At 60.0% G+C, this 54776-nt stretch carries 62 protein-coding genes (1 of these 62 running past the window's edge); 38 read left to right on the forward strand and 24 right to left on the reverse strand.

Annotated elements, in window-relative coordinates; genetic code table 11:
- On the reverse strand, positions 1-397 hold a 397-nt coding region (gene petA / locus IB244_RS05485; protein WP_246734374.1), incomplete at its 3' end, for a ubiquinol-cytochrome c reductase iron-sulfur subunit.
- Positions 398-730: 333 nt separating this feature from the next.
- On the opposite strand from petA, the gene napE reads away from it, so the two are divergent.
- The 6 genes from napE to IB244_RS05515 are packed head-to-tail and all read left to right on the forward strand — an operon-like array spanning position 731 to position 5384.
- A complete protein-coding gene (gene napE / locus IB244_RS05490; RefSeq protein ID WP_192303306.1) occupies positions 731-925 on the forward strand; it encodes a periplasmic nitrate reductase, NapE protein in 195 nt (64 codons plus the stop codon).
- Positions 926-932: 7 nt separating this feature from the next.
- Entirely contained in the window at positions 933-1433 is a 501-nt protein-coding gene (locus tag IB244_RS05495; RefSeq protein WP_192303308.1) for a ferredoxin-type protein NapF, read from the forward strand.
- The gene (locus IB244_RS05500; RefSeq protein WP_112825375.1) at positions 1426-1713 is read left to right on the forward strand and encodes a chaperone NapD; all 288 of its coding nucleotides are present in this window, start codon (positions 1426-1428) and stop codon (positions 1711-1713) included. Before IB244_RS05495 ends, IB244_RS05500 begins: the two co-directional genes overlap by 8 nt.
- A complete protein-coding gene (gene napA / locus IB244_RS05505) occupies positions 1688-4195 on the forward strand; it encodes a periplasmic nitrate reductase subunit alpha (RefSeq protein ID WP_192303310.1) in 2508 nt (835 codons plus the stop codon). The genes IB244_RS05500 and napA overlap by 26 nt, the downstream gene beginning before the upstream one ends.
- The gene (locus IB244_RS05510) at positions 4162-4665 is read left to right on the forward strand and encodes a nitrate reductase cytochrome c-type subunit (protein ID WP_062368227.1); all 504 of its coding nucleotides are present in this window, start codon (positions 4162-4164) and stop codon (positions 4663-4665) included. Before napA ends, IB244_RS05510 begins: the two co-directional genes overlap by 34 nt.
- A 5-nt stretch (positions 4666-4670) precedes the next feature.
- Positions 4671-5384, forward strand: a complete 714-nt coding sequence (locus IB244_RS05515; protein WP_162706186.1) for a NapC/NirT family cytochrome c — start codon at positions 4671-4673, stop codon at positions 5382-5384.
- A 255-nt stretch (positions 5385-5639) separates the two neighbouring features.
- Here the strand turns inward: IB244_RS05515 and IB244_RS05520 are convergent, their stop codons facing one another.
- The 8 genes from IB244_RS05520 to IB244_RS05555 form a co-directional block, all read right to left on the reverse strand.
- Positions 5640-6452, reverse strand: coding sequence for a c-type cytochrome (locus IB244_RS05520; protein ID WP_192303312.1), 813 nt, complete (start codon positions 6450-6452; stop codon positions 5640-5642).
- A complete protein-coding gene (locus IB244_RS05525) occupies positions 6452-8074 on the reverse strand; it encodes a b(o/a)3-type cytochrome-c oxidase subunit 1 (protein WP_192303314.1) in 1623 nt (540 codons plus the stop codon). Before IB244_RS05525 ends, IB244_RS05520 begins: the two co-directional genes overlap by 1 nt.
- Positions 8064-8621 (reverse strand): cytochrome C oxidase subunit II, encoded by a 558-nt coding sequence (locus IB244_RS05530; RefSeq protein WP_192303316.1) that lies wholly within the window; start codon positions 8619-8621, stop codon positions 8064-8066. Before IB244_RS05530 ends, IB244_RS05525 begins: the two co-directional genes overlap by 11 nt.
- Positions 8621-8788: a hypothetical protein gene (locus tag IB244_RS05535; RefSeq protein ID WP_018856232.1), complete on the reverse strand. Its 168-nt coding sequence runs from the start codon at positions 8786-8788 to the stop codon at positions 8621-8623. Before IB244_RS05535 ends, IB244_RS05530 begins: the two co-directional genes overlap by 1 nt.
- Positions 8789-8795: 7 nt before the next feature.
- Complete coding sequence (locus IB244_RS05540) at positions 8796-10055, reverse strand: c-type cytochrome (RefSeq protein ID WP_192303318.1); 1260 nt, start codon at positions 10053-10055, stop codon at positions 8796-8798.
- A complete protein-coding gene (locus tag IB244_RS05545) occupies positions 10052-10762 on the reverse strand; it encodes a c-type cytochrome (protein WP_169684394.1) in 711 nt (236 codons plus the stop codon). Before IB244_RS05545 ends, IB244_RS05540 begins: the two co-directional genes overlap by 4 nt.
- Positions 10763-11465: 703 nt before the next feature.
- Positions 11466-14123 (reverse strand): adenylate/guanylate cyclase domain-containing protein, encoded by a 2658-nt coding sequence (locus IB244_RS05550; protein ID WP_409564051.1) that lies wholly within the window; start codon positions 14121-14123, stop codon positions 11466-11468.
- A 38-nt stretch (positions 14124-14161) separates the two neighbouring features.
- On the reverse strand, positions 14162-14353 hold the full coding sequence (locus tag IB244_RS05555) for an aroma-sacti cluster domain-containing protein (RefSeq protein WP_192303322.1): 192 nt from the start codon (positions 14351-14353) through the stop codon (positions 14162-14164).
- Positions 14354-14521: 168 nt separating this feature from the next.
- Here IB244_RS05555 and IB244_RS05560 point away from each other — a divergent pair, with 168 nt between their 5' ends.
- On the forward strand, positions 14522-15175 hold the full coding sequence (locus tag IB244_RS05560) for an iron-containing redox enzyme family protein (protein ID WP_192303324.1): 654 nt from the start codon (positions 14522-14524) through the stop codon (positions 15173-15175).
- 248 nt (positions 15176-15423) lie between these two features.
- Here the strand turns inward: IB244_RS05560 and IB244_RS05565 are convergent, their stop codons facing one another.
- Positions 15424-16935, reverse strand: coding sequence for a mechanosensitive ion channel domain-containing protein (locus IB244_RS05565; protein WP_192303326.1), 1512 nt, complete (start codon positions 16933-16935; stop codon positions 15424-15426).
- A gap of 5 nt (positions 16936-16940) precedes the next feature.
- Here IB244_RS05565 and IB244_RS05570 point away from each other — a divergent pair, with 5 nt between their 5' ends.
- A complete protein-coding gene (locus tag IB244_RS05570; RefSeq protein WP_192303329.1) occupies positions 16941-17162 on the forward strand; it encodes a hypothetical protein in 222 nt (73 codons plus the stop codon).
- A 151-nt stretch (positions 17163-17313) separates the two neighbouring features.
- Here IB244_RS05570 and IB244_RS05575 read toward each other — a convergent pair whose 3' ends face one another.
- From IB244_RS05575 to IB244_RS05585, 3 genes are all read right to left on the reverse strand, one after another.
- Positions 17314-18267 carry a C45 family autoproteolytic acyltransferase/hydolase gene (locus IB244_RS05575; protein WP_192303331.1) on the reverse strand — a complete coding sequence of 318 codons (954 nt, stop codon included), beginning with the start codon at positions 18265-18267 and terminating at the stop codon, positions 17314-17316.
- Between the two features lie 339 nt (positions 18268-18606).
- Positions 18607-19104: a hypothetical protein gene (locus tag IB244_RS05580; protein WP_409564049.1), complete on the reverse strand. Its 498-nt coding sequence runs from the start codon at positions 19102-19104 to the stop codon at positions 18607-18609.
- Complete coding sequence (locus IB244_RS05585) at positions 19105-19260, reverse strand: hypothetical protein (protein ID WP_018856222.1); 156 nt, start codon at positions 19258-19260, stop codon at positions 19105-19107.
- Between the two features lie 297 nt (positions 19261-19557).
- Between IB244_RS05585 and IB244_RS05590 the strand changes: the two genes are divergently transcribed.
- The 6 genes from IB244_RS05590 (at position 19558) to IB244_RS05615 (ending at position 25288) form a co-directional block, all read left to right on the forward strand.
- Positions 19558-20097 carry a cytochrome c oxidase subunit 3 gene (locus IB244_RS05590; protein WP_192303333.1) on the forward strand — a complete coding sequence of 180 codons (540 nt, stop codon included), beginning with the start codon at positions 19558-19560 and terminating at the stop codon, positions 20095-20097.
- On the forward strand, positions 20094-20381 hold the full coding sequence (locus IB244_RS05595; RefSeq protein ID WP_192303335.1) for a hypothetical protein: 288 nt from the start codon (positions 20094-20096) through the stop codon (positions 20379-20381). Before IB244_RS05590 ends, IB244_RS05595 begins: the two co-directional genes overlap by 4 nt.
- A 356-nt stretch (positions 20382-20737) precedes the next feature.
- On the forward strand, positions 20738-21190 hold the full coding sequence (locus tag IB244_RS05600) for a c-type cytochrome (protein WP_018856218.1): 453 nt from the start codon (positions 20738-20740) through the stop codon (positions 21188-21190).
- A 17-nt stretch (positions 21191-21207) separates the two neighbouring features.
- A complete protein-coding gene (locus IB244_RS05605) occupies positions 21208-22548 on the forward strand; it encodes a cbb3-type cytochrome c oxidase subunit I (protein WP_018856217.1) in 1341 nt (446 codons plus the stop codon).
- Positions 22549-22575: 27 nt separating this feature from the next.
- Entirely contained in the window at positions 22576-23388 is an 813-nt protein-coding gene (locus IB244_RS05610) for a CbbQ/NirQ/NorQ/GpvN family protein (RefSeq protein WP_062368241.1), read from the forward strand.
- A gap of 7 nt (positions 23389-23395) precedes the next feature.
- Entirely contained in the window at positions 23396-25288 is a 1893-nt protein-coding gene (locus IB244_RS05615; RefSeq protein ID WP_192303337.1) for a nitric oxide reductase activation protein NorD, read from the forward strand.
- Positions 25289-25812: 524 nt separating this feature from the next.
- Here IB244_RS05615 and hemN read toward each other — a convergent pair.
- Positions 25813-27165 carry an oxygen-independent coproporphyrinogen III oxidase gene (hemN, locus tag IB244_RS05620; RefSeq protein WP_192303339.1) on the reverse strand — a complete coding sequence of 451 codons (1353 nt, stop codon included), beginning with the start codon at positions 27163-27165 and terminating at the stop codon, positions 25813-25815.
- A 219-nt stretch (positions 27166-27384) separates the two neighbouring features.
- Between hemN and IB244_RS05625 the strand changes: the two genes are divergently transcribed.
- The 5 genes from IB244_RS05625 to IB244_RS05645 are packed head-to-tail and all read left to right on the forward strand — an operon-like array spanning position 27385 to position 30145.
- A complete protein-coding gene (locus tag IB244_RS05625) occupies positions 27385-27669 on the forward strand; it encodes a DUF2249 domain-containing protein (protein WP_062368245.1) in 285 nt (94 codons plus the stop codon).
- A 15-nt stretch (positions 27670-27684) separates the two neighbouring features.
- On the forward strand, positions 27685-29058 hold the full coding sequence (locus tag IB244_RS05630; RefSeq protein WP_192303341.1) for a hypothetical protein: 1374 nt from the start codon (positions 27685-27687) through the stop codon (positions 29056-29058).
- Positions 29042-29560 carry a DUF2249 domain-containing protein gene (locus IB244_RS05635; protein WP_192240818.1) on the forward strand — a complete coding sequence of 173 codons (519 nt, stop codon included), beginning with the start codon at positions 29042-29044 and terminating at the stop codon, positions 29558-29560. The genes IB244_RS05630 and IB244_RS05635 overlap by 17 nt, the downstream gene beginning before the upstream one ends.
- The gene (locus IB244_RS05640) at positions 29553-29855 is read left to right on the forward strand and encodes a metal-sulfur cluster assembly factor (RefSeq protein WP_112644674.1); all 303 of its coding nucleotides are present in this window, start codon (positions 29553-29555) and stop codon (positions 29853-29855) included. The genes IB244_RS05635 and IB244_RS05640 overlap by 8 nt, the downstream gene beginning before the upstream one ends.
- A 29-nt stretch (positions 29856-29884) precedes the next feature.
- The gene (locus IB244_RS05645; RefSeq protein WP_192303343.1) at positions 29885-30145 is read left to right on the forward strand and encodes a DUF6522 family protein; all 261 of its coding nucleotides are present in this window, start codon (positions 29885-29887) and stop codon (positions 30143-30145) included.
- Between the two features lie 180 nt (positions 30146-30325).
- On the opposite strand, the gene IB244_RS05650 is transcribed toward IB244_RS05645, so the two are convergent.
- Positions 30326-31540, reverse strand: coding sequence for an NnrS family protein (locus IB244_RS05650; protein ID WP_192303345.1), 1215 nt, complete (start codon positions 31538-31540; stop codon positions 30326-30328).
- A 201-nt stretch (positions 31541-31741) separates the two neighbouring features.
- Here IB244_RS05650 and nirK point away from each other — a divergent pair, with 201 nt between their 5' ends.
- The 5 genes from nirK (at position 31742) to IB244_RS05675 (ending at position 35354) form a co-directional block, all read left to right on the forward strand.
- A complete protein-coding gene (gene nirK / locus IB244_RS05655) occupies positions 31742-32890 on the forward strand; it encodes a copper-containing nitrite reductase (RefSeq protein ID WP_192303347.1) in 1149 nt (382 codons plus the stop codon).
- Between the two features lie 77 nt (positions 32891-32967).
- Entirely contained in the window at positions 32968-33927 is a 960-nt protein-coding gene (locus IB244_RS05660; protein ID WP_192303349.1) for an SUMF1/EgtB/PvdO family nonheme iron enzyme, read from the forward strand.
- Positions 33917-34612, forward strand: a complete 696-nt coding sequence (locus IB244_RS05665) for a Crp/Fnr family transcriptional regulator (protein WP_025660781.1) — start codon at positions 33917-33919, stop codon at positions 34610-34612. The genes IB244_RS05660 and IB244_RS05665 overlap by 11 nt, the downstream gene beginning before the upstream one ends.
- 15 nt (positions 34613-34627) lie before the next feature.
- A complete protein-coding gene (locus IB244_RS33060) occupies positions 34628-34999 on the forward strand; it encodes an RrF2 family transcriptional regulator (RefSeq protein WP_409564052.1) in 372 nt (123 codons plus the stop codon).
- A 184-nt stretch (positions 35000-35183) separates the two neighbouring features.
- Positions 35184-35354 (forward strand): hypothetical protein, encoded by a 171-nt coding sequence (locus IB244_RS05675; RefSeq protein ID WP_192303352.1) that lies wholly within the window; start codon positions 35184-35186, stop codon positions 35352-35354.
- 230 nt (positions 35355-35584) lie between these two features.
- Here IB244_RS05675 and IB244_RS05680 read toward each other — a convergent pair whose 3' ends face one another.
- The 4 genes from IB244_RS05680 to IB244_RS05695 are packed head-to-tail and all read right to left on the reverse strand — an operon-like array spanning position 35585 to position 38680.
- Positions 35585-36955 (reverse strand): 4Fe-4S binding protein, encoded by a 1371-nt coding sequence (locus tag IB244_RS05680; RefSeq protein ID WP_192303354.1) that lies wholly within the window; start codon positions 36953-36955, stop codon positions 35585-35587.
- Positions 36952-37806 (reverse strand): FTR1 family protein, encoded by an 855-nt coding sequence (locus tag IB244_RS05685; protein WP_192303356.1) that lies wholly within the window; start codon positions 37804-37806, stop codon positions 36952-36954. The genes IB244_RS05680 and IB244_RS05685 overlap by 4 nt, the downstream gene beginning before the upstream one ends.
- Positions 37803-38138, reverse strand: a complete 336-nt coding sequence (locus IB244_RS05690; protein WP_192303358.1) for a cupredoxin domain-containing protein — start codon at positions 38136-38138, stop codon at positions 37803-37805. Before IB244_RS05690 ends, IB244_RS05685 begins: the two co-directional genes overlap by 4 nt.
- Positions 38138-38680 (reverse strand): iron transporter, encoded by a 543-nt coding sequence (locus IB244_RS05695; protein WP_192303360.1) that lies wholly within the window; start codon positions 38678-38680, stop codon positions 38138-38140. The genes IB244_RS05690 and IB244_RS05695 overlap by 1 nt, the downstream gene beginning before the upstream one ends.
- 161 nt (positions 38681-38841) lie before the next feature.
- On the opposite strand from IB244_RS05695, the gene IB244_RS05700 reads away from it, so the two are divergent.
- The gene (locus tag IB244_RS05700) at positions 38842-39522 is read left to right on the forward strand and encodes an NnrU family protein (RefSeq protein WP_192303362.1); all 681 of its coding nucleotides are present in this window, start codon (positions 38842-38844) and stop codon (positions 39520-39522) included.
- Here the strand turns inward: IB244_RS05700 and IB244_RS05705 are convergent.
- Positions 39477-40112 (reverse strand): UbiX family flavin prenyltransferase, encoded by a 636-nt coding sequence (locus tag IB244_RS05705; protein WP_062368261.1) that lies wholly within the window; start codon positions 40110-40112, stop codon positions 39477-39479. The genes IB244_RS05700 and IB244_RS05705 overlap by 46 nt on opposite strands.
- The gene (locus IB244_RS05710; RefSeq protein WP_192303364.1) at positions 40099-41607 is read right to left on the reverse strand and encodes a UbiD family decarboxylase; all 1509 of its coding nucleotides are present in this window, start codon (positions 41605-41607) and stop codon (positions 40099-40101) included. The genes IB244_RS05705 and IB244_RS05710 overlap by 14 nt, the downstream gene beginning before the upstream one ends.
- Before the next feature lie 101 nt (positions 41608-41708).
- On the opposite strand from IB244_RS05710, the gene IB244_RS05715 reads away from it, so the two are divergent.
- The 6 genes from IB244_RS05715 to IB244_RS05740 all read left to right on the forward strand — a co-directional run bounded on the left by IB244_RS05715 (position 41709) and on the right by IB244_RS05740 (position 45257).
- On the forward strand, positions 41709-42215 hold the full coding sequence (locus tag IB244_RS05715; RefSeq protein ID WP_025660791.1) for an SCP2 domain-containing protein: 507 nt from the start codon (positions 41709-41711) through the stop codon (positions 42213-42215).
- The gene (locus tag IB244_RS05720; RefSeq protein WP_192303366.1) at positions 42206-43183 is read left to right on the forward strand and encodes a peptidase U32 family protein; all 978 of its coding nucleotides are present in this window, start codon (positions 42206-42208) and stop codon (positions 43181-43183) included. Before IB244_RS05715 ends, IB244_RS05720 begins: the two co-directional genes overlap by 10 nt.
- 3 nt (positions 43184-43186) lie before the next feature.
- Positions 43187-44116, forward strand: a complete 930-nt coding sequence (locus IB244_RS05725) for a U32 family peptidase (RefSeq protein ID WP_192303368.1) — start codon at positions 43187-43189, stop codon at positions 44114-44116.
- Positions 44113-44529 carry a hypothetical protein gene (locus IB244_RS05730; protein ID WP_025660794.1) on the forward strand — a complete coding sequence of 139 codons (417 nt, stop codon included), beginning with the start codon at positions 44113-44115 and terminating at the stop codon, positions 44527-44529. Before IB244_RS05725 ends, IB244_RS05730 begins: the two co-directional genes overlap by 4 nt.
- Entirely contained in the window at positions 44526-44708 is a 183-nt protein-coding gene (locus IB244_RS05735; protein WP_018856190.1) for a hypothetical protein, read from the forward strand. Before IB244_RS05730 ends, IB244_RS05735 begins: the two co-directional genes overlap by 4 nt.
- Positions 44709-44900: 192 nt before the next feature.
- Positions 44901-45257: a hypothetical protein gene (locus IB244_RS05740; protein WP_192303370.1), complete on the forward strand. Its 357-nt coding sequence runs from the start codon at positions 44901-44903 to the stop codon at positions 45255-45257.
- Between the two features lie 85 nt (positions 45258-45342).
- Here the strand turns inward: IB244_RS05740 and IB244_RS05745 are convergent, their stop codons facing one another.
- The gene (locus tag IB244_RS05745; RefSeq protein WP_018856187.1) at positions 45343-45555 is read right to left on the reverse strand and encodes a hypothetical protein; all 213 of its coding nucleotides are present in this window, start codon (positions 45553-45555) and stop codon (positions 45343-45345) included.
- 123 nt (positions 45556-45678) lie between these two features.
- Between IB244_RS05745 and IB244_RS05750 the strand changes: the two genes are divergently transcribed.
- From IB244_RS05750 to IB244_RS05760, 3 genes are all read left to right on the forward strand, one after another.
- A complete protein-coding gene (locus IB244_RS05750; RefSeq protein WP_025660796.1) occupies positions 45679-46242 on the forward strand; it encodes a threonine transporter RhtB in 564 nt (187 codons plus the stop codon).
- A gap of 95 nt (positions 46243-46337) precedes the next feature.
- A complete protein-coding gene (locus IB244_RS05755; protein WP_025660797.1) occupies positions 46338-46670 on the forward strand; it encodes an ArsR/SmtB family transcription factor in 333 nt (110 codons plus the stop codon).
- 45 nt (positions 46671-46715) lie between these two features.
- The gene (locus IB244_RS05760; protein WP_192303372.1) at positions 46716-47438 is read left to right on the forward strand and encodes a CBS domain-containing protein; all 723 of its coding nucleotides are present in this window, start codon (positions 46716-46718) and stop codon (positions 47436-47438) included.
- Positions 47439-47743: 305 nt separating this feature from the next.
- Here the strand turns inward: IB244_RS05760 and hutC are convergent, their stop codons facing one another.
- A complete protein-coding gene (gene hutC, locus IB244_RS05765) occupies positions 47744-48466 on the reverse strand; it encodes a histidine utilization repressor (RefSeq protein ID WP_169680335.1) in 723 nt (240 codons plus the stop codon).
- Between the two features lie 56 nt (positions 48467-48522).
- Entirely contained in the window at positions 48523-49884 is a 1362-nt protein-coding gene (locus IB244_RS05770; protein ID WP_192303374.1) for a formimidoylglutamate deiminase, read from the reverse strand.
- A 121-nt stretch (positions 49885-50005) separates the two neighbouring features.
- Between IB244_RS05770 and hutI the strand changes: the two genes are divergently transcribed.
- The 4 genes in view from hutI to hutU are tightly spaced (at most 26 nt apart) and all read left to right on the forward strand, a layout consistent with a single transcriptional unit that may run on beyond the window.
- Positions 50006-51268: an imidazolonepropionase gene (gene hutI / locus IB244_RS05775; RefSeq protein WP_192303376.1), complete on the forward strand. Its 1263-nt coding sequence runs from the start codon at positions 50006-50008 to the stop codon at positions 51266-51268.
- On the forward strand, positions 51265-52800 hold the full coding sequence (gene hutH / locus IB244_RS05780) for a histidine ammonia-lyase (protein ID WP_192303378.1): 1536 nt from the start codon (positions 51265-51267) through the stop codon (positions 52798-52800). The genes hutI and hutH overlap by 4 nt, the downstream gene beginning before the upstream one ends.
- 1 nt (position 52801) lies before the next feature.
- Complete coding sequence (gene hutG / locus IB244_RS05785) at positions 52802-53602, forward strand: N-formylglutamate deformylase (RefSeq protein ID WP_192303380.1); 801 nt, start codon at positions 52802-52804, stop codon at positions 53600-53602.
- A 26-nt stretch (positions 53603-53628) separates the two neighbouring features.
- A protein-coding gene (gene hutU / locus IB244_RS05790) for a urocanate hydratase (RefSeq protein WP_192303382.1) crosses the window boundary here: on the forward strand, positions 53629-54776 show its 5' portion. 541 nt of this gene lie beyond the right edge of the window; only the first 1148 of its 1689 coding nucleotides appear in the window; its start codon is at positions 53629-53631; its stop codon lies beyond the right edge, outside the window.

The following is a 54776-nucleotide window of genomic DNA, read 5'->3' on the forward strand; positions in this document are numbered from 1 at the left end:
CATGGCAGGGACAGAACCAACCATTGTATTCGCCGGCCTGGCCGAGCGGGATGCAGCCGAGATGGGTGCACGAGCCGATCATGACGATCCAGTTTTCCTTGTCCTTGCCGGCCGAACGGTCGACGCCCGTCGCCTGCGCGTCGGACGGCAGGTTGGCGTTGCGCGCCACCGGGTCCTTCAGGTCGGAAAGCGGCACCTCATCGGCAGCCTTCACTTCCTCGGGCGTACGGTTGCGGATGAAGATCGGCTTGCCGCGCCACTTGGCCGTCAGCGACATTCCCGGCTCGAGGCTGGAAACGTCAACCTCGATCGAGGCCAGCGCCAACGTCGAAGCATCCGGACGCATCTGGTCGATAAACGGCCATGCAACCGCAACGGCCCCAACCGCCCCCGCCATGCCTGTGGTGAGATAAAGGAAATCACGGCGAGTCGGCTCGTTTACGATTTCTTGCTCTGTGCTGTCTGTCACGCGTTGACCTTTCGACGCTTCAATCGATCGCTTCGCCGACTGGCGTCCCCTTGCTAAGCAAGCGGCTGCAGGGCGATTGTGACCTCCATAGGTCGAAGGGCGCTCCCGGTATTTGCGCTCCCTCAAAGATCGCTGCGCTCGCCCGACCGCCCCGGCGAAACAGCTCAACTTTCCCACGGTCCTTGCACGCAAGAGGAAGTGCAATTGAGACTTTGCGTCTCCAAAAACGTGTGCTACGATTTTTGCTGTGGGGGAGCCGCCATGACTGATTTGATCGACAAAGCTCCGAAGGAAATCAACCCCCGCGGACGGCGGCGGGTCGAGGTCCTTGCTTTCCTCGTCTTGGCCTTTGGAATCTGGCCGCTCGTCGCCGTTGGCGTGGTCGGAGGATACGGCTTCCTCGTCTGGATGTTCCAGATCATTTACGGCCCGCCGGGGCCGCCTGCGGGTCATTGAGGGCGTCATGCGGACAGAGCCCATCTCACGTCGATCGCTGTTTTTCGGCCGACCCGCCAGGAGAAATATCGGAATCTGTCCTCCTGGGGCGACGGCCGAAAGCCTCAACGCGTGCACGGGATGCGGGCTTTGCGCCGAACGATGTCCGACCGGCATCATCCGCCTTTCGGACGGGATGCCCTCGATCGATTTCGCTTTTGGCGAATGCACCTTCTGCGGCGAATGCAGCTCGGTCTGTCCCGAACCCGTCTTTTTGACCGTGAAAGCCGATCGTTTCCCGCATGTCGCGGTAGTCGGCGATGGTTGCCTGGCGAAGCGCCACGTCGCTTGCCAGTCGTGCGGCGAATGCTGTCCCGAGCAAGCGATCCGCTTCCGTCCCCGGATGGGCGGCCCGTTCGTTCCGGAATTGAACGAAGCGCTCTGCAGCGGTTGCGGCGCGTGCCTCAGCATATGCCCGGTCAGCGCCATCGGCCTCCAGGCCCGCGAAGCGGAGGCCGCCGATGTCTGAGCAGCCGCAGCGCTATCATATTTCCAGCGCGGTGATCGCGACGGTGCCGGCGCGAACCGAAGACGTCCTGGCTGCAATCGCCGGGATAGAGAATGTCGAAGTCCATGGCCACGGCGGCGGCAAGATCGTCGTGGTGATCGAGGGAACGAATACGGGCATGCTCGGCGAATGCCTGACGCGCATTTCGCTGCTTGATGGGGTGATCACGGCGAGCATGGTTTTCGAGCACGTCGAGACAGAGGAGATGCGAAGCGATGACCGGAACACTGACGCGGCGTGACATCTTGAAGGCCCACGCCGCCGGCATCGCCGCGGCGACCGCCGGTATAGCACTACCTGCCGCCGCCCAGCCGGTCCCAGGCGGCGTCGAGGCGCTCGAGATCAAATGGTCCAAGGCACCCTGCCGCTTCTGCGGCACCGGCTGCGGCGTGATGGTCGGCGTGAAGGATGGCAAGGTGGTCGCCACCCATGGCGACATGCAGGCCGAGGTCAATCGCGGCCTGAACTGCATCAAGGGATATTTCCTTTCCAAGATCATGTACGGCGAGGACCGGCTGAAGACGCCGCTCTTGCGCAAGCGTAACGGCGCCTATGCCAAGGACGGCGAGTTCGAACCGATCACCTGGGACGAGGCGTTCGACGTGATGGCCGAGCAATGCAAGAAGGTGCTGAAGGAGAAGGGACCGACGGCCGTCGGCATGTTCGGCTCCGGCCAGTGGACGATCTTCGAGGGCTATGCAGCGACGAAACTGATGCGCGCCGGCCTGCGCTCCAACAATCTTGATCCGAACGCTCGCCACTGCATGGCCTCGGCGGCCTACGCCTTCATGCGCACCTTCGGCATGGATGAGCCGATGGGCGTTTATGACGATTTCGAGCATGCTGACGCCTTCGTGCTCTGGGGCTCGAATATGGCGGAGATGCATCCAATCCTGTGGACCCGCGTCGCCGACCGTCGTCTCGGTCACCCGCATGTCAGGGTTGCGGTTCTATCCACCTTTACCCACCGCAGCATGGATCTCGCGGACATACCGATGATCTTCAAGCCGGGGTCGGACCTGGCAATCCTCAACTACATCGCGAACCACATCATCCAGACCGGGCGGGTCAACCAGGACTTCGTGGATCGGCATACGCGGTTCGCCCGCGGCGTTACCGACATCGGTTACGGGTTGAGGCCGGATAATCCGCTGGAATTGAAGGCTGCCAATGCGACCGATCCGGCGAAGATGGAGCCTATTGACTTTGCCGCCTTCAAGAAATTCGTGTCCGAGTACACGCTGGAAAAGGCAGCAGAGCTGAGCGGCGTTGATGCAGGCTTCCTCGAGCAGTTGGCGGAACTCTACGCCGATCCGGAACGCAAGGTCATGTCGCTCTGGACGATGGGCTTCAACCAGCATGTGCGCGGCGTCTGGGCGAACCAGATGGTCTACAACATCCACCTGCTGACGGGTAAGATATCGGAGCCCGGCAATAGTCCCTTCTCACTGACCGGGCAGCCGTCGGCGTGCGGTACCGCGCGCGAGGTCGGCACCTTCGCCCATCGCCTCCCGGCCGATATGACCGTTACCAATCCCGAGCACCGCAAGCGTGCGGAGGAAATCTGGCGCATCCCGCATGGCATCATCCCGGAAAAGCCGGGCTATCACGCCGTTCAGCAGGACCGCATGCTGAAGGATGGAAAGCTCAATTTCTACTGGGTGCAGGTCAACAACAATATCCAGGCAGCACCCAACACGAGCAACGAGACCTGGCAGGGATACCGAAACCCGGACAACTTCATCGTCGTCTCCGATGCCTATCCGACGATCACGGCGATGAGCGCCGACCTGATCCTGCCGGCTGCGATGTGGGTCGAGAAAGAGGGCGGCTACGGCAATGCCGAGCGCCGCACCCAGCTCTGGCGCCAGCTTGTCCAAGCCCCCGGAGAGGGACGGTCGGACCTCTGGCAGATCGCGGAATTCTCCAAGCGCTTCAAGACCGACGAGGTCTGGCCCGCCAATATCCTCGACGCCAATCCGGAATATCGCGACAAGAGCCTGTTTGACGTGATCTTCCGCAATGGCGAGGTCGACCGCTTTCCCCTCAGCGAACTCAATGCCGACTACGACAATCAGGAAGCGAAGGCCTTTGGCTTCTACATTCAGAAAGGCCTGTTTGAGGAATATGCCACCTTCGGGCGCGGACACGGCCACGATCTCGCACCCTTCAACATGTACCACGAGGTGCGCGGGCTGCGTTGGCCGGTGGTCAACGGCCAGGAGACGCTCTGGCGCTATCGCGAAGGCTTTGATCCTTTCGTGAAACCTGGCGAAGGCGTGAACTTCTATGGCCAGCCGGACGGCAAGGCGGTCATCCTGGCCGTTCCCTACGAGCCGCCGGCGGAGGCCCCGGATGAGGAGTTTGACGTCTGGCTGGTGACTGGCCGCGTGCTGGAACACTGGCACTCGGGTTCAATGACATTGCGCGTTCCCGAGCTCTTCAAGGCATTCCCGGGTGCACGGGTATTCATGAACGCGGAGGACGCCCGCAAGCGCGGCATCAACCAGGGTGCGGAAGTGCGGATTGTCTCACGTCGCGGCGAGATCCGGTCGCGTGTCGAGACGCGCGGGCGAAACCGCATGCCGCCCGGTGTCATCTTCGTTCCCTGGTTCGATGCAAGCCAACTGATCAACAAGGTTACTCTCGACGCCACCGATCCCATCTCAAAACAGACGGATTTCAAAAAATGCGCGGTCAAGATTCTCCCCGTCGCCATTTGAGGCGGCCTGATTGGATGCTGGTCACGGCGGGTATTCTGCTTTTCGTCGCGACGGCCACGATTGCCCAGGTATTGCCGGAGGCGGCACCGCAACTGGTGGGGCGAGTGCCGTCGATGGCGATCGGCCCGGCGGCGCCACTGCCGAAGTGGATCGTGGACGACCGTCGCAGGATGCGCGCCTATCCCGACCAGCCACCAGTGATCCCTCATTCGATCGAGGGATACGAACTGTCGGTGAACGCGAACCGATGCCTTTCCTGCCACAAGCGGGAGTTCACCCAGGACTCCGGTGCGCCGATGATCAGCGTGACGCACTACATGACCCGTGACGGCCAGATGCTCGCCGACGTTTCGCCCCGGCGCTACTTCTGTACCGCCTGCCACGTGCCGCAGGCGGACGTGCGTCCGCTGGTGAACAACCTGTTCAGGGATATGAGCGAAATGGGCGTCAAGCCTGCCGGAAGCGAGTGACGCCGATGATCTCATGGATCAAGAAAGCGATTGTCTGGGCCTGGTCGATCCTGACGACGCCTGCGGCCACGATTGGGCTCGGCGTCCTGACGCTCGGCGGTTTCATTGGCGGGGTGATGTTCTGGGGCGCGTTCAATACGGCGCTGGAACTCACCAATACCGAGAAGTTCTGTACCTCCTGTCATGAGATGCATGACAATGTTTACCAGGAACTGTCTCGCACGATTCACTTCTCGAACCGCTCAGGCGTCAGGGCCACCTGTCCGGACTGTCACGTGCCGCATCAATGGACCGACAAGATCGCTCGCAAGATGCAGGCATCCAAGGAGGTGTGGGGCAAGATATTCGGCACGATCAATACGCGGCCCAAATTCCTGGAGAAGCGGTTGGAGTTGGCACAGCACGAATGGGCGCGTATGAAGGCCAATGACAGCCTGGAATGCCGCAACTGCCACACCGCGGTGGCAATGGATCTGCAGAAGCAGACGCAGCGCGCTGCCGAGATTCACACCCGATATCTGCTATCCGGACAGGCAACCTGTATCGACTGCCACAAAGGGATCGCCCATGAGCTTCCAAACATGGAAGGCGTCGACCCCGGCTGGAAGATGCCGAAAGAGCTGGAAGGCAATGCGATGACGAGATCGACGCCGATCGAGGATCTGCAGGATGCCATAGCCAGAGCGCATGGATCCGCCTCCTCGCAGATGGTTGATTGATCTGCCGCGGAAACCGCACGCGAAGTGGCCATTCATTGGAAGGACGGCAAGTGGATGAGACCGCCTTCCGCCGAGTGACTGACAGCCGAACACGATCGCGGTGAGGACCTCGCCCTCCCCCGTCAGAGGAAATGTTTTATCGGTCGTTCTTTTTCACGTGGCGTGTAACCACACGGGCGCGATCGAACGAGATGCAGTCGCCATTCAAGCACCGTTCGAAGCCCCGGCATTTTGACGACACTGCGACGGATCGGTTCATTCGGTGGACAGATAAGGCGGCGGCTGGTTTGCGTAGTACCGCGCTGCCTCTTCAATCTCTTCGGGCGTCATCGCGCGCGCAACGTTGCGCATCTGACTGCTGATGTCGTTCTGCCGCGAGCCAGATACGAAGGCCTGGAGCTGGGTCTTGAGGTAAAGTTCGGACTGGCCCTCGAGCCACGGACTGCCCAGCTTGTTTTCAATAGTGCCATGACACGAACCACAGGGCGCGATTCCTCTCGTTGGCGCGCCGCTGATCACGATCCGCGGGGCCGGATTGGCCCCGGCGGGATGAAAGCCCGGCAGTCGCGGCAAGAAGGCGTAGTATGCAGCAAGATCCTGCATGTCCCGCTCGGTCAGTTTTGCTGTGAACGGGCTCATGACAGCATTGACACGAACGCCGTCCTTGAAGTCGCGAAGCTGTTTATAGACCACGCTCGCATACTGGCCGGCCAGATTCGGGGAGTCTGCGCGGCTTATGCCTGTGGGGCCGTGACAGATGGCGCACTGCTGCGCAAGCGTGGCCCCTCTCCCTATCGCCTCCTCGTTGCGAGTTCGCGAAACTGCGGTTGCAATCTTCACAAGAGACGTCTTGTAACCTGGCTGCACGGGTTCAGAAGCTTCTCCGCGCTGCGGCAGCCCGGCGGCCCGGCAGATGGTATCCCATAAGCCCACCACCTGCTCCCTTGCGTCAAGGCGCGGAAGCAGCACAAAGCCCAATAGCGCGGCGACAACGAAGATTGCGGCTGTGACGAAGACGCTGGTCAGCGTCCACCGGTTCCGAAAGCTGGTCAGCCTGTCGCCGTTCATCACCTTTCTCCCACATATACCGCTGGCACGGAGGTGTCATTGCGTATGGCAAGTTGAAGGATCGGATATCCATAGTTCGTGATCGTCAGTGCTACCATCAGGCCAACCCAAAGACCGTAGCTGTTCAGGGCAGCAGGAACTCTGGTGGTAGGATGGACGGCCAGCGCGAACCGATACTCCTCCGGCTGGCTCGGCGAAGCGAGATGCGAGCGGATAAGAACGACAAGGAAAAGAATACCCGAGGCAACGAGAATGAACCCGCCAATTGCCGAGAGCACGACCGAAACCGCCTCGTTCGCAAGCGCCGGATCCGTATAGTCGAAGAAGGACATCCGGCGCGGCATGCCGAGGATCCCGACATAGTGCCAGGGAAAAGTCGTCACGATCATTCCGATGAACCAGAGCCAGAGCTGGAGCCTGACCAGACCAAGGCTGACGAGAGGACGTCCCGTCAGATGGGGCCACAGGTCATAAGCGATGGCGAAATACATTATGACGATCGCGCCGCCGAAAATGAGATGAAAGTGTCCGGTGATCCACTGTGTGTTGTGGATCGACGCGTCGAGCTGGTAGCTCATGTTTATGAGCCCCCCGGCCCCGCCGAAGCCGAGCATGATGAAGGAGAACGTCACCGCCAGCATCATGGGGTTGCGCCAGGGAAGCGCGGTCAGCCAGCCGAAGGCGCCCCTGCCCCCTCGCGCACGCGCCGCGATTTCCACAGACGCCAGTATGGTGAAGACGGTCAGCAGCGTTGGAAGTGCGACCAGGGCGGTGAAAGTGGAATGGATGAACTTGAAACCTGCACCGACCTGAGGGTCGGCGAAGGCGTGGTGGATGCCGATCGGCATGGCAACCACGAGAAAAAGGATGAACGAGATACGCGCCATGCTGTCGCTGAAGACGCGACCGCCGATCGCCCGCGGAACGATCGTGTAGTAGGCGATATAGGTCGGCATGAGCCAAAAATAGACGATTGCGTGCAATGTCCACGAGAAGAACACGCGCGCAAGACCGGCGTCGATCGTCGATTTGAACCCGAGTGCAACCGGGATGATTTGCAGCAGTAGCTCCAGGGCGGCGCCGACGGCGGTCCATGCCCATAGATACGAGCCGGCCACGTTGGCAAACATGGCGAGTGGCACTGGTGCGCCCGGATTGGCCCTTTTCCAAACCCTCAGATTGATGGACATGAGAGCCACCCAGATCCAGGAGCCGACAACGACCATCACCACGCCGATATAGTAGAGCGCGCTTCCGATCAAAGGCGGGTAGAAGGTGTAAAGCACTGACGCCCGACCAAGGGACACGGGGATCATCGCGATGACAGCGCCGACCGCAATCAGCCCAAAACCGGTCCAGGCCCAGCGGACTCCAACGAGGGCCTGCTTCAGGGAAGCCTCGCTGATCGCATAGCCGAAGGCCATTGCGACAAGCGTTGGGAACACATAACCCATCACCGTGCCATGAGCGGTCAGGGAACGGTAATACCATTCAGGATTGCTGATCCAGGGAGAGAGCGGACTGCGGACGTACATCTGCCAGGCGCCGAGCGGCAGGGCGAGGCCAAAGGTCGCGAAGGCGAGCCAGAAGTGCGCCAGAATTAGCCTGCGATTATGGAGCACAGGAAAGCCTCCTCTTGTCCGCAATTTCCGAAAGGAACTGCTGCTTGTCGACGGCCTTCACTTTCGCCCACATGCCTTCGTGGCCAACACTGCAGAACTCCTGGCATGGCATGAGGTGTTCACCGGGTTGGTCGAAGCTGGCCTTCTGAACCGATACGTAGCCAGGAACGAGCATCGTGTTGATGTTGGTGCCCTGGATGAGGAAGCCATGCACGACGTCGGCGCTGGTGGCCCTGAAGGTAACCGGGGTCTGAGTTGGAACGACGATGCAGGGCGGGGAGAACGAATACTGCTGGCCGATCGCCCTTACCGTCACGGAGCCATCCTGCTCCACCGCGCTGCCCAGATTGGATTCAATGAACTCGCCCTGGAGATGGATCGTGGTCGGGTCGATGGTTTCGACCGCTGTCTGCGGCATGGTCGCCTGATGTATCCCGGCGAACGCCGCCATCCCCGCCAAAAACACAATAATCAAGATCGCAACGGTCGCCCAGCGCCGTTCGATGCGTTCAGCGACCGCCGCCGCTTCGTTGTGAACATCGCTCATCAGACGCTCCGGGGCACGAACACAAGCAGATAAAACAAGACCCACATTGCAACGACGGCGGCGGTCGCAATCCCGGCCACAACAACTGCTCCTCGTGGCCCTTCAGCGACAATGCGTTCGACCATCCGGTCGTCGGGGATATGGGCAGGCTCGTCAGGATTGATCATGTCGTCCTCATTGCAGTGGAGCAGATCGAAGCTTGTTCGCCTCGGCGGCGCTGACCGGGGTGCCACGGTTGCCCCATGCCGTCCTGATATATGATGCTACCGCGGCGACCTCGTCGTCGGAAAGCGTGACGGCAAATGGCGGCATGCCATGCGGCATGGGGTTCTTGGCGGTAGCCGGCGGATATCCGCCGTTAAGAACCATGCGAATACCATTTACGGCCGATTCCATCTGGATCGACTGGTTTCCGGCTAGCGGCGGGTAATGAGGAGGCTTTCCTTCGCCCTCAGCCCCATGACAGCTCGCGCAGTGCTTGTCATAGACAGTCTTCCCGAGACTGATGAGGAGGCTTGCTTCTTCGGTCCTGACGGAAGGTTTTGGCGGGGAAGGTTCATCCTGCGCGATGCTTTTCAGATAGACGGCCATCGCGCGCGTATCCTCGTCGGTCATGTACTGAAGACTGTTGTACACGACCTCGGCCATCGGCCCGTAGACCGCTCCGCGCGTCGATATTCCCTTCTGCAAGAGATCCGAGATCTCCTCGATCGACCAGTCGCCCAAGCCTGCTTCCTTGTTCGATGTCAGTGATGGAGCATACCAGTCCTGCATCGGAATCAAGCCGCCCTGAAATGCTTCGGACTCGCGACTCCCGCCGAGTGCGTTGATGGGCGTATGGCACATGCCACAGTGGCCAAGCCCCTCCACGAGATAGGCTCCCCGGTTCCACTCGTCGGACTGCTTTGGATTCGGCTTGAACTCGCCCTCATTGAAGAAGAGGGTTCGCCAGCCGAGGATCAGAGACCTGTTGTTATATGGGAATTGCAGGTCATGCGGCCGGTTCGTCTGGCGCACGGGCGCAATCGTCTTCAAATAGGCGAAGATCGCATCGCTGTCGTCGCGCGTGACCTTTGTGTAGGAGGCAAAGGGCATCGCCGGATAGAGGAGACCGCCGTCCGGGAACCTTCCGCTGTGCATGGTCCTGTAGAAATCGTCCGCCGACCATTTCCCGATGCCCGTTTCGGCGTCGGGCGTGATGTTCGAAGTATACAACGTGCCGAAAGGCGTGGGCATCGAACGACCCCCAGCAAATAATTTGCCCTCGGGCGCCGTATGGCATGCGACGCAGTCCCCGGCTCGCGCCAGATACTCTCCCTTTTTGACGACATCGCCCGATTGCGGCGACTGTGCGGCAGCCGGCACCAGCGTTGCGGCTATCGCCAACATCGATGACACGACAAGAGCGGTTGATATTCGAAAACGCGCGCTCATGGCGTCCTCCCCTTCTCGGGCTGGCTGCCGCACGCGAAGGGCAACGAATAAGAGCCGGCGGCGGATGGCGCAGGATCGGCGGGCTGAGCCTGATTGGCGAGATAAGCTGCGACGGCTCGAACATCGTCTTCCGTCAAACGTCCCGCGACGAGCTGCATGCAGTCGGGCGCAGTGGCCGTGCGTGTTCCATAGCGCCATCCTCCGAGCTGAGCGCTAATGTAACTGGCGCGCAAGCCGAGGAGGCCGGGAATGCCAGGCTCCTGGCCAGTCAGGGAGCCGCCATGACAGCTCACGCAGGCCGGAATGGAGCGGTCCAGGTCGCCCTGCGTCACAAGCGTGTGCCCGTGATCAAGCACTGCTGCGCTGGCATCCGTTGGCGGCTTCTCGGGAAGCGCCGGCCGCTGATCGGCGAAATATGCCGCAAACTGCCGCAGATAGTCGTCCGTCAGGAACGCGAGGAGATAATTCATCGGCGGATATTTCCGCCTGCCCGATTTGAACGCTTCCAGCTGGTTGTAGAGATATCCGGCGGGCTTGCCCGCAAGCCGTGGGAAATACGGATCGTTCGTGCCCTTTCCCTGCTCCCCGTGACAGGGTGTGCAGGCCTGGACACGGTCGGCCATGTCCGGAGGATAGGCCTCCTCAGCAGACGCCACCGCGCCCAGGAGGCTTAGACAGCTTGCAAGGAAAACCCCTCGTACGAACACCAGCGTCACCCCACAGCATCGCACTTTGCTAAAAATCGTGATGCGATAGGATATCGCGCGAAGGCGCCTGTCAAGAGTGCCGAGGTATAGCTTTTCAGTGGGCGGTCGGTCGGCTAACCAAAGAACTTGGTCAAAGTACTTTTGTCGCTCGAGGGCAGAGTTTCTTTAGCTGACTTTGCCAACGAAGCCGGGCTTCGGCACGGCTGCCGAGATGGCAAGCCGTAGAGACCCCGAAGACGCCTTCCACGGCTGCCTCGGCATGTTGATGCGCTCGCAAGCCTTCTGCGCAATGTAACCACGCCGACGGTCGCCCTGACGATGTGATGGGTAAGTCCAAGCTCTGTTTGAATTTGATTTCGCATCGCTGCCTGGCGGGTTTCCGACACGCGTGAAACGATCCCGACACGCGGACGCGACTTCCTCAATCGACCGGAAGTGCGGGTCGGTGCTTCGACCTCTCGGAAGCAGCGCATGAAACGGGACGAATACAGTTCCAATGCAGGAAGGAAGCGCTGGAATAGCTCGAAAAAAGTGATCTCCAGACGCGGTCGCATCGATGATGGGGCATATGAAGCGACGTCCCGGCGCTGTCAGCCTTGTCAGACCTGTGACGCTATATTTGCCGTATCGAATGGGGACGTTGCGACAGTACGTGCCTACATCAAAGACTTCGAATAGTGGCACGCGAGGTCAGTCGCAAACCTTATTCTTGATGCGAAATTCCATGCGCGAACGCCAGCGCCCTGGTTTTATCCCAAGACATCCCTTCCGCGTGCAGTTCGCCGTAACGCTCGGCACCCAGTTGCGCCGTTGTCAACTCAATCGCCTTGTCGAACTCGACCTGATCGGCAAACTCGAATGTGACGCCGACCCGATGCAGCATCGTGGTTACCGCTCCGAACAGCCTTGCGGCATCGTCGAAGTTTGATTCCTTCAAGGCGATCTCTCCTGCAAGGGCAACGTAGAGATTGATCATCATGGTGTAGTCAAATTCGGTCGCCAGCTGGATCGCCTCGCGCAGGTAATGCCTCGCGGCCCCAACATCGCCGTTGCTGATGCAGACATGGCACATATTCAGCAGAAGCGCGCCCATCCAATATTGGTCACCTGATCGTCGCATGAGTGTCAGGGCTTCATCGTAACACTCCGCCGCCGATTGCATGTCACCGCCACCACGCGCGCCTTCTCCCAGCGCGATAAGCGCAATTCCGGCGGAGTGCCAGTCTTCGAGCTTCTTGCACTCATCCAGGGCGGCAATAACCATGTTCGGCCCGGTGTCGCTCTCTATGGTCGCCGCCATGGTTGCTCCGAGCGTGATCATGGTGCGGGCAACATCCTCGGCGTGACCGAGGGATTTGAAAATTTCGTGCGCGACTTCGAAGTTCGGCACGGCACCCGCGTAATCGCCGGAAATCAATTTGAACCAACCGGCAACGTCATTCAGGATCGCGAACTCTCGCGTTCCATTGATACCCGAAGCGATGGCCAAGGCCCGATCTGTCCACATGAGCCCTTCAGTGAATTGGGCCCTTGGGATCAGATACCACAGCACTGCTTGCAGGTATCGACAGATATGGTCGAAATCGGCGCGCTCCAAACTCCAGCCAAGGGCCGCCCGGATGTTGTCCATTTCCATCTGGAGTTCTCCGACCAGCCGCCGCTGGTCCGGACCCACCAATCCAGGTGACACTTGCTCGACGAATTGCAGATAGTAGATCGCGTGGGCATCCTTGCAGGAATCGAGTTCGCCGGATTCCTGCAACTTTCCCAGGGCGAACTGCCGGATTGTCTCCAGGATGGAAAAACGCGAACTCCCGCCAGCGGTATTCGTCGTGAGAAGGCTCTTGTCGCACAGGGAAATCAGGATATCGACAACCGGCAGGTCGGGTCGCGTTTGATCGCCACACAGGTGCTCGGCTGCTGCCAGGCTGAAACCGCCCCTGAAAACCGACATCCTTGCGAAACAACGTTGCTCGTCGGGATTCAACAGGCGATAGCTCCAGGAGATTGCTTCGCTCAATGTCGTGTACCTCTGGTCGTCGTCGTAGTGGGCTTTCCCGATGATGGACAGGCTCTGGTCAAGGCGGCCCGACAGTTCGGCAAGCGTCAGTATCCGTAGCCTTGACGCGGCCAGTTCAATCGCTAAAGGAAGACCGTCCAGACGTCTGCAAATATTGGCAACCAACGGCACAGTGCGTTCGTCGAGAACGAAGTCGCGCTTCACGGCTCGTGCTCGCTCCGCAAACAATTGCACGGCATCGGACTGACTGACTGCCTCATGGGCAGTTGCGTCAGGAAGCTGCATCGGGGCGACTGGATAGACCACCTCCTCCGCGAACCTAAGCGGCTCGCGGGTGGTCACCAGAACATCCAGCCTGGGACAGATACCGAGCAGCTTTTTAAGATCGGCAGCGGCTTCGATGAGGTGCTCGAAATTGTCGATAAGGAGCAGAAGGTGTCGTTTTGTCATGAAGTGGGTCAGTCCTTCCAGGACTGTGCGCCCACGGTATTCCGGCACTCCCAGTGCTTGTGCGACAACAGGCAAGAATAGGCTTGGTTTCGCGACAGCACCCAACGACACCATGAAAACACCGTCACCATAGACAGGAACAAGCCTGTATGCCGTCTCGATGGCCAGCCGTGTCTTACCTGCGCCGCCCGGACCCGCGAGCGTCACCAGCCTCTGGTCGCTCGTCAAAAGGCTGATGATTGCCGAGATATCATTCTGGCGACCGACAAAGCTGTTGGTCGCCTTTGGAAGGTTGGTTGGGTGGTTGTCGATGGACTTTATGGGAGGGAATTCCACCAACAGTCCGGCTATCTGGACTTCGTAGAGATGCTCTGGAAACGAAAGGTCCTTTAGCCGATGGCTGCCAAGGAAACGAACGCTGCCCTTCTCGGCGATTTTGTCTTTGTCCAACTCGGCCATGGTGGAACTGGACATGAGAATTTGTCCGCCACTCGCGGCCTCAGAAATGCGGGCCGCGCGGTGTACGTCAATTCCCACGTAACCGATGCTCGTGTCGGAAACGGGGTACACCTCGCCGGTATGGAGACCGATCCTGACCTTGAGAACGACATCGTCGGGCCAATCTTCCTCGGACAATGCTCTCTGGACTTCGACGGCGGCGAGAAAGGCGTCGTCCGCATTATCGAACGACGCGAAAAAGGCATCCGAGTGAACAACCACTACCTTGCCGCCGTTGGATACCGTTTTTTCCCTGAGGATCTCGAAGTGGCGATCCACCACTTCGAAGAAGACCTCGGAATGATTTTGGACAAGCAAGGTCGACCCCTCGATGTCCGTAAACATCAAGGTAGCCCACTCGGAATGATCAAGTCTGCGGGGCAAAGCAGGCATTTGCGTCAATCGAGCTTATATTGGGTTGAGGTCTGTGCTTACAGCATTGTTGGCTTCTTGACGGTCTTAATCGGCCACTCGAACTTGTCGAGTTTCGCCTTGATGTCGATCAGCGCCTTGACCTCCTGTGAGGTCAGATCCTCAAGCTGCTTCTTTTGCTCGTCCGCCATCTGTTGTTCGTCGTCGAAAACCTTGGCTTGCTTGAGCTTGTCGTAATTCGCGGAAGCCATAGTCGTCTCCCCTCAGAAGCAAGATGAAATTCCAGCACCCCAGCAATTCAACTATACACTTTCGATATTGTTTGAGCCATAACTAATATAAGTTGAATGTTGTTGTTGGCTCCGTTTCCTTACTTCTTTCGAAGCGTCAATCAGCGATCGGCCAATGGGGATTTTACAATGGAAACGAGTGATCGGCTTCGGCTCAGAATGGCGATGACCAACGGGCATCTCGTTAGATCCCTCGACGCGCTTTGGAACAGCCCCGACATTGCCCGGCTCTTTCCGGAATATCTGATCCTGCTGCATCAGGTCATCCGGGCGAGCGTCCCCTTGATGGAGGCTGCTCGCTCCGAGGCCTTGAAGCTTCCGATAGGAGACCCGCTTCGCGATCCGCTAGCGAGCTATTTTCAGCACCATATCAACGAGGAGAGGGACCACGATGACTGGACGCTCGAGGACCTCTGCGCGGCAGGCTTTTCCAAGGACGAAATATTGAACCGGATCCCGCTGCCGACGACCGCCGCGTTTGTCGGATGCCAGTATTATTGGATCTATCATCATCACCCGGTTGGGTTGCTTGGCTATATCCTCATGCTGGAGAGCGACCCCGGAACCACCGAGGTGTACGATGACCTCGAACGCCGGACAGGGCTCCCCAAAGCCCTTTTCCGGACATACAGGATGCATGGTGAACTTGACCCGCAGCATGTGAAGGAATTGGACGAGTTCATCGATTCCCTGCCGTTGTCGGAGAGCCATCTGTCATTGATGGGGATTTCCGCGATGAGCGCCTGCATCGGATTTGCTGAATGCGTCACCCGGCTGCAATAACCCGGCCCCAAAAACGAAGATCACCTTCCTCCACTACGGAACACAAAGATCCTGGCGACGTCGACCTCGCACCACTGCTCAACAAATCCCAGTTTGGGCACTGTTTCACTGCCGAGAGCAACGCGGTCGCATGTTTCAGTGTGTTTATTTCGCTGCCTTGTGAGCGGCGTGGTCGGATAGATCAATTGCGTAAGCTGCGCCGTCGTCCCTCCAGGACCACGGTCGAATAGGGGTTCAGGATAGACACGTCATCCAAGACCAAACAAATGCCTTATCCTTGCCGATACCGACGACGCATGTTGCAGAGGAGAAAGATGGTTCGCCATGTGCAAGCGTTCCTCCGCTTTCGACCGAGCGGACAATAGCATCGCCAGTTCTTCCGCAATGGCGGGACGTTCTCGCATGATCGCGGCGAGCCGTTCCTTGGGAATCTCATATACTACGGCGGCTGTGATCGCCTTGATATCACCCGGCTCCAGTGCTCCCATCAGCACCCCGCGCTCACCGAAGACATCACCCGGAGCAAGGCGTTCAAGCTCGATGGTTTGGCCATCCTCAATCTCCTCGACTGTCATCACACCGTTTCGAAGGATCATCAGCGACGTCAGCGAGGTGTCCCGATGGGCGGCGATATCGCCTTCCTTGAACGACAGCTTGTTCATAGCGGAGGCCAACTCTTCTCGTTCCTCGCTTGTCAGAGAGGAAAACAGAGAAATCGCATCCAGAAGACGCCGCCTTGACGTTTGTCGTTGGACACTCATCTCGGGTGTCTCCTGGGTGAGGACTACCCTGGTAGCTCCTCCGTCGGAGGCAAGCTGAAGACCTGACGCCTCGGTGTGACGAAAGACGAGATCGTATAATTCGTTTCGAGCACGAGGCAGTTGACTGCGTTCCGACACCCGAAATGACAGTTCGATCTCCAGATAGTTCGCATCCATCGCCGTAAAATTCGCGGTGGGAGGGGGCGATTTCATGATCGCATTGCTGCTCAACAGTACACGTTCCATGGTCTGGAGGATTACTGATGGCGGCTTGGTCGGGGCCAGCTTGAATTTCAAGGTTGAGCCGTGTGTGTTGTCCGGACTACTGATGTTGACTATCCGGCTCTTGGCGAGAACGCTATTGGGCACAATGATTAGGTCGTTGGTGCCGCTAAGGAGTTCGGTGGACCGCCAGTTGGTTTCCACAACGCTTCCTTGCGTGTCGTCTTCCAATCTGATCCAGTCACCTACGGACAGGGGCTTTCCGAGATTCAGCGCAATGCCGGAGAAAACATCGTTGAGGGTACTTTGCAAAGCCAGACCCAAAACGATAGCGAACACACCGGAGGTGGCGATGAGGGTGCCCACTGGTAAACTGAAGACGTATGCGATGATGCTCAACGCGGCGCCAAGATAGACAATCCCCACTACCAGGTCCTGCAGAAGTCGCCCTTCCCTCGGTTTCCGTTCGAGTGTCAAAAACGTGCGGACCAAACTGGCAAGGAGCATCGCTCCTCCGATCCACCAGATCGCTTTGAGGATCCCGGAGCCGATCCGATCAGCCACCGTTTCCGCAGTTATATCAGGCGCATACGGCGGAATTCTATGGTAAAGGAGCAAAGCCGTTAGGGCGACGAAAAATACGATGTTGGCCGCGAGCCGTCCAATTACGCGATCGCCCGTCAATGGCGTCGCGAGCATTCTCAGAAGAACGAGGATCGCAAACTGGACAACAGGCTCTTTCAGCAGACTGGCGAACTGATCAGAATACGATAGCATCAACCGTGACCTTGTCTAAAATCTCAGCCCGTAGCGAACTTCTCGACCTTTCTGATTTCAAAAGCACTATTCCCTCGCGCACGCAACTGCGTCGCAAGTCTGCGGCCCCGGCAACATCATCCGGGACCGCGGAAGCCACCATGAACCTGTGGAAGAAGGCGAACGACACCTCGACCGCCGGCGGCAAGATTCTGGGGGCTGGCAAGCTCATGGGGGGCAGCGCGTAGTTGCGAAGCCCACTCGGTCAGTCTCCTCGCCAAAACGCCAGCCATTTGCCGTCAATATGCGCGAAGATAGACACGATACATCCGCCGAGAGAGTTGGCGACTGCTGCTGATTGTTGGGTGGCAGAACTATGGCTGTGGAAGGAGTGAGTGGCTAGCCATAGCTGTGCATATACTCGTCTTCTTCGAAATCCTCGAAACTTTGGGACCAGTGCTTGCCGGGCCAGATATAGTCCACTCTCCCTTCCACGGGGCGGTAGACGGCAGTGTAAAGCGTCAGAAAGGAACCGCTCCTGGAATACAACGGCGGCAAAAGAAATAGATCGGTCAGTCGCGAGAGTGTCATGGTTGGATCATCGATCGCCTGCTGAATCAGATGCTGGCGCGCCAATGATGACGATGGGGGTCTGGGGGTTCGCTGGTGGTTCGTGCAGGCCTTCAACCTGGTAACGATCGGCCGCTGGTGGGGAGCGAGCAGCACTGTGGCGTAGTGCCCTGAACGGTCGAGGACAGTTACGTTTTGTGGGAGCGCTACTGGTATTCGGCAGAGCGTCGCCACCGCCTGACTTACATCGTGGCAAGTTTCGAGGATGTAGCGGATGATCAAAATGATCGAGAAGCCAAGTCCTTGAGCACGGCTGCCGCCAAGGGTGACACTGGCGACGAGTCCGTCCTCGTTCATACCATCGACACAGCCTCCCCAGGGCCGCTGCGCCTTGCAGATCACCCGCATTCCCGACCACGCTGTGATCTCAAATCGTTCCGAAACAATATCGGGTGGGTAATCGAAATTGCGGATGAGGGCTGGCCCTCCTCTTCCCAACCAGACGGCCTGACTGCAGCCATGGCGTTCTGGCGCAGGACGGAAGTGACTGAGCATTCGATGCGCCACGTCATCGTCGCCAACGAGGTCGCAGGCGCGGTCGTAGTGGAGCGTCAACTTCGGCATGTAATTCACTAGGGCCGCGCGGCATTCCTTCGCCGTTGGCGTCGGTGATGCTTGATGGCCGAAATACCATCGTTCTGCTTCCGCTCGCCCAGCAACGAACCGGGAAAGCCAAGCCTTTCCCGGGCGATCTTCCCGTTCCATGAGAAATCTCTTGAACATTGTGAGCTATTGTAACCCGCTGCAAGCGGTGCGGCTACGTCGCTCTATTGCTCTAAACAACAACCGATCGTTCGGCTCTGCTGCGGCGGCAACTCGGCGTAGTCACCCGGTTCAAGTTCAGGCTGCACCCGCCAGGCCCGGTTGTCTGGTCGCGCGCCGCTACAATTGGAAAGAAGGATTTTGGGCGGATATCACAGATGAGGCGATTGATTCGTGGCCCGGTTGAAGATTGGCGGCCCCATTGCCGAGCTGTTCGAGGGTGGCGTCGGTTCCGCCTTTAAAAGGTCGCCGGCGACGACATCACAATCACCCCGAAGCTTACTGTTCAAACAGACGCACTTAGACGATCTCAGTCGCGAGCTGTGCGTCCAGAACGGTCATGCCCTCATGTCGCGCAAGTGCTTTCCGGATCTGCCCTACGATTTCCCGTTCGGCCTTGATGCGTCGCCGCATCAAGCAGAAGAACGATCGCAGGAGATATCCGATGGCATCCCACGACAGCCTGCAGTCGCCGTTCTTCAAAGCCAGCAGGACGTCGACCACCTCTTGCGCGGCATCCATGTCGAACAGCCGTTCGGTGGATCTTCTATTTTCGGCCTCCACGCGATCATGGTCCGGCATGATTGCATGCAGTGACGCAGAAACAACATGTTCCTCCAGGCTATGGGTTGCCTGGAGCAGCGGGATCAGGCCGCCCGTCACGGTGTCACACAGCCTCTCGTCTACGTGGCAGGGAAGAAAATCGGCAATCGCTTCCAGAAGGTCGCACCACGATACAAGCTGCCCGTAGCAGGCCTCGAGCTCGGCGAATTTGTTCGGCATTTGCATGATCGCCATCTACCTTTGCAGAAAGAGGCTTGCGGCGATCGCAACGGCGGCAAGGACGGCTGACACGACGCCCGTCCGCTGCAGGACGCCCATGCGGTAGAGCGTGATTGCGAAAATGACGATCACAGGGGTGGCTATGGAAAGTCCGATCTGGGCGTCGGTCATTATGTTCTCCTTTGAAGCGGACCATAGGCCGGTCGAGAACAGACGTCTTTGAGATCGATCAAAGAGACAACAGCAGGCCCGGAAGCGACGGAAGGAGCAAGAAGAAGTGGGGGAACGGGCTGGCTACTCAATACGAAATGCCAGCCTTTGCCGTCCCGGATATCGTCTAGGACGGCACCAAGGTCTCATGTCTTGGTAAACAAAACCTTGCCGACAGGATTGACCGCTGATGCGAGGACCCTGGGGTTTTTGCGTTTCCTCAAAGAAGAAAGCAGATCCATTGCCTATCGAGGGCGCATGACCTCGACGACATCAGACGATCTCGCGGAGCCTGGAACTGGCGACCTGCTTGTTTGGATTCTTGCCTGGAGCGAACTGGCCGCGTTCGGGGCTCTCCTGGCTGCGTTTGTGATAGCCTCCTGGATTAGTCCGGAGGACTTCCTCGCAGGCAGGGCAAGGCTGGACACCACCATACCCATGGCAAACACGGTCGTCCTGCTTGCAAGCGGTTGGTTTGCCGCAATGGCCGCCCGGCAAACAAGATTGTTGGAGCGGCGGTTATTGTTGCTCGCAGCTGCGGCAGGAGGGTTTCTCTTCACTGCCCTGAAGGTCCATGAGTACGGTCGGGAGGGAGCGTCCCTTCTTTCAAACGACGCGTTCTCGACGCTCTATGTGCTGATAACGGGCTTCCACCTGGCGCATGTGCTCTTCGGCTCTTGCGTGCTCGCCCTGATAGCTCGCTTCCCTTCCCGTGAGAACGTCCACCTGATGACGACCCTGTGGCACGTCATCGACATTGTGTGGCTCGTAATGTTTCCGCTGGTCTACCTTCTATGAAAATCGAAAACCGGACTTCCGCACGTCCGACCAAGGCGCTTGCCTATCTCTTCGCGCTCACCGGATGCATTGCCATCGGATCGACCTATCTAGGCGTCGCATCAAGACCGGCGTTCATGGCGCTTGTGGTCGTTGTTGCGATCGCAAAAGTCAGGTTGGTTGCTGCCGATTTCCTTGGACTTCGCGGTCGCCGTTCGCCGATTTACCCAGCCTTGATTGCATGGGCGATGACCATCCTTTCCATGGCATTGCTGAAGACCCTCGCTTCGAGCACGTTTTTCTAGATCGCACTGGTCCAGAGCAGACAAAGCAATCCGTCGAGCGCGGCAAGGTAATCGGGTCGGTGCCGGCGCAGGTGCCCCTCGCAATGGACGCTATTTTGCTATCGACCGAAGGTGCCGTCGGAGCGGGCTTCGACGTCTTCCCGGTGTCCAGCCCGGCAACGTTGGTCTGTCGACATCCGGCTGCCTTTCTATGACGCCCGCCGCCGAGCTCAGACCTCGCCAACAATGCGTAATCCTTCGCTTGCTTGCGAATTGACAAAGACCCCCCGGCGGAATTCGGCCATCCACCAATAACGAGCCCCTGGCTCGATTTCCGACGTCACGGCGGCACCGCCACTGACATGAAAGGATGATCGATGGCTGAACGCCTGACCAAAACCGCGGCCCGAAACGTGTTCTACGGCGGGTCCGCTTTCTTCTTCGCTATATTCGTGGGCCTTACGGCCCACAGCCACTATTACATTCGAACGGTGTCCACCAACGAGGCGACCCTGACAGAAGGCGTCGCCCGCGGAAAACACATCTGGGAAAAGAACTCCTGCATCAACTGCCATACGCTTGACGGTGAAGGCGCCTACTTCGCGCCGGAACTGTCGAACGTCTGGATACGCTGGGGCGGCGACAAGGATCCGGCAAGTGCCCGCGAGGCGCTTCATGCGTGGATGGCCGCTCAGCCATCAGGCATCGAGGGGCGCAGGCAGATGCCGCAATTCAATTTGACTGACCAGGAGGTCAACGACCTTGCCGATTTCCTCGAATGGGTCAGCAAGACGAACACCCAAAACTGGCCACCGAACCAAGCCGGCTGACAGGAGAGGTTTTTAAGATGAAGTACAAGACTCAGAGCGTTGCGATGCTCTACTTTTACGGAGCGCTCGGCCTCTTCATGGCACAGCTCCTGTTCGGCGTGATCGCGGGCACAATCTACGTGTTGCCCAACACTCTCTCCGTCATGCTGCCTTTCAACATCGTTCGAATGGTACATACGAACGCACTGATCGTATGGCTGCTCATGGGCTTCATGGGCACCACATACTTCCTCCTTCCCGAGGAGTGCGAGACGGAGCTTTACAGTCCGAAACTCGCAAAGGCGCAGTTCTGGATCTTCCTCGTGGCCGCCGCAGTGGCGGTCGTCGGATACCTCTTCCATATTCACGAAGGCCGGGAATTCCTGGAGCAGCCCTTTGCCATCAAGGTCGGTATCGTCATTGTCGCCCTGATGTTCCTGTTCAACGTCACGATGACGGCTCTCAAGGGGCGCAAGACCACCATCACCAACATCCTTCTGTTCGGTCTATGGGGCGTTGCAATCTTCTTCCTGTTCGCCTTCTACAACCCCGTAAACCTTGCGCTGGACAAAATGTACTGGTGGTACGTCGTTCACCTGTGGGTCGAAGGCGTGTGGGAACTGATCATGGCCTCGGTTCTGGCCTTCCTCATGATCAAGTTGAACGGTATCGACCGCGAAGTCGTCGAGAAGTGGCTCTATGTCATCATCGGCCTGGCCCTCTTTTCAGGCATCCTCGGCACCGGCCATCACTATTACTGGATCGGCGCACCGGGATACTGGCAGTGGATCGGCTCGCTGTTCTCCACCCTCGAAGTCGCACCGTTCTTCACCATGGTCGTCTTCACCTTCGTCATGACCTGGAGGGCTGGACGCAAGCATGAGAACAAGGCGGCTCTCCTCTGGTCGATCGGATGTTCTGTAATGGCCTTCTTCGGGGCCGGCGTTTGGGGCTTCCTGCATACGCTGTCGTCGGTGAACTACTACACCCACGGCACGCAGGTCACCGCCGCTCACGGTCACCTCGCCTTCTTCGGTGCATACGTGATGCTGAATCTCGCCGCCATGGCCTACGCCATCCCGCAGATCCGCGGACGCGCGCCATACAACCAGTGGCTCTCGATCAGCAGCTTCTGGATCATGTGCGGGGCAATGTCGGTCATGACTTTCGCGCTGACCTTCGCGGGCGTCATCCAGGTTCATCTGCAGCGCGTTCTCGGTCAGTCCTACATGGACGTCCAGGACCAGCTCGCCCTCTTCTACTGGGTCAGGCTCGGCTCCGGCGTCTTCGTCTTCATCAGCGCGCTGATGTTCATCTGGTCGGTGCTTGTCCCCGGACGCGCACGCATGCCCAACGCAGCAGTACAGCCCGCCGAATAAGGCGGGCCCCCTCACTGGAGATCAGTCATGACAATAGCCCTCAATCATCCGCTGCATCCAAAGGACGAAATTCCCTACTATGCGCCTCAAGGCAATGAATGCGCCCTTTTCGAAAGCGCCTGGACGCGGCAACTTCCGGTCCTGCTAAAGGGCCCGACAGGATGTGGCAAGACCAGGTTCGTACAGCACATGGCAGCCCGCCTGGGGCTGCCCGTATCGACGGTATCCTGCCACGACGACCTGACCGCGGCAGACCTGACCGGTCGCTACCTCCTGAAGGGAGGCGAGACCGTATGGATCGACGGCCCGCTCACAAAGGCGGTTCGCAACGGTGGCATCTGCTATCTCGATGAGATCGTCGAGGCGCGCAAGGACGTGGCAGTGGTCCTCCATCCGCTCACCGACGATCGCCGGATCCTTCCCCTGGAAAGAACCGGCGAGCTTCTCGAGGCACAATCGGGCTTCATGGTCGTCGTTTCCTACAATCCCGGCTACCAGAACCTTATGAAGGCGCTGAAGCCCAGCACGCGGCAGCGTTTCGTCTCGATCGAATTCGACTTTCTGCCGCGGGACAAGGAAATCGCCACCGTCTCGCGCGAGAGCGGGCTTCCTGAAGCCAGGGTCGCGTCTCTCGTCGATCTCGCCCGACGGCTCCGCTCGTTGAAGGGACAGGATCTCGAGGAAGGCGTTTCGACCCGGCTCCTGATTTATTGCGCGACGCTTGTCGAGGCCGGAATTCCCATGGTCGAAGCCGTCAGGGCCGCAATTATTGAACCACTGACCGACGAGGCCGATGTCAAGGCGGCGCTCGTTGAAGTTGCCAAGGCGACGATAGGCTAGGTGCGAGATGCTTGAGTTTCTGGAGCTGGAAGAAACCGTTGGACGCACCTGGCATCGCCTCGTAGGCGATACCAGCTCCTGGAAGCGCCATCCGGAGCACGCTGTCCATCTTGCCGACCTAAAGGCGCAGCTCGCGGTCTGCTTCCGCGCCTTTGGTGGTGGGCGCACGCTTCAGATCCAGAAAGCGCGCCAGAAAACCTCGTCTCATCGTCTGCGGCTTCGCCAGGTTGTCGGTCTCGGCGAGGAAAGAAGCGATCATCCATCCTGGGACAGTTCCGCGATCCATCTACCGGCCATGATCGACCTCTTCCACGACGAGAGGCTCAATCGTGACCTCTACTTCTGGCTCGCGGGATATATCGCTGTCGCACAGATGCCGGGGCCGGCCTCCAGCGACAGGATGCTGGGCGACATCGCCCGGATCGAGGCGGGGCGCAGCAATTGCGCGCGGTTGGTCAGGGAATTCCCCGGAATGGCAGAGCGATATGCCCGCCTCAGCCATGCGGTCCTTTCCTGCCGCGTTCGCGGGAAACTCCCTCAGGCAGAGATGCTTGTTGAAGATTTCGTGAAGAGTGCCCTCTCCTTCCCCTTGGAGCATGTCCTGCCGTCGGGGTGCCGGCCCGCTCTTGCGGCGGCTCCTCCCGGATACCTGCCGATGCTACCCGTTCCCCTCTGGCCCGACTTCACTGGGCGGGCGGAATGCCAACCGACCGACCGAGACGACCTCCCATCCGACGACACATCGTCTGATGACGATGGAAAGCGAGTTTCTCACGAGGCAAAGCGAAAGGACGATGCCACCGACCGAAAGCGCGACCCGTTTATTCTCAACCGCTTCGAGAAGATTCTCGCCATGGCGGAAATGGTCAATGTAGACCGCCCGACAGACGACAGGGAGGACGACGAACCGTCGGCTGCCGACGAGCTCGACGACATCACGCTCAGCGGAACCAAGGAGCGGCCGAAGTCAAAGTTCCACTTCGATCTCGACCTCTCCCCCGAAGCCGTTGATCCTTCGCGAATAGAAGGCGAGTTGCTCTATCCGGAATGGAATTTCAGGACACAACAGTACGCTGAAGACCATTGCCGGGTTGTGCTCGGGACAATTCAGGACGCGAAGATTTCCCCGATTGCAGGCGACCAGTCCGTGATCCGGAAGGTACGCAAGCAGTTCGAGATCCTTCGGCCACGACGCGAGATCTGCCGAGCACAGTTGGACGGAAACGAAATCGATCTTGAAGCGGTGGTGCGCTCGCGCATCGATCTTCTGGCCACCGGTTATCCCGATGACCGCATCTACGAATCGTCGCGTCCTGCGGCCCATGAGCTGGCCACATCCATTTTGGTCGACGTCTCGCTATCCACGGATTCGTGGCTCGACAATCGGCGGGTGCTCGACGTGGAGATGCAGGCGCTTAACGTGCTGGCTCGTGGCCTCGACGCCTGCGGCGACAGCTTTGCGATCGACACGTTCACGTCTCGCCGACACAGCTGGATCCGGGTGGACAGTGTGAAGCGCTTCGAGGAGATGTTCTCCGCCACGACCGCCAGGCGCATCGCCAGCTTGAAGCCCGGCTATTACACCCGCATGGGCGCGGCGATCCGACACGTGTCTAAGCAACTCGACTTGCAGGGGGCAAGGAAGAAGCTGCTGCTGATTCTGACCGACGGAAAGCCGAACGACGTGGACCATTACGAAGGCCGGTTCGCGCTCGAGGACTCCCGGCGGGCGGTGATGGAGGCCCGCAATCGCGGCCAGGCAGTGTTTGCGGTCACAGTCGACCGCAATGCTGGCGATTACCTTCCCGCGATCTTCGGGCGGTCGGGCTTCTCGCTGGTCTCGAATATTGCGAAGCTTCCGAGTGCTCTTCCTGTGATCTATCGAAACCTGACGGCATAGCGGGGCTACGATCACTGCCAGGGGCGTATGTGCGGTCGTCTGTGCGGGCGGTCCAGGCGGTTCTTTTGGCATTGGATGGGGGCCGACGTCGAGGCTGAGGGGCTGGAAAGATTTCCGGCGGCGATCGCGCAAGCCAAGTCGCCCTTGGTTCTGCGGCTGGTTACCCGCAAAAGGGTTGCCGGACAGGAGCATCGAAACAACGATGTTGCCATCTCGCGGACCATCCCATGTCACGCCGATCGTTTGACGAACGATGCCGCCTTCTGGCGGCGAGTTTCACCGAAACTGGCTCACCGCGAACTTCCATCCACGAGATGCTGCGCGACAGGATTGAGATGGGCAGGCCGGCGACGGTGCTCGCAAGGGGAGCCTGGCCGCCAACCCTGCCAATGGCGACGAGCGAGACCCCAGAGATTGCCGGAAATGGCGGATACGGTCTGGCGGGTTGCGTCTGGCCGAAACCGTCCCGGCCAGCAGAGAAGGCGAAAGGTCAACACCCCATGAAGAAGCGGGCGCCGATCAGCTTAGGCTGCCTTGCTGTGAGATCGTCCCAAGGACCCGAAATAGGCGTCGAACGCGGCAGCAACCGCCCTGACCATAAAGCGGGAGCTGCGGGAAACGACCACCCGGCCCTCCTCGATCGTGACTACGCCGTCCGAGACAAGCGCCTGCAACCGGTCGTTCCTGTCGAGCAGAAAACCGCTCTCGTATCCTGATTCCTCGGCCAGCTTCGGCAGATCCACCTCGAAGTCACACATCAGGCGCTCGATCACTTTGGCACGAAGCTTGTCTTCCCCGGTTAGCATATAGCCTTTCGCCGTGGGCAAAACACCGGATGCGACCCGTTCAGCATAGCGGCCCAACGCCACATGATTTTGGTAGTAACCGGACGGCAGCCTTCCTATCGCGGAGGCGCCAAGGCCGATCAGGGTGGCACAGTCATCCGTGGTGTAACCTTGGAAGTTCCTGTGGAGGGTGCCGGCGCTGGAGGCGACTGCGAGCTCGTCACCTGGCAGCGCAAAGTGATCCAGGCCAATGCGGACATAGCCACAGTTGACAAGTTCCTCCGCCACCGCCTCGGCCTGCTCGTTTCGCTGCGCGGCATCCGGCAACGCGGCTTCATCTATAAGCCGTTGATGCTTCTTGAAGGCCGGGACATGAGCATATCCAAAAACCGCGAAGCGCTCGGGGCTCAATTCGACTGCCTGTCTGACCGTATCCACGCACGATTGGACAGTTTGATGTGGCAGGCCATAGATCAGGTCGAAATTGATGCTCGTCACCCCGAAGGAGCGCAACCCTGCGACGGCTGCCTGGGTCTGACCAAAGGTCTGGATGCGGTTGATGGCCTTCTGTACGACGGGATCGAAACTCTGCACGCCGAGGCTGGCACGATCAACGCCGTTCTCTCCCATCGCCGCGATCATTTCTGGCGCGAGTGTGCGCGGGTCGATTTCGACGGCCACGCTGGCGTCGTGCTCGAACTGAAAGGCGCTCCTGAGTTTCATCATGAGCGCCGCGAACTCATGGGGCTTCATGATCGTTGGTGTTCCACCTCCGAAGTGGACGTTCTTGACCGGCACATTGTTTCGGGCCGCAAACGACACCAGTTCGATCTCCTGGCTCATGACGTCGAGATATTCCAGGATCGGTGCGTCCTGCCGGGTGATGGTCGTGTGGCAACCACAGTACCAGCACATCGAGCGGCAAAAGGGCACGTGCAGATAGATCGAGACAGGGTCCGAGGCGGATATGGCTTGAAGCCCTTGCGCGTATTCGTCAGGTCCAACTGTCGCAGCGAATGCCGGTGCGGTTGGATAGCTTGTGTAGCGCGGGAGTCGGGCGTCGCCGTATTTGGCGACCAGAGCTTCCGACATGTCGATCTCCTTTCTTGAGGATCATCGCGCTCTTATGTCTGCCCGCCGCCTGCATTTCCTTGTCATATGTCAATGAAAACGAATTCGCACGGGTCAAACCTCCTCGATGTTTGTTCGCTGTCAAAGTGCCCCAATCCGCGCAAGCCTATCGTTGCCAACTGACAACGGATGCGCCGCGGTCCCGTCGATCATCATGCCAGCGGCTGAAGGAACAATCACATGACTGACGCGCCCTCCACGCAAAGCGAAATCACGCATATCGACGTGCGTGTACTGCCGCCATTTGAGCGTCATCCCCAAATCTTCGGCACGCTGCATACGCTGACGCCTGGAAAGGTTTTGCATATCACCAGTGATCACGAACCCCGGCCGCTTCAATACCAGTTGGAAACGGCACTTCCTGGAAAGTTTTCCTGGGAATACCTGGAGCAGGGGCCGGAGGTCTGGCGTGTGGAGATCACCCGTCTCGACGCCGGCTGCGACTGCTGCTGCGGCAGCCACTAGCACCGGAGAAGCACGATGATGCCAATGGGCGCCAGTCTGTCGCGATGGACCATGTGCTACTTCGGCGCAGCGCTCCTCTTTCTGCTGTTTGCGGAGGTTCTGCTGTCAACAGGAAGCTGGGCGCCATCCGTCGACGTCAGCGATCCTCGCGCCCTCATCGTCGTGCACTCTGTAACGATTGGATGGCTTGCCCTCTTGATGATTGGCGCACTGCTGCAGTTCGCACCGGTTCTTACGGGGTTGAGCCTTCCCAAAGGACGGTACGACGTCCTTGGCCTCGGCGGCATCGTCGCCGGGCTTGCTCTTCTGCTGCTGGGCTTCCATCTGATCGACCGTGGATCCGAAGTCGCGGGCGGGGTGATGCTCGCTGCGGTCACCGCTCTGGCGCCTTCGCTTTCCTGGGTGGGAACTGCGTTGCTGCTGGTGCTGTGGCGCGGTCGCAAAAGCCATCCTGCATCGCCCCTCGTCCTGATCGCAATCGGTTGCCTCGCGGCAACAGCCGCCCTCGGCTCGCTCTTTGCTGTAACCGTTTCGGGTGTCTCCCAGGCACCGGTTTTCATCGTCCTTCTGCTCCACGGGATTCCCTTCCACGCAAGCTTCGGCCTCGGGGGGTGGATGACGCTGGCGGCCATCGGCGTAAGCTATAAATTGCTCCCGATGTTCCTGTTGTCCGACGACATGAAGCGGGCGCAGCTTATCGCCAACATGGCTGGCGTGAGTATGGCCGTGCTGGCGGTGGCGACTGCGATTTCACTGACGTGGCCGACCGTTTCCCAATGGTTGCTGGCAGCGGCAGCAATAGTGTTCGCTGTAGCGATCGCCATATATGTACTGGAGTTGATATCGGCCTACAAAGGACGCCGCCGCGGGCCTCTGGAGGTGAACATGTCCGGATCACTGCCGGCCTTCACGCTACTCGGACTGTCAATGTCGATGCTGGCCACAGGCCTCGCATCCAATGTGGGGAGCCATTTTCTCGCAGCCGCGGTCTATCTGTTCGTCTTCGGCTGGCTGACGGGCCTGGGTCTTGCCCAATTGCTCAAGATCGTTCCCTTCCTGACGTGGATCGAGGTTTTCGGCCCCCTCCTCGGACGCCGGCAGACGCCGCGTCTCTCCGATCTCGTATCGGGAGGCAGGGCCGCGATCTGGCTTTGGCTCTTCTACGGCGCGGTTGTCGTCGCGTCGTTTGCAATATCTTTGGCTTTTGACGGCCTTTTCCGTGTTGCCGTCATCCTCCAGACCTTCTCGACCGCTGCTCTCATCATCGAGCTTGTCCTTGCTCGCTCACTCGCAAATATAGATGCTTCGATGAAGACAGCACCATTCAAAAAGCCGGCGCTTCTTTTCGCCGTTAATCAAAGGGGTAACGCCAATGGTTCAGCTTCGTGAACTCGACGTACGTCAGATCCTGCGGGACGGCGGGATGCCGTTCCAATTGATCATGGATACCGTCTCCAGCCTTGATCCTGGCGAGGGACTTAGGCTCCATGTGATATTCCAGCCGGTTCCCCTGATCCGTCAGCTCGAGCAGCGGGGCTACTCGCACGTCGCTCGAAAGCTTTCGGACGATGACTGGGAGATCGATTTCGTCCCGGGCGACCAAGCTGTCGAACCTGAGCCGGCGGCCCCGGCGACGGAAGCCATCTGGCCCGATCCGGTTTGGAACCTCGATCTAACCGACCTTCCGCCTCCCGAACCGATGGAGCGTATCCTCGCGCGGCTCGAGACGATGGAAAGCGGCGAAGTCCTTTTCGCCCTGCTGAACCGTGAACCGGTTTTTCTCTTCAATGAGCTGAAGGACCGCGGCCATGAGTGGATCGGGAACTTCGACGACAGCGGAAAGGTTTACAGGATCATGATCAGAGCGACGCCGGCAGGTTCGGATGGCTGATCTCTCTGCGAATATGATCCTCGACGTGCTCCGGGGAATCAAGGACCCGGAGGTCGGAACCAGCATCGTGGACCTGGGTCTCATCTACGAGATAGATACCGACCCCACAGGCATCGTAAGGATCAAGATGACCACGACCACGCGCTTCTGTCCGGTATCGGGCTTCATCGTCGAGGCGGTAAAGAACCGTGCCGCCGAGGTCGACGGCGTGATCGATGTCGTTGTCGATCTCGTCTACGATCCTCCATGGTCGCCAGACATGGCCGCGCTGTTTTCATTCGAGCAGCCAGCCTGACGACGGCCAAGATAGAAAGGCATCAAACTGTGAACATCGACCTTGATAACCTGGCCGTAGACGCTTCCTATCTGGCAGGCCGGTTTGGCCTGTCGGCAGAGACGCTTCGAGGCTACATGAAGCGGGGCCTTGTCCGTGGCACAGTCGAGGCCGGTGTTGGTGACGACGCCGGCAGGACGCGCCTCTCTGTCCGCTTCGGCAACCGCATGTGGATTGCAATCGTGAGCTCAAACGGCAGCGTTTTGAGCGAAGAGACAAGATTTGTCGCGAAGGGACCGCAGGGCTCGTAATCGGGTACGAAACGGTTGCCCACCCTGTCGCTTGTTCCCGCTCGACCCTCTGGAGCGTTCCCTTGCTGACGGCCGCGACCTTGTGAGCGCCACAGGACCGTCATCGCGCGTCTTGCCGCTTCCCCTTTCGGCTGTCGGACGACCGCGCGGAAACGCTCGGCGCGGAACGCTGCCAGACACTCATTTTCCCCTGACGGTCAACGGCTTGCGGCCAGTGCAGAGCATCGGGGCATGCTCGAATGCAAACATTGCCAACGCAGCCATCCATCCGATCGCCGAAGTCATCAATATCTGTGCAGTGAACGATGGCGCGATTTCTGCAAGCGGTCGCAGAAGAGCCACGAAGGCAAGAACAACATAGGATGCATTCGTCATCCTGCTCGATTTGAGCTTGCGTCCGGTATGGCCGCGAGTGGCACGCGTCATGACGGCCAGCATCATCAGCGAAATGGCGCCGATGGCGAAGACATGCAGCACTGCGATCTGGGGTAGGCCCGCGGCACCAAGAGCGACGGCGGCAAATCCCAATGGCACGAAGGCAAAGGCGGCATGTAGAACGAACACGATCGGCTCCGCCCAGGTGGTCCAGCCGCGCCAACGGTACAGGCGAATGACATTCATCACCGTCGCGACAGCGGCGACGATGCCGGTCGCGATCGCGTCTGGCCAGACCGCCCAGGATCCGAGCGCGACTGCGCCCACGATGATCGTTGCCGCGTCATACCGATTGTACGGTACGGGAAAGTCGGTTCGCCCGAACTGGTTCAGCCAGTTGCGGGTAAAACTGGGAAGGATTCGGCCGCCGACGATTGTCACCAACAGCACGTAGGCGCTCAGCCCGAGACGAATAGGCAGCTCGGGGTTTATCCCGTTGATTGCCTTCACCTGGAAGCAGATGTTGGCGACGGACAGGATGAAAAGCCCGGCGACAACCTTCAGGTCCTTCCATTTCTTGCCTGCGACTACTTCTCGCGTGCACAGGACAAGCATTGCGGGCAAGAAGAGGGCGTCGACAAAAGCGGCTGCCACAAGCCCTGTAAGACCGCTCGCCAACATCGCGAGGCGGCCAGCGCACCAGATTGAGAACAGGAAGGCCAGCGGTCGCCCGGCTATCGGAAGTCTGCCCGTCCAGTTCGGTATCGCCGTGAGCAGAAATCCCGCCAGGATTGCCGGCGCGAAGCCGAACAGCATCTCGTGGGCGTGCCAATATAGTGTCCCATAGTCTTCAGCGACCGGAACGCCAAGCGTCAGATAAGCGGTCCAGAGGCCCATGCTGACAATGCCCCAAAGCGCGGATGCTAGAAAGAATGGCCGGAAGCCATACGAGAAGAGGACAAGGCCGGTCCGCGACATGCCGCGGGGGACGCGCGTCTCGGCGTCCATGGTCTTCTGCATGATCGTAGTCTCCAAATTGACGGCCAAGCAATGCCAAGTTTTGGAGCGCAGGTCGTTGATATTACGCAAATAGGGACAGTACAACTTTGCGCTGCCACAAATAGCAAATTTGCGCCAAGTCAAAGAGTTTGACCGCCTTTTCTCTACTCTCCTTGTCGACAGGGCGGGGTTCGCTCGCTCTTCGACCACAGGAGTTGGGAAATGACAAACACTATGCAAATGACCCGGCGCACCATGCTGACCGGCGCCGCTGTCGCAGGGGCGCTTACACCCATCATCGTCGCGAGCACCGCTGCCCATGCCGACGATCATGCCGCCCCCGCGGAACTCAAGGGTGCCAAGAAGGTCGACCTGTCGAAGCTGGCTCGTGAAAAGGTCGAACTCGTAAAGCCGCCGTTTGTGCACGCTCACGATCAGAAGGCCAAGGGTGGCCCAAGGATCAAGGAATTCACGCTTACCATCGAAGAAAAGAAGATGGTGCTGGACAAGGACGGCACGGAAGTGAACGCCATGACGTTCAACGGCTCGGTCCCCGGCCCGCTGATGGTTGTCCACCAGGATGATTATGTCGAGCTGACGCTTGTCAATCCCGAAACCAACACGATGCAGCATAACATCGACTTCCACGCCGCGACCGGCGGCCTTGGGGGTGGCGCTCTGACCGTCGTGAACCCCGGTGAAAGCACCGTCCTTCGCTTCAAAGCCACGAAGGCAGGCGTCTTCGTCTACCACTGCGCTCCTCCCGGAATGGTGCCTTGGCACGTGACATCGGGGATGAACGGGGCAATCATGGTGCTGCCGCGTGAAGGCCTGACAGACGGTCACGGAAAGCCGCTCGTCTATGACAAGGTCTATTATGTTGGAGAACAGGACTTCTACATCCCTCGGGATGAAACCGGGAAATTCAAGAAATACGAAAGCCCCGGCGAGGCCTACGAGGACACCGTTGCGGTGATGAAGACCCTTACGCCGACCCATATCGTCTTCAACGGCGCGGTCGGTGCACTGACTGGCGACAACGCGATGACCGCCAAGGTCGGCGAAACGGTCCTGATCATTCATTCGCAGGCCAACCGTGACACGCGTCCGCATCTCATCGGTGGCCATGGCGAATACGTCTGGGCAACCGGCAAGTTCGCCAACGTGCCCGACATCGACCAGGAGACCTGGTTCATTCCGGGCGGTACCGCAGGCGCTGCGATTTACACCTTTGCTCAGCCTGGCATCTACGCCTACGTGAACCACAACCTGATCGAGGCGTTCGAGCTTGGTGCGGCGGCCCACTTCAAGGTCACGGGGGACTGGAACGACGATCTCATGACGTCGGTCAAGAGCCCGCAAGCAAGTTGACCATTGGCGGGGGAGGTGCGCGGACGGGGTGGTCCGCGCACCGTTTTTTATAAGGAGGCGCTACTCGCGAAAAGACCATGAACAGGCACGCTGAGACTGGATCGGTTTCAGGCATTTCGATCGCTATTCCACTCGCTCTTCTGGCCGCGCTCTCCGGAGCGGTTGCCGTGAAGGCGGGTTTTGCTTCGTCCGCTCAACACGACGGTGGAGTTGCCGCTCCGGAAGTGGTCACCATACAGCCTCATTCTTTCGAGTATCGCGAGGCGACCGAATACTTTCGCAAGGGGCTTGCCGTCGACGCGCCAAAGCACGACGCGAAGGTCCGCCTCCCGCTCGACGTCATGAAGTTTCAGACGAGCCGCGCAGAATATCAGCGCTGCGTGCTGGACGGCGCGTGTGCACCGGCCGAATATGAAGGCCAGGCCGGGCCTGACCTGCCGGTCACAGGGGTGAGCTACGACGATGCAGTGCAGTACGCGGCATGGCTATCGCAGCGGACAGGCGAGAACTGGCGCCTGCCGAGCGACTTTGAACTTGCATACGCCGCAGCCGACCGCTTTCCTGACGATGCGCTCGGCATCGACGCCGACGACACGAACCCGGCGACACGTTGGCTTGCCGATTACGAGCGCGAGGCCCGCCGCGCGGCGTCGACCAACCCCAAGCCGCAGCCGAGAGGTTCGTTCGGCATCAGCACGACCGGCCTTGTCGACTTCGCGGGCAATATCTGGGAATGGACCTCCACGTGCAACAGGCGCGTCGATCTAGACAAGGCAGCAGAGACGGAGACACTGGATCCAGCAGGCTGCGGCATTATAATAGCTTCTGGTAAGCACAGGTCGCCGATGAGCAGCTTCGTTCGAAATCCCAAGGGCGGTGGCTGCGCAGTCGGAGCGCCGCCCGACAATCTCGGTTTCCGGCTCGTCCGCCGTCCCACGTTTTTCCAGAGCGTGGTGGCGTTCGCCCGCAGGGCCGCAACGGACGCTCTTGGCCCCCATATCAGCGCCCAGACGGAGCAGAACGAAAATGAAGGTTGATCGCGCAGTAGTGAAGTCCCTGCCGCTCTTCGAGCGGATGACGGACACCGACCTCGACACGATGCTCGAGCACGCTGTGCCGCGTCGCATCGCCCAAGGAGATACCGTTTTCGAGCAAGGGGCACAGGCGAAGTCGTTCTTCCTGCTGCTGCATGGGCGGCTCAAGGTGACGCAGGTGACGCAGGACGGCCAACAGATCATTGTCCGGATGGTACACCCCGGCGACTTGTTCGGCTTCGCCATGGCGTTTCGCAGGACCGACTACCCAGGCACGGCCCGTGCCGCGGCCGAGAGCTTGATCCTCGGATGGCCGACGGACATGTGGGGACGCTTCGTCGAACAGAACCCACGCCTGGCGATGACTGCGATGCAGACCATCGGCCAGCGGCTTGAAGAGGCCCACGTCAGAATTCGCGAGATGTCGACGGAGGAAGTTGAAAAGCGCGTCGCGCACGCCGTGCTGCGCCTGTCCAAGCAGGCGGGAAAGGCCGACGGTGTTGGCATCCGGATCGACTTCCCGATATCGCGGCAGGATATCGCGGAGATGACCGGAACGACGCTTCACACGGTCTCACGCATCCTCAGCGCGTGGGAATCAAAGGGTATCGTCGAGGGCGGGCGGCAGAAACTCACCGTCACCGATCCGCAGCGCCTTCTGAAACTGGCCGACGGCGAACGCGAGTAGACCGCCATGGCCGTGATGTTGGACAACGGCATACGGCTGCTTCTTTTGGCCGCTGGGCGCCATCCCTTCCGGGTTACGATCGCCGAGACCGCCGAGGCTTTCGGGGCGTCACACCCGCACCTTGCGAAGGCAGCGAACCTTCTGGTTCGTCGCGGTTTTTTGGCGAGCCGGCGCGGCAAGAGAGGAGGCCTTTTCCTTGCGCGGTCGCCAGAGACGATCTGCCTTGCGGAGGTTGCCGCAGCGCTCGTTTCCTGCGAGGCCAGGTCGGATGCGCTGGACACTCTCCAAGGATGGCGGACGATAGAGCAAGGAGCTGCCCTCGCCTATAAAGGTCATCTGGCCAGCCATACGCTCGCTGACCTCCTTAAACCCGCCAACTCAAGGTAGCTCCCCTTACACCTTTGAAGCGCTGCGGCATGCGGGATGTCTTCGCCAGGGGCGCATGCGTCGATATTCGCCTTCCGTTTCCCGATAACTTTGATGGAGGTCAAAGTGCGCTCTTGCCTGCTTCGCTAGGCTTCGTGCAGGCACTGAATCAATTGCTCGCTCAAGCGGGTTCAACGGAAAAGAAATGAAAAGAACCATGAGACCACAGCAGAAGCCGTTCGTCGTAGAGATCAAGAAGCGCAGAGCTCCCCGTGAAGCCGGAGCCGAACACAAGCCCGACCTTGATGCGCGCACCGGCAAGGTCGACACGGACAAGCTTTGCCGGCTGGTCTTCGGTCGTCTGCAGCGTTCCTGAAACAGGCTGATGCCTTGTGTGCGGCCGGCGATTTTTCCAAACCTTCCGGGCACTCAGAAATCCCTCCGCACCAGCGGTTTTCCATCTCGATAGTGTTTTGCGATGGAGAGCTTTGATCGGTCGCAATCGACGGTCACCGCATCTGATTGGTTTGCCTCGCCGACGGCTGAATGATGCCCTCTTCCCACAAGAGGTGTCCTTGTCAACAGACCAGCAACCCTGGAGCGTCGCTAGCTGAACGCCGCCCAGCCGACTGCAAAGGTCAACGTCGGAAGCGCCAAGAGGCACGTCGCCAGGAGCCGCCGGCCGAAACACCGGTCGTACAGACCAGTGATCTGATGGCAAAGTGCGACAGACCAGACGGCGGCCGCCAGAACCAGCGCGCTTCTTAGATCGTCGACGATCGGCAACATGATCCCGTCCATCCGCAGCTGCGATATCGTGAGCGACAGAAGGCCCGTGAACAACGAAGCGGAAGCAAGGGGAATAAGGGATTGCGCGAGGTGATGCATCGGGCGGACGCGATTGCGAAGGATCCAGGCGCTCGCTGCCAGAGGGAACCCAAAAGCGAGGGTCGCCAAGGCAGCTGACAATGCGAGAAGCGCAAGCAGGGACACGGCGTCGACGATCGTCATGATATCGCCGGCTGCAGGATAGTTGGTCAACAGCCACCATGGCAGCCGTAACGAAAGCGGCCACATCAACTGTGCGTCGAGGCAGGCTTCCACCAGCCACTGGCGTATGGCCAGAAACCAGTCGCTGCCCGACCAGGTGAGCGCTGCCGGGACGAGACCAAGCATGACCGGGAGCAACATCGCAGTCTCCCATCCGGTCGCCATCCGGCCGGATCCTCGCACGATGTCGATCGCCGGCTTTCGCCACGCCAGCCGGATCGCGCCCCTATGTCCGGAACAACGGCCGCACATGTGACAGGCGGCAGCTCCCTGCATGGTCTTGATGGGGACCAGGGGCGCACAGTTCACGGCATCAGGTCGGCCGCGTGGCGCGGGCCAGCTCGCGGGATCCACCCTGAAATGGAGGGGCGCTATCTTCGACACGATGCCGAATACGCCGCTGACAGGACACAGGAACCGGCACCACACTCTCTTGGCCTTGCCATATCGAGCGCCAACGGCGATTGCTGCGAATGTCGAGCCACCGAGCAGAAGTGCGGCCGGCTTGGGATACTGATAAATGCTCGTAAGCTGACCGTACACTGTGGTGGAAATGAACGACAGGACCGGCCAACCCGACCACTTCATCCAGCCAGGAATCGCCCTCCCCGCGCCCCGCTCACTGGCAAACTCCGAAAGCGCGCCTTCCGGGCAGAGTATCCCGCACCAGAACCTGCCGACGAGCGCCGTTGCAAGGATCACAAACGGCCACCAGAGGCCCCAGAACACAAATTGAGCGAAGCGCGTCAGGTTCGTCCATATGAAGTCGGTCCTCGCAGGAAGAGGCAGGACGACGGGCACGACCAGAAGCGCCGCATAGCCCGCCACGATCCCCCATTGAAGGCGTCGGATGAACACCTGCCGCCGCAGGAGAAGATCGCCGAAGCCGCCAAGAAGCGCCTGCGCGCCAATCTGAATGGAGGTCATGCAGGAGCCTTCTCTCTAAGCGGCGGCATGTAAGCCAGAGAGGCGGTGAGCCAGTAGGCCCCGATGCCCAGAAGAGGAAGAAGTTCTGGACGGGCCCGATAGCCTGCGAGCCCGGCGAGGAAGGCGCCGGCCCCCCTGCCATCGTCGAGAAGCCAGCTCAAGTCCCATAGCGGTGCGGTCAAGGGCGTCAGGTTGCCAAGGGAAATCGACTTGTCGATGACGGTCATTGCCAGGCCGCTGCCGAGGATGATGAGGAGCGCCTGACTGATCCGCGACAACACCTTCTTGGATGCCATCGCCGCACCGGCCCTAAACGCCCAGAACGTTCCCGCGGCCAGCACCAGACCAATCGCTCCCGACACGACGACAATGCCGGTCTGCCTCCCTTCGGACGCAGAGAGCATTCCATAGAGAAAAATGACTGTTTCGGCTCCTTCCCGGGCTACGGCAAGCGCCGCCAGGGAAGCCAGACCCAGCCAGTTGCCAGCCCGTACATGCCCGAGCGCCTCATTGCGCAGTCCCCCGGTATCGCCCTGTTCCATCCGGCGCATCCAGAACACCATTCTCAGCATGAGGACTGAGGCCAGCGACGCCATGATCATCTGGAGTATTTCCCCGGCATCCCCGTCGAGCAGTGCGGAGGCCCGGCTCATGATCAGCGCCAGGGCGGCGGCGAACAGGATGCCGGAGGCAACCCCCGCGGCAATCCATCCGACGGCTGTTCTTTGAGCGGAAGGCCCCTCCCGCAATGACCAGGTCAAAAGGATTCCGACGACGAGCAAGGCTTCAAATGTTTCCCGCCAGACCACGGATGCGATCTCGAAGGACTGCAGATAAAGGTTCGCGCTCATTTGGCGACCATGCTCGCCGGTGGCATGTCGAGGTGAAAGTCGTCGAAGAAGGCATAGGTTCCGACATCCAACGAGCGAAACACGAGAAAGCTTGAGGCGCCCGGAGCGAGCACCTTTTCCTTGCGCAGCGGAATGCTTTCGAATTCGACCGGTGTCGAGCCGTCGTTGTGAAGCTCAAGTTTGAAACGCGTGTTGGCTGGCACCTCGATGACGCATGGCGAGATCATCCCATTGCTGAAGTGAATCTGGATGACCGGATCGTCGCCCTGCGCAACGGCGGGCGTGACCGCGAGGCAGACCGAGAGCCCCGAAACGAGCGTTCGCAGCCACATCAGTAGCCGCCCTTCTTTCCGACGCCGGCAAACACGAATTCATATTTCAGGGTAAATGCTTCAGGCCACGCGGCTACTCCGGTCTCCTTGTCGACATGCCGGCCGAACGACATCATGCCGTGACCACCAGGGTGCACGGTGAGTTCAAGCGCATAGCGGCCCGGCCCTGAGAGCTTGACGTTGTCGCCGTAGTGCGGCCCGTCGCTTGCGACCATCGCCTCAAGGGCACCCCCCTGTTCAGCACCGTTGTCCAGGTTCTTCACCCTGTATTCGACATGAAGACCCGGCACCCAGTCGCCCTCGGCAAAGCCATTCGCGTTCTCGGCCGTGGCGTGTATGTCCGCTTCCAGATGAACGTCGGATTCGGCCGTTGCAAGCATCATTCCCGGAGGATCCATTTCGACCGGCTGAAGATAGACGGCTGCCACTTCCATCCCACCCGCAAGCTGCGGCGCTCCGATCGGATATTCCGCGGCGCGCACAGCAAAAGGCATGGCGGCGAGAAGAACAGGCGCGAGGCAAAGGCAGGTAGCTCGAAGCATTGTGTGTGATCCGTAAAAGGTGACTGAACGGCTCACCTTTATCAGCGCAATTGCCCCGCTCTTTGCGCTGGCGCAAAGATGAGGACTTCGCAAGGCTGATTTGACATTCCTCAACGCCCGTTTGTGCAGATCGTGCCATCGACAAGAAAAAGGAGGCGAGCGTGACCGAATTTCTAGCCGCGTTTGTGGTGTTTCTGGCGCTTCATTCGATCCCCGCTACACCAGCGGTTCGCGCAGGCATCATCAGTCGGATTGGCAGGCGGACCTACTTCGTCGCCTATTCAGCGGCCTCGCTGCTGGCCCTGGCCTGGCTCTTTGCCGCTGCGCTGAAACTTGACTACGTGCCTTTGTGGGACCTGCAGCCCTGGCATGCGGCGATCACGTTTGTCCTGGCCCCCCTGGGCGGCTTCCTGGTGATTGCAGGACTTATTAGTCCCAATCCCCTTTCGATCACCGTCCGGTCATCGGAAAGACCTGGCGCCGTGGTTGGCATCACCCGCCATCCGGTTCTCCTGGGATTCGCGATCTGGGCAGTGGGACACATCATCGCCAATGGCGATCTGCGGTCCATGCTGTTGTTCGGCGGTTTCGCCCTCTTTGCCATCGGCGCCATACCGATGATCGAGAAGCGGGCAAAGCGGCGGCTTGGATCACGGTGGGAGAGCCTGGCTGCGCCGACCTCGATCCTGCCTTTTGGGGCGTATCTGGCTGGAAGGCGACCCGCCATCGACGTGCCCTTGGTCGCCTCCATTCTCCTGACCGGTATCCTTGTTGGCTGGCTTTTGTTTGGCGGCGGTCATGCCCTGCTTTTCGGCGCCGACCCTGTTGCAATATTCGGCTGATCGAATAACGCCTCGCCAAGCCAGGCGCGCGATTGATGCGGCACAGGAAGTCCGAGCAGATCGACTGCCCGACGAGCGAGGTGGTCCACCACGTCCTGGATGGACTCGGGCCGATTGTAGAATGCCGGCACGGGCGGCATGACAACCGCTCCCATCTCCGTGGCGGTGACCATGTTGCGAAGGTGTCCGAGATGCAGCGGCGTCTCGCGGGTGAGCAGGACCAGCCTGCGCCTTTCCTTCAGTTGAACATCCGCCGCCCGGGAAATCAGGTTTTGAGACAACCCCGTGGAGATCGCTGCCAGCGTCTTCATGGAGCAAGGTGCAACAATCATGCCCGTGACCGGAAACGAACCACTCGCGATAGCCGATCCAATGTCGTTGTTGTCATATGTCCTATGTGCCTTGAGGAGCATGCGCCCGTGGGCTTCAGCCCCAACTTCGTGAGCGAGTGTCCGGCAGCCACTGTCGGAAACAACGAGGTGCACCCTCACATTCAGCGAGACCAGCAAATCGAGCGCGGCGACGCCAAGCGCAGCGCCTGACGCTCCTGTCACTGCAAGCACGACATCCTTGTGTTCAGATACCCGCATCACGTCGCAGCCTTTCCCATGTTTGCGCGGCCTTTTCCTCAAGGTTTTCGGGCATCTCCAGCACTCGACCCCATTCCCTTTCGGTCTCAGCACCGATCTTGTTGGTGGCGTCCAAGCCCAACTTGGCGCCGAGCCCGGACTTCGGAGACGCGAAGTCGAGGTAGTCGATTGGCGTGTTTTCCAGCACCACCAGGTCCCGCGAGGCATCGAACCGGGTTGCGACCGCCCACATGATCTCCTCCCACTTCCTGACGCTGATATCCGGATCGACGACGATGATGAGCTTCGTATAGTTGAACTGCGGGAGCATCGACCACAGCCCCATCATGATGCGGCGAGCCTGACCCGGATAGCGCTTGTCGATCGAAACAACGACTGCCCGGTAGGAGCAAGCTTCCGGCGGAAGCCACAGATCCCTGATCTCCGGAAACTGGCGCTTCACGATCGGGATGAAAAGCTCGGTCATCGCCTCGCCCAGCCGTGATGGTTCGTCGGGCGGGCGCCCGGTATACGTCGAGAGATACACCGGCGAGCGCCGCGTGGTTATCGCACTCAACCTGACGACTGGAAACGGCTCCACGGAGTTGTAGTACCCGGTATGATCTCCATAGGGTCCCTCTGGCGCCGTTTCCTCCGCGGAAACGTAGCCTTCGAGAATTATTTCGGCATTTGAAGGAACCGCAAGCGGGACAGTGAGCGCGCTCGAGACCTCGGTTCTCGATCCGCGCAGAAGGCCGGCGAAGTTCAGTTCGCTCATGCCTTCGGGAAGTGGAATGACGCCGGCGAGAAGCGTCGCCGGATCGGCCCCGACCACAACGGCGATCGGCATATCGAGGCCCTTACGCTGCCACAGCCGAAAATGCTTCGCGCCACCACGATGGGCCAGCCACCGAACGATCAGCGACGAGCGGTCGCGGACCTGCATCCGGTATATGCCCACGTTCACGTCCCTGGGGTCGTCGGGATTGCATGTAATCACCAGCGGCCAGGTCACGAGAGGCGCCGGCTCGCCTGGCCAGCACCATTGTACCGGAAACTGCCCGAGATCGATCTGCGGTCCCTTGTAGACGACCTCCTGCGAGGCAGCCGCCCTGCGCAAGCGAGGTCGCATGCTGCCCACCGCCTTGAGCATTGGCAGCTTGCTCCATGCATCGGCGAGCGACACGGGTGGTGTCGGCCGCTGAAGCTCGGCCAGGTCATTCGCGAGGCCCGTCAATCCCGCTTCGCCGACGCCAAAGCCGAGCTCGATCCGCTGCCTTGTACCGAACAGATTTACAACGACGGGTATCGGGGAGAACCGTCCGTCGGCGTGGACGGGTTTTTTGATGAGGAGGGCGGGGCCACCCTCGGAAAGCACTTTCTGGTGCAGAGCGGTCAGTTCATGCACGAGCGACACGGGCTCCTCCACGACAAGCAGCAGCCGTCGCTGCTGCAGATCGAAAAGGAAGGACTGCAGGTCGCCATGCCGTTTGGCTTTTGGTTCTTCATTACGCATGACGCTGAAATCGACGAGGAAACCGTCCTTGTCTTTGTCTCAGATCAAACAGAGCCTCGCCAAGAAAAACTAGGATGGCTTGTTCAATCTGAGAGGCCGTAATGCTCGCCCCATCTCGCCTGATGGCGACCGCCCGCATCATTCCATTGCCGATCGTCGGGCGCATCGCCGACTTCCTGCTCAAGGAGGTTCTTTCAATTCATCCGAAGCTCTTCGACCGGCTCGGTGAGTACAGCCAGTCCCGCTTTGCATTCGTGCCGTCGGACTTCCCGTTTTCATTCCTGATTTGCCCAAAAGATCGCACTGTCCAAGCCTTTCGTCGCGGTACCCACATGGCCGCTGACACCACCATCTGCGGACCGCTGGTCCTGATGCTGGCCCTTGCCGAGGGCAGGATTGACGGCGACGCCATATTCTTCGCCAGAAAGCTCACTGTCACCGGTGACATGGAGGCGGTGCTGGCACTTCGAAACGCCCTTGATGACAATGAAATAGACCTCGTTGACGCCGTCGGGAGATTGTCGGGCCCGATGACCCGTTCCATCACCGGAGCCCTCGGTTCGGTCCGTCGGCAAGCGCTGAAGGCGCATGGTGTCCAATGGAGCTGATCTGCCCTGCTGGAACCCCTGCATCGTTTCGCGAGGCCGTCGATGCGGGGGCTGATGCCGTCTACTGCGGCTTTCGCGACGAGACAAACGCGCGCAACTTCCCGGGTTTGAACTTTGATGTCGCCGAGCTTCGTGATGCAATCGGCTACGCACGCGAGCGAAAGGTTAAGACGTTTGTCGCTCTCAACACTTTCATGACCGCCGGCAAGGAAGATCTCTGGTACCGCAGGGCAAGGGAAGCGTCGGAAGCGGGCGCCGACGCCCTCATTGTTGCAGACTTCGGATTGATGGCGCATGTCGCGGAACATCACCCGGCACAGCGCCTCCACATCTCCGTACAGGCGTCTGCCTCCAATCCCGAGGCCCTTTCATATCTGGTCGACTGTTTCGGTGCTGCCCGCATCGTGCTGCCGCGTACCCTCACCATCCAGGACATCGCCCGCATTGCACGAAGCGTAGACTGCGAATTGGAGGTTTTCGTCTTTGGCGGATTGTGCGTCATGGCAGAGGGGCGCTGCTCGCTGTCCTCCTACGCGACCGGCAAGTCGCCAAATATGAACGGCGTATGCTCGCCAGCCAGCCACGTACGCTACCGGCAGACCGGCGGCGACCTGGTGTCTGAACTGGGTGGCTTCACCATAAACCGGTTTTCCGAAGAAGAACCCGCTGGCTATCCGACGCTGTGCAAGGGTCGCTTCGCAGTCGGACAAAGCGCGACCTACGCTTTCGAGGATCCGGTGTCGCTGGACGTCATGGACCAGCTCGACGATCTTCGGGCGGCAGGCGTCAAGGCATTGAAGGTCGAAGGCCGTCAACGCGGCAAGGCCTACATCTCCGAAGTCGTTTCCACGCTTCGCGCCACGCTGAAGGCGGCGCCCGCGGACCGCCCGGTCCTCATGTCACGCCTTCGCAAACTCAGCGAGGGACAACAGACGACAAAGGGCGCCTATGAGAAGCGCTGGAGGTAGTCGATGAAATCTCCCCTGAAGCTTACCCTGGGGCCGCTCCTCTATCTTTGGCCGACAGAGCGCTGGCGCGACTTCTATTTCGCAATCGCCGACCAGTCGCCTGTCGACGTCGTGGTGCTTGGCGAGACCGTCTGTTCCAAGCGGTTGCATTTCATGGAACCCGAGTTCGTGGCTGTCGTTGAACGCCTGGAGGCGGCGGGAAAGGAAGTCCGTCTCTCCACGCTCGCCCTTGTAACCCTCGATCGTGAATCGAAATATCAGAGGTCAGTTGCAGCCGATGAAGATCACCTGGTCGAAGCCAACGATCTTTCCGCCCTTCAGATGCTGAAGGGCCGGCGTCACACCGTCGGACCCTTCGTCAATGTCTATAATGGACCGTCGGCCAAGCTTCTCGCACGAAACGGCGCGGCCAGCATCTGCCTGCCCCCGGAGCTGCCGGCAGCGTCGGTCGCCGAGATCACGCGATCCTGCCCCGGAGGCGATTTCGAACTCTTCGCGTTCGGCCGCTTACCCCTCGCTATCTCGGCGCGCTGCGCGCATGCCCGATCCAAGGGAAAGACCAAGGACAATTGTCAGTTCGTTTGCCAGGAAGATCCCGACGGCCTTTCCGTGGGCACGCTTTCAAACCAGCCGTTTCTCGCATTGAACGGCGTACAGACGGTCTCCCACTCCTGCCAGGCGCTCCTGGAAGGGCCGGAGGAGTGGGACGCACTGGGTGTCAGCTCACTGCGCCTCTCGCCGCAGGATTGCGACATGGTTGCCGTGTCCGCGCTCTATCGAAAGATGCTCGACGGTCACCTCGAGCCGGCGGAGACGGGCTCAAGAATACGAAGCCTCTATCCCGACGTCCCGTTGTCGAACGGATTTCACCACGGGCGCGCCGGTGCGGAATGGATCGCAAGACAAAGGAACACAGAAGGAGCGAGCAGATGACAGGGAAGCAATCGCGAAGCGGCAGTCTCGCCGATAATCATATTCTTGCAGCGGTTCGCCAGATCAAGGCTTTCGCGAAAAATCCGGCGCTCGATTGCGGCTGCTCCACGGTTGTGGGCCAGGTCCTGGTCAGCCTGGTGCCGAAACAGCGCGCTGCCGTCGTCCAGGAGCTCTTTCTGTCTGCCATGCGACAACGGGACAAAGTGTCGACCCTTATGGAACTTCTGAAGGAACTCGACCAGTTCGGACCGGCAACAGAGATCGGGGAGGTTGAGGAGGCGGCGTTGATCTTCGACGACCTGGCCCAGCAGGCGCGGTTGGGATCGCAGCTCCTGAGAGCCTTCGCCTTCAATCGAAACGACATACTCGCTCCATCAACCAAGCATGTTGAGGTGCAGGAGGCCTTGTCGTGAATTCCGAACGGAGCTGGCAGAGACATATCGACGCTCTGGAGTTCGTCAGCCTTTGGGGAGCGTCTGGCGGCGAGCAGCGGGCCGTGCTGGAGGCGTTCCTTTTCCACTCCCGCGGGTGGTTCTCGAAAGATCCGGGTGACCTGCAGGACCGGCTTTGCAGGGAACGCTCCGGTGAATAGCCTTCATTCCAGTTCGCGTTCATCGAGTGCGAGTTCGAGCCGGCTTCACGAAGGTATTTGGGCCCGGCAGGTATGATGTCACGGTTTGACCCAGATCAAGGTTTTGGGAGAGCGCATCGCTCATCTTCGCAGAACTTCGGCAAGGGATCGGCGTCAGCGGTGCTTTTGGTGCGCGGCAAGGAGGGAGCAAGTTTGCGGTATACGGTAGTCGCTGCGTGGCTGGACAGAAAGGAGAAATCCGGACGCATCGTTTTGCAGGCAGCCGGTCGTTCACGGACGATCGTTGTCACGCGACGTGCGCTCCTCAATGTCGACACCCCTCCCCGCGCCACAGAGGAACGTCTCCTTCAACATCTTGATAGTTTCTGTGAGATGGCGCTCGCCTTCATCGGCGATCGCCAGGACGACTGCGAGACCCTCCTTGTCACAGCGACCGACGTTCGCAACCGCAGAAAAGCAGAACCAGTTCCGGAGTCGCTGTGGACCTGGCAAGACCAGTGGGGCTCCTGGAAGCAGAAAGGCAGTCGTTCTCGGCTCGGCTTGGTTTGAGCGGCAGGATCGCCCTGGTCGTCAATATCGCCCCGCTCGGTGCTCATGCCTTCGGCTTTGCGCATTTGCGCCGGACTTTCGGCGTTCAAGGTTCATCAAGCCACAGCGCCGTCGCCAGGTAACCGGCAGCGATCGTGCTGCCGAACAGATAGACAAACATGCCCTGGGCGACATAATAGTCGGGCACTTCAATACCTGCGCCCCAGGAGCCGACCCTCCAGATAGCCAATCCAGCCACGGATCCGATTGCGAATCCGGCCGAAAGGCGGGTAAGCAGAAACCAGATCAAGTGAGGCATCGCGGTACCTCCATCCATGTCCCAGCATAACACGTCGTGTGGCGACAAGTTCTCCCAAAATGATCAATGTCAATGTGGCCGACGTCGCATCGTGCGAGCAGCGAGTTTCACAGGATACGGACCATGAATGACCTCAGCTTTGCACTTGGTGCTTTCACACTTCTGATACTGCCGGGACCGACCAACGCATTGCTCGTCATGGCGTCGCACGGCCTATCTCGCATTGGCTTGCTTGAGGTGCTCGCCGCTGTTGTTTTCGCTTACCTTGCGATCATAATTCCCGTTTCAAGCGTCGCTGGTCCTTTCCTGCATGCTCACCCTCTCGCGCTGCAAGTCGTGAAGGCCATCTCCGCCGTCTGGGTGCTCTATCTTGCATTCAAGCTTTGGGGGCGCAGTACCGTCGCCTCGACGGAATTTGCGGGTCCCCGGCACGTGTTCGTGACGACATTGCTCAATCCGAAGGCAATAATAATCGGATTGACGATCATTCCCTCCGCGCAGGATGGACTTGCGCTCAGCACGATGATGGCGTTCGTCGCCGTGGCACTCTCGACTTCCCTGATTTGGCTTGCCGCCGGCAGGCTGGTGATCGGCGAAAGCGATCACATGCCCTTGATCGCCAGGCGTTGCGGTTCAGCAGCCTTGATGATCTTCTCCATCGTTTTGACGGCGAGTGCTCTTCGCTAGGAGACGAGCCGTCTTTCCCCAGCAATTTGCGCTGGCTCAATGAAGAGATCCGGGAGGTCGCTACTATTCGCTCCGTTCATACCGGAGGAAATGCGATGCTCGGCGACGACGGCGAACTCGCTGCATATTTCTCGGCGCTCGCGAATGCCCATCGCCTGGCCGTGTTGAGAACACTCGCCGAGGGCGAGATCTGCGTCAGGGAACTCGCGTTCCGCATCGGTCTGGGCCGGTCTGCCCTGTCGCAGCACCTGAACATCCTTCGACGGCATCAGCTGGTCAAGCAGCGTCGTGAAGCGCAGACGATCTACTATTCTCTGTCTGGCAGCAGAAGCGACAAGGCGCTCCTGCTCGTTAACACCATTCTTTTTCCGTATGGGGTCCAGTTGTCGATGTTCGGGTTCTCGGACGTCACGCGGGACGGCGTGTAGGCATTCGTAGAACCGGATCCCGCTTGCGGCCTGGAGGTGCCTGAAATGCGCGTAAGTCAAATCATGACAGAAGGCGTCATCACGATCACTGAGCGGACGACCGTGATCGATGCTGCAGAACTGATGCTCTACCATCGCATCAGTGGCCTTCCGGTGCTTGATGCGCGGGGCGGCCTGGTGGGTATGGTGAGCGAAAGCGACCTCGTGCGAAGGACGGAGGCGCAGACCGAGACCCGCCGTTCATGGTGGCTGCAACTCTTGACGGGTCAAGACTGCCTTGCCGACGAATATGTGGCCTCGCGCGAACGGCGCGTTGGTGAAGTCATGTCGCGTCCGCTTGTGACCGTCTCTCCTTATGCGACGCTGACCGAGGCGGCAGAATTGATGGAGCAGACAAGGGTAAAGCGGCTGCCGGTGGTCGTGGGGGACAGCCTCGTCGGCATCATTGCCAGAAAGGACTTCCTCAAGCCGCTTCGACAATCGCGATCGATCTCGGTCTTTCCGATTGATGACAGGACGATCCTATCGAACGTCGAGGCGGAATTGCAGACCAGGGAATGGGCGAGATGTGGACAGATCCGCGTCAGCGTCAATGCCGGCATTGTCGTGTTGAGAGGGACGGTTCCCGACGAACGGGTGCGGGCGGCCGTAAGAGTGGCGGCGGAGAATGTCGCCGGCGTGCAGGACGTTCGGGACGAACTCACCTGGATCGATCAGAGCTTCAGGATTTTGGCGCCGTCACCGACCGTCGAAGAGAGGCTGAACTGAACGCGCCTCAACCGGCGGCTTGACCGTTGCGGAAAGCCGCATGGCCGGCCCCGACCCGATGACGGGAGAGGCAAAAGTGCTGACGCCAATATGCATTGCGGCAGTCTTGCCGGCGATGGCGAGCTTGCTGCGGCATGCGCGACATCAACCTTCTGCAGTTTGAGACGTTTTGCGTCACGCTCGGTTGCGTTCACTGGCGAGCCACGAAACTCGGGTAGGAGACTTGCGCTTCGAGGAACCAGGTGTCTTGCTGACGAGGCCGTATGACAACGCCGTCTGACAGCGCCGTCTGACAAGGCCGTTCGCTATTGCGACGCCGGGGTGAAGCGCGCTACCAGTGCGTGCCGGTCGCCGGGATAGGTGAAGCGCACGTGAGTGACTGGCCCGACATTGCTCCAGGTGCGGCGTTCGACGACCAGACAGGCAGTGTTGCGCGGGATGTCCAGGGCGACAGCCTCGTCCGCGCCGGCCGATACGGCATGGATGCGGTGCTCGGCGCTACTCCATGGGATCTGATTGATCAGCCAGGCGCCGGGTGCCATCTCGGAAAAATCGGCGTCGGCTGCCTCGGGTACGGTCGACAGACTGATTAGCCTTTCCTCGAGGCAGAATGGCCGTCCGCCCGCGTGATGAATGCAGGCCACGTCGACAACGGAAGAGCCCGGCATGACGTCCAGGCGTCCGATGTCCTCGGCCCTGGCCTTGCGTTGCACGCGCTTTGAGACCGTGAAGGCATAGGCGAGATTCAATGACTTGACCTCGGCGCCGATGTCGTGGATCTCGAGGACGGCCGATTGTGCCTGCGGCTGTGTGACGAAGCTGCCGGACTTTTTCCGACGCTCGATGAGGCCCGCCTTGGCGAGCTGGGTCAGCGCCTTGTTCACGGTCATGCGCGAACAGTCATATTGCTTGGTGAGATCCACTTCGAACGGGATGCGGTGACCCGGTGGCCATTCGCCCGAGACGATGCGGCCTTCGATGTCACTCACGATCCGCTGATGCAAGGTGATGTCCTTGCTTTGGTTCATCGTCACGCTCCGGTTATACCTCCCGCTCTAATGTGAATGTCGGGACCTGGAAAGCCCTATGCTGAAAGAAGCTCGCCCATCGCCTTCAGGAACCGGCGATTGATTGCCTCGCGCGCTACGTGGCGGCCGCCTTCCACCTGCTTGCGGCCGAGCGCCCAGACACTGTCGACCGCGACACCGCCGGCAAAAATCCAATGATCGAGCAACTGGTCGCCTGAAAGGTAGGGCACGGCCGTCGTGTCGAGCGAGATGAGATCGGCGTGATGACCGACGGCAATTCCCCCAGGGGCCTTCAGGGCGGCGCCGCCGCCGGTTATTGCATGATCGAACAGGCTGCGCGCCGTTGAGCCGCCGGGTGCAGCCACCACATTGCGGGCCCTCAACGCCAGACGCTCTGAGTATTCAAGCTGGCGCAGTTCGCCGGAAAGCGAGATCGCCACGTTGGAATCGGAGCCGACGCCGAGACGTCCGCCTTCCTCGATGAAGAGCGGTGCCTCGAAGGTGCCATCGCCGAGGTTGGCCTCGGTAATCGGGCAAAGGCCGGCGATCGCGCCGCTACGGGCCATGCCACGGGTTTCCTCGTCGCTCATGTGCGTCGCGTGGATCAGGCACCAGCGATCATCGACGGGTTGGTTGGCAAGCAGCCATTCGACGGGCCGGGCGCCCGACCAGGCAATGCAATCCTCGACTTCCTTGACCTGCTCGGCGATGTGGATGTGGATCGGGCCGTTACCGGCAAGCGGGACGACCGTGGCCAGTTCCTCAGGCGTGGCGGCGCGCAGGCTATGTGGGGCAAGGCCGAGCTCGGCACCTTGAAGGCTCTTCGTCACCTTGCGGCAGCCGTCCATCAGGGCCGCAAAACTGTCCAGCGAATTGATGAAGCGTCGTTGACCCTCGATCGGTGCGGCGCCGCCGAAGCCAGAATGGGCATAGAATACGGGAAGCAGCGTCAAGGCGATACCGCTGACATTTGCCGCCGCCCCGATGCGCTCGGCCAGCTCGGCAATGTTGGCGTAGGGTGTGCCGTTCTTGTCGTGGTGCAGATAGTGGAATTCGCCGACCCGGGAAAAGCCGGCCTCCAGCATCTCCATGTAGAGCTGGGCGGCAACGGCTTCGACATGTTCGGGCGTCATCGACAATGCGAACTTGTACATGACCGTGCGCCAGCTCCAGAAGCTGTCATTGGCTGGTCCCCGCACTTCGGCAAGGCCGGCCATGGCGCGCTGGAAAGCGTGGCTGTGGAGATTGCCCATCGCGGGCACAAGCGTGCCGTGACGATCATCGGCTGGCGTCGGAGCGACGTTGGCCTCGATGGTCGCAATCAGGCCGTCCTCGATCGTCACGCGCACGTCCTTGCGCCACCCCTGCGGCAGAAGTGCCGCGCTCGCATGAAGTCTGGTCGCCACCGTCTGAGCCATAACGCTTTTTCTCCTCTTTGGCGCCGCGCATCTTTCTTTTCCATGGAAGCGCACAAAATTTCACTTGTCATCGGTTTATTATGTATATACATGTTTCCGCATAAGGAAAGGCGCAAAGCTGATGAATGGGAACAAATTTTCAAGCCATGAGTCATCCGGCGACGTCCGTCCGCATCTGTGGCGGAATGTGCGCTTGGCAACACTCGACCCGCAAAAGCAGGGCCTCGGCATCGTCGAAAAAGGCGCCCTCGTCACCGAGGGTGGGCGCATAAGCTACGTCGGCTCCGAGGCCGAACTGCCGGTTGCCGCGATCGAGCGCGCCGAGATCACGGATCTCGAGGGCCGCTGGATTACACCGGGCCTCGTCGACTGCCACACCCACATCGTCTTTGGCGGCAATCGCGCCCGCGAGTTCGAGATGCGCCTGGAAGGTGCGACCTATGAAGAGATTGCGCGCGCCGGCGGCGGCATCGTGTCTTCCGTCAAGGCAACAAATGCGCTCTCGGTCGAAGGCCTCGTCAAGGCGGCGCTTCCCCGCTTGGACACGCTGATCCGCGAGGGGCTGACGACGATCGAAGTCAAGTCCGGCTATGGGCTGAACGTCGACGGCGAGCTGAAGATGTTGCGCGCTGCCCGCCAGCTTGAGCGCCTTCGCCCGGTGCGCGTCGTCACGTCCTATCTCGGCGCCCATGCAACGCCGATCGAGTACAGGGGGCGCAACAGCGACTACATTGCCGAGGTCGTCCTCCCAGGCCTCGAATACGCCCATGCCGAAGGCTTGGTCGATGCAGTCGACGGGTTCTGCGAGGGCATCGCCTTTTCCACCGCCGAGATCGCCCGGGTCTTCGACAAGGCAGAGGCACTCGGTCTGCCAGTCAAGTTGCATGCCGAACAATTGTCCAATCTCGGCGGCGCCAAGCTCGCCGCCTCCCATGGTGCGCTCTCTGCCGACCACCTCGAATATCTCGATGCCGAGGGTGCTGCCGCCATGGCTGCGGCCGCTACGGTCGCCGTTCTCTTGCCTGGCGCTTTCTACGCCATCAACGAAAAGCAGAAGCCGCCCGTTCAGGCGCTGCGCGACGCCGGCACCCGTATTGCCATTGCGACCGACTGCAATCCCGGCACCTCGCCGCTCACCTCGCTGCTTCTGACGATGAATATGTCAGCCACGCTCTTCGGCCTGACTGTCGAGGAATGCATTGCGGGGGCGACCCGCGAGGGTGCACGTGCCCTTGGGCTTCTGGGCGAGACAGGAACGCTCGAGACCGGCAAGTCCGCGGACTTTGCGATCTGGGACGTCGAAAGCCTCGCGGAGCTCGTTTACCGCATCGGCTTCAACCCGCTTCATGCACATGTTTTCAAGGGCGAAAGGATCGACCGTTGACCATTACCCTTCATCCAGGCTCCGTTTCGCTCAGGGATCTGGAGACGATCTACTGGACCGGTGAGCCGGCGAGGCTCGACACATCCTTTGATGCCGGAATCGCCAAGGCCGCTGCCCGCATTGCAGAGATCGCGGCCGGCAATGCACCGGTCTATGGCATCAATACCGGCTTCGGCAAACTTGCTTCGATCAAGATCGACAGTGCTGACGTGGCGACGCTCCAGCGCAATCTTATCCTGTCCCACTGCTGCGGCGTCGGCGCGCCATTGCCCGAAAACATCGTCCGCCTGCTCATGGCCTTGAAGCTCGTTTCGCTCGGTCGCGGCGCCTCCGGTGTCCGGCTCGAACTGGTGCGTCTGATCGAAGGCATGCTCGAAAAAGGCGTCATCCCGGTCATCCCGGAAAAGGGTTCCGTGGGCGCTTCGGGCGACCTTGCGCCGCTGGCCCACCTGGCCGCCGTGATGATGGGCGAAGCCGAAGCCTTCCTTGCGGGTGAACGCCTGTCCGGCGCGGCCGCCCTTGCGAAGGCTGGCTTGAAGCCCGTTGTGCTGGCGGCCAAGGAAGGCCTTGCGCTCATCAACGGCACGCAGACCTCGACGGCATTGGCGCTTGCCGGTCTCTTCCGGGCTCACCGCGCAGCTCAGGCAGCACTGATTACCGGTGCCATGTCGACCGATGCGGCGATGGGCTCGTCCGCGCCTTTCCATCCCGATATTCACACGCTGCGCGGCCACAAGGGCCAGATCGACACGGCCGCGGCACTTCGCGCGCTCCTCGAAAGCTCCGTCATCCGCCAGAGCCATATTGAGGGCGACGAGCGTGTGCAGGATCCCTACTGCATTCGTTGCCAGCCGCAAGTCGATGGTGCCTGCCTGGATCTTCTGCGCTCGGTCGCGCGCACACTGGAGATCGAGGCCAATGCCGTCACCGACAACCCGCTGGTGCTTTCGGACAACTCGGTTGTCTCGGGCGGCAATTTCCATGCCGAGCCGGTTGCCTTTTCAGCCGACCAGATCGCCCTCGCCATCTGCGAAATCGGCGCGATCGCACAGCGGCGCATCGCCTTGCTGGTCGATCCCGCGCTTTCCTATGGACTGCCGGCCTTCCTGGCAAAGAAGCCGGGCCTCAACTCAGGCCTGATGATCGCCGAGGTAACGTCGGCAGCGCTGATGTCGGAAAACAAGCAGATGTCGCACCCGGCCTCCGTCGACTCGACGCCGACATCCGCCAACCAGGAAGATCACGTTTCGATGGCCTGCCATGGCGCGCGTCGTCTGCTCCAGATGACCGACAACCTCTTCAGCATTATCGGCATCGAGGCATTGACCGCAGCACAGGGCGTGGAATTTCGTGCGCCGCTCACGACAAGCCCCGAACTGCAGAAGGCGATCGCCACCATCCGCAGCGTGGTACCGACGCTGGAGCTCGATCGCTACATGGCGAACGATCTGAAGGCGGCGGGCGACCTTGTCGCGACAGGCGCGCTCAATGCATCGGTCTCAAGCGGCATCCTGCCGGCCCTGGAGGTCTGAGATGGCTGTCGTCGACGTCAAACAGGGTTCTTCACCCATTATCCTGGGTTTTCCGCACACCGGCACTGACGTGCCCGCCGGCATCTGGGAGCGTCTGAATGATAATGGCAGGATTCTTGCCGATACCGACTGGCACATCCATGACCTCTATGACGGCCTGCTTGCCGATGCGACGACGGTGCGCGCGACGTTCCATCGCTACGTCATTGACGCCAACCGCGATCCGGCAGGCGTCAGCCTCTATCCCGGCCAAAACACCACTGGCCTGGTTCCTGAAACGGACTTCGACGGCAAGGCGATCTGGAAGGATGGACGGGCACCTGATGAAGCCGACATTGCGGCGCGGCTCAGGGACTTTCATGCTCCCTATCACGCAGCCCTTGCCGCCGAGGTCGAGCGTGTGAGAGCAATTCATGGCGTGGCGATCCTCTATGATTGCCACTCGATCCGCTCGCATATTCCTTTCCTTTTCGAAGGCAAGCTGCCGGATTTCAACATCGGCACCGATATGGGCAAGACCTGCGATGGGGCCATCGAACAGGCGACGCTCACGGTCGTCGAGGCGGCCGAAGGCTATGACTGCGTGCTCAACGGCCGCTTCAAGGGTGGGTGGACGACGCGCCACTACGGCCAGCCTGAAACCGGCGTGCACGCCATCCAGATGGAACTGGCGCAATCGACGCATCTTGAGACCGAGGCGCCGCCGTTTGCCTACGACGCTGCCAAGGCAGAGCGCCTTCGCGTCCACCTCAAAGACATTCTGGTGCGTATCGAACAGATCGCGCCGGACCTGAAACGATAACGATCACTCGACAGGGGGAACCCCGCATGACCTCAAATCCACGTCACAACATTCGCGAGATCCGCGCCCCGCGCGGCAGTGAACTCAACGCCAAGAGCTGGATGACCGAAGCGCCGCTGCGCATGCTGATGAACAACCTCGACCCTGACGTCGCGGAAAATCCAAACGAGCTGGTGGTTTATGGCGGCATCGGCCGCGCAGCCCGCACCTGGGACGATTTCGACCGTATCGCAGCGACCCTGAAGACTTTGAACGAGGATGAAACGCTCCTCGTGCAGTCCGGCAAGCCAGTCGCCGTGTTCCGCACGCATAAGGATGCCCCCCGCGTGTTGATTGCCAACTCGAACCTCGTGCCGCACTGGGCGACGTGGGATCACTTCAACGAGCTGGATAAAAAGGGCCTTGCCATGTACGGCCAGATGACAGCCGGCTCATGGATCTATATCGGCACGCAAGGCATTGTGCAGGGAACCTACGAGACCTTCGTCGAGGCCGGCCGCCAGCACTACGGTGGCAACCTCAAGGGCAAATGGATCCTGACCGGCGGTCTTGGTGGCATGGGTGGCGCACAGCCGCTCGCAGCCGTGATGGCGGGCGCCTGCTGCCTGGCCGTCGAATGTGACGAGACGCGCATCGATTTCCGTCTGCGTACACGCTACGTCGACGAGAAGGCGAAGACACTCGATGAGGCCCTGGCGCTGATCGACAAGTGGACGAAGGCCGGCGAAGCAAAGTCGGTCGGACTGCTCGGCAACGCTGCCGAAGTCTTCCCGGAACTCGTTCGCCGCATGAAGGCCGGTGGCCCCCGCCCCGATATCGTGACCGATCAGACATCCGCGCACGATCCGCGCAACGGCTACCTGCCAGCCGGCTGGACTGTCGAGGAAGCCAAGGCCAAGCGCGAGAGCGATCCGAAGGCTGTCGAAGTGGCCGCGCGCGCTTCTATGAAGGTCCACGTCGAAGCGATGGTTGCCTTCTGGGATGCTGGCGTTCCGACGCTCGATTACGGCAACAACATCCGTCAGGTTGCCAAGGACGAGGGCCTGGAAAACGCCTTCGCCTTCCCGGGCTTCGTGCCTGCCTATATTCGCCCGCTGTTTTGCCGCGGCATCGGTCCCTTCCGCTGGGCAGCCCTATCGGGCGATCCTGAAGATATCTACAAGACCGACGCCAA

The organism is Rhizobium sp. RHZ02 (genome assembly GCF_014851575.1).
Classification (GTDB): Bacteria; Pseudomonadota; Alphaproteobacteria; order Rhizobiales; family Rhizobiaceae; genus Rhizobium; species Rhizobium altiplani.

What these genes read in the sequence shown, in the direction of transcription:
- napE (WP_192303306.1), top strand. Translation starts at nt 731, where the DNA reads ATGACTGATTTGATCGACAAAGCTCCGAAGGAAATCAACCCCCGCGGA.
- IB244_RS05495 (WP_192303308.1), top strand. Translation starts at nt 933, where the DNA reads ATGCGGACAGAGCCCATCTCACGTCGATCGCTGTTTTTCGGCCGACCC.
- IB244_RS05500 (WP_112825375.1), top strand. Translation starts at nt 1,426, where the DNA reads ATGTCTGAGCAGCCGCAGCGCTATCATATTTCCAGCGCGGTGATCGCG.
- napA (WP_192303310.1), top strand. Translation starts at nt 1,688, where the DNA reads ATGACCGGAACACTGACGCGGCGTGACATCTTGAAGGCCCACGCCGCC.
- IB244_RS05510 (WP_062368227.1), top strand. Translation starts at nt 4,162, where the DNA reads ATGCGCGGTCAAGATTCTCCCCGTCGCCATTTGAGGCGGCCTGATTGG.
- IB244_RS05515 (WP_162706186.1), top strand. Translation starts at nt 4,671, where the DNA reads ATGATCTCATGGATCAAGAAAGCGATTGTCTGGGCCTGGTCGATCCTG.
- IB244_RS05520 (WP_192303312.1), bottom strand. Translation starts at nt 6,452, where the DNA reads ATGAACGGCGACAGGCTGACCAGCTTTCGGAACCGGTGGACGCTGACC.
- IB244_RS05530 (WP_192303316.1), bottom strand. Translation starts at nt 8,621, where the DNA reads ATGAGCGATGTTCACAACGAAGCGGCGGCGGTCGCTGAACGCATCGAA.
- IB244_RS05535 (WP_018856232.1), bottom strand. Translation starts at nt 8,788, where the DNA reads ATGATCAATCCTGACGAGCCTGCCCATATCCCCGACGACCGGATGGTC.
- IB244_RS05540 (WP_192303318.1), bottom strand. Translation starts at nt 10,055, where the DNA reads ATGAGCGCGCGTTTTCGAATATCAACCGCTCTTGTCGTGTCATCGATG.
- IB244_RS05550 (WP_409564051.1), bottom strand. Translation starts at nt 14,123, where the DNA reads ATGCCTGCTTTGCCCCGCAGACTTGATCATTCCGAGTGGGCTACCTTG.
- IB244_RS05555 (WP_192303322.1), bottom strand. Translation starts at nt 14,353, where the DNA reads ATGGCTTCCGCGAATTACGACAAGCTCAAGCAAGCCAAGGTTTTCGAC.
- IB244_RS05560 (WP_192303324.1), top strand. Translation starts at nt 14,522, where the DNA reads ATGGAAACGAGTGATCGGCTTCGGCTCAGAATGGCGATGACCAACGGG.
- IB244_RS05565 (WP_192303326.1), bottom strand. Translation starts at nt 16,935, where the DNA reads ATGCTATCGTATTCTGATCAGTTCGCCAGTCTGCTGAAAGAGCCTGTT.
- IB244_RS05575 (WP_192303331.1), bottom strand. Translation starts at nt 18,267, where the DNA reads ATGTTCAAGAGATTTCTCATGGAACGGGAAGATCGCCCGGGAAAGGCT.
- IB244_RS05580 (WP_409564049.1), bottom strand. Translation starts at nt 19,104, where the DNA reads ATGGCGATCATGCAAATGCCGAACAAATTCGCCGAGCTCGAGGCCTGC.
- IB244_RS05585 (WP_018856222.1), bottom strand. Translation starts at nt 19,260, where the DNA reads ATGACCGACGCCCAGATCGGACTTTCCATAGCCACCCCTGTGATCGTC.
- IB244_RS05590 (WP_192303333.1), top strand. Translation starts at nt 19,558, where the DNA reads ATGACCTCGACGACATCAGACGATCTCGCGGAGCCTGGAACTGGCGAC.
- IB244_RS05595 (WP_192303335.1), top strand. Translation starts at nt 20,094, where the DNA reads ATGAAAATCGAAAACCGGACTTCCGCACGTCCGACCAAGGCGCTTGCC.
- IB244_RS05600 (WP_018856218.1), top strand. Translation starts at nt 20,738, where the DNA reads ATGGCTGAACGCCTGACCAAAACCGCGGCCCGAAACGTGTTCTACGGC.
- IB244_RS05605 (WP_018856217.1), top strand. Translation starts at nt 21,208, where the DNA reads ATGAAGTACAAGACTCAGAGCGTTGCGATGCTCTACTTTTACGGAGCG.
- IB244_RS05610 (WP_062368241.1), top strand. Translation starts at nt 22,576, where the DNA reads ATGACAATAGCCCTCAATCATCCGCTGCATCCAAAGGACGAAATTCCC.
- IB244_RS05615 (WP_192303337.1), top strand. Translation starts at nt 23,396, where the DNA reads ATGCTTGAGTTTCTGGAGCTGGAAGAAACCGTTGGACGCACCTGGCAT.
- hemN (WP_192303339.1), bottom strand. Translation starts at nt 27,165, where the DNA reads ATGTCGGAAGCTCTGGTCGCCAAATACGGCGACGCCCGACTCCCGCGC.
- IB244_RS05625 (WP_062368245.1), top strand. Translation starts at nt 27,385, where the DNA reads ATGACTGACGCGCCCTCCACGCAAAGCGAAATCACGCATATCGACGTG.
- IB244_RS05630 (WP_192303341.1), top strand. Translation starts at nt 27,685, where the DNA reads ATGATGCCAATGGGCGCCAGTCTGTCGCGATGGACCATGTGCTACTTC.
- IB244_RS05635 (WP_192240818.1), top strand. Translation starts at nt 29,042, where the DNA reads ATGGTTCAGCTTCGTGAACTCGACGTACGTCAGATCCTGCGGGACGGC.
- IB244_RS05640 (WP_112644674.1), top strand. Translation starts at nt 29,553, where the DNA reads ATGGCTGATCTCTCTGCGAATATGATCCTCGACGTGCTCCGGGGAATC.
- IB244_RS05650 (WP_192303345.1), bottom strand. Translation starts at nt 31,540, where the DNA reads ATGCAGAAGACCATGGACGCCGAGACGCGCGTCCCCCGCGGCATGTCG.
- nirK (WP_192303347.1), top strand. Translation starts at nt 31,742, where the DNA reads ATGACAAACACTATGCAAATGACCCGGCGCACCATGCTGACCGGCGCC.
- IB244_RS05660 (WP_192303349.1), top strand. Translation starts at nt 32,968, where the DNA reads ATGAACAGGCACGCTGAGACTGGATCGGTTTCAGGCATTTCGATCGCT.
- IB244_RS05665 (WP_025660781.1), top strand. Translation starts at nt 33,917, where the DNA reads ATGAAGGTTGATCGCGCAGTAGTGAAGTCCCTGCCGCTCTTCGAGCGG.
- IB244_RS33060 (WP_409564052.1), top strand. Translation starts at nt 34,628, where the DNA reads ATGTTGGACAACGGCATACGGCTGCTTCTTTTGGCCGCTGGGCGCCAT.
- IB244_RS05675 (WP_192303352.1), top strand. Translation starts at nt 35,184, where the DNA reads ATGAAAAGAACCATGAGACCACAGCAGAAGCCGTTCGTCGTAGAGATC.
- IB244_RS05680 (WP_192303354.1), bottom strand. Translation starts at nt 36,955, where the DNA reads ATGACCTCCATTCAGATTGGCGCGCAGGCGCTTCTTGGCGGCTTCGGC.
- IB244_RS05685 (WP_192303356.1), bottom strand. Translation starts at nt 37,806, where the DNA reads ATGAGCGCGAACCTTTATCTGCAGTCCTTCGAGATCGCATCCGTGGTC.
- IB244_RS05690 (WP_192303358.1), bottom strand. Translation starts at nt 38,138, where the DNA reads ATGTGGCTGCGAACGCTCGTTTCGGGGCTCTCGGTCTGCCTCGCGGTC.
- IB244_RS05695 (WP_192303360.1), bottom strand. Translation starts at nt 38,680, where the DNA reads ATGCTTCGAGCTACCTGCCTTTGCCTCGCGCCTGTTCTTCTCGCCGCC.
- IB244_RS05705 (WP_062368261.1), bottom strand. Translation starts at nt 40,112, where the DNA reads ATGCGGGTATCTGAACACAAGGATGTCGTGCTTGCAGTGACAGGAGCG.
- IB244_RS05710 (WP_192303364.1), bottom strand. Translation starts at nt 41,607, where the DNA reads ATGCGTAATGAAGAACCAAAAGCCAAACGGCATGGCGACCTGCAGTCC.
- IB244_RS05715 (WP_025660791.1), top strand. Translation starts at nt 41,709, where the DNA reads ATGCTCGCCCCATCTCGCCTGATGGCGACCGCCCGCATCATTCCATTG.
- IB244_RS05720 (WP_192303366.1), top strand. Translation starts at nt 42,206, where the DNA reads ATGGAGCTGATCTGCCCTGCTGGAACCCCTGCATCGTTTCGCGAGGCC.
- IB244_RS05725 (WP_192303368.1), top strand. Translation starts at nt 43,187, where the DNA reads ATGAAATCTCCCCTGAAGCTTACCCTGGGGCCGCTCCTCTATCTTTGG.
- IB244_RS05730 (WP_025660794.1), top strand. Translation starts at nt 44,113, where the DNA reads ATGACAGGGAAGCAATCGCGAAGCGGCAGTCTCGCCGATAATCATATT.
- IB244_RS05745 (WP_018856187.1), bottom strand. Translation starts at nt 45,555, where the DNA reads ATGCCTCACTTGATCTGGTTTCTGCTTACCCGCCTTTCGGCCGGATTC.
- IB244_RS05750 (WP_025660796.1), top strand. Translation starts at nt 45,679, where the DNA reads ATGAATGACCTCAGCTTTGCACTTGGTGCTTTCACACTTCTGATACTG.
- IB244_RS05755 (WP_025660797.1), top strand. Translation starts at nt 46,338, where the DNA reads ATGCTCGGCGACGACGGCGAACTCGCTGCATATTTCTCGGCGCTCGCG.
- IB244_RS05760 (WP_192303372.1), top strand. Translation starts at nt 46,716, where the DNA reads ATGCGCGTAAGTCAAATCATGACAGAAGGCGTCATCACGATCACTGAG.
- hutC (WP_169680335.1), bottom strand. Translation starts at nt 48,466, where the DNA reads ATGAACCAAAGCAAGGACATCACCTTGCATCAGCGGATCGTGAGTGAC.
- IB244_RS05770 (WP_192303374.1), bottom strand. Translation starts at nt 49,884, where the DNA reads ATGGCTCAGACGGTGGCGACCAGACTTCATGCGAGCGCGGCACTTCTG.
- hutI (WP_192303376.1), top strand. Translation starts at nt 50,006, where the DNA reads ATGAATGGGAACAAATTTTCAAGCCATGAGTCATCCGGCGACGTCCGT.
- hutG (WP_192303380.1), top strand. Translation starts at nt 52,802, where the DNA reads ATGGCTGTCGTCGACGTCAAACAGGGTTCTTCACCCATTATCCTGGGT.